Annotated in this window: 46 protein-coding genes and 1 tRNA gene (1 of these 47 running past the window's edge); 20 read left to right on the top strand and 27 right to left on the bottom strand. The window is 62.6% G+C overall.

Annotated features, from left to right (window positions below; all coding sequences use genetic code 11):
* Together BC360_RS28765 and BC360_RS28760 are read right to left on the bottom strand one after the other, a co-directional pair.
* Positions 1-1,978, bottom strand: the 5' portion of a protein-coding gene (locus BC360_RS28765) for a DUF2126 domain-containing protein (protein ID WP_065797762.1). The gene continues 1,349 nt to the left of window position 1, outside the view; only the first 1,978 of its 3,327 coding nucleotides appear in the window; its start codon is at positions 1,976-1,978; the stop codon falls past the left edge of the window.
* A gap of 136 nt (positions 1,979-2,114) precedes the next feature.
* Positions 2,115-3,149, bottom strand: a complete 1,035-nt coding sequence (locus BC360_RS28760) for an aldo/keto reductase (RefSeq protein ID WP_065797853.1) — start codon at positions 3,147-3,149, stop codon at positions 2,115-2,117.
* A 110-nt stretch (positions 3,150-3,259) separates the two neighbouring features.
* On the opposite strand from BC360_RS28760, the gene BC360_RS28755 reads away from it, so the two are divergent.
* Positions 3,260-4,168 carry a LysR family transcriptional regulator gene (locus BC360_RS28755; protein ID WP_065780991.1) on the top strand — a complete coding sequence of 303 codons (909 nt, stop codon included), beginning with the start codon at positions 3,260-3,262 and terminating at the stop codon, positions 4,166-4,168.
* Between the two features lie 27 nt (positions 4,169-4,195).
* Here the strand turns inward: BC360_RS28755 and BC360_RS28750 are convergent, their stop codons facing one another.
* The 4 genes from BC360_RS28750 to BC360_RS28735 form a co-directional block, all read right to left on the bottom strand.
* Positions 4,196-5,956 (bottom strand): diguanylate cyclase, encoded by a 1,761-nt coding sequence (locus BC360_RS28750; protein WP_065797761.1) that lies wholly within the window; start codon positions 5,954-5,956, stop codon positions 4,196-4,198.
* Positions 5,957-6,249: 293 nt separating this feature from the next.
* On the bottom strand, positions 6,250-7,020 hold the full coding sequence (locus BC360_RS28745) for a VOC family protein (protein ID WP_065797760.1): 771 nt from the start codon (positions 7,018-7,020) through the stop codon (positions 6,250-6,252).
* Positions 7,021-7,099: 79 nt separating this feature from the next.
* Positions 7,100-7,564, bottom strand: a complete 465-nt coding sequence (locus BC360_RS28740; RefSeq protein WP_065780988.1) for a DUF1579 domain-containing protein — start codon at positions 7,562-7,564, stop codon at positions 7,100-7,102.
* Positions 7,565-7,690: 126 nt separating this feature from the next.
* Complete coding sequence (locus tag BC360_RS28735; RefSeq protein ID WP_065797759.1) at positions 7,691-8,419, bottom strand: DUF899 domain-containing protein; 729 nt, start codon at positions 8,417-8,419, stop codon at positions 7,691-7,693.
* A gap of 61 nt (positions 8,420-8,480) precedes the next feature.
* On the opposite strand from BC360_RS28735, the gene BC360_RS28730 reads away from it, so the two are divergent.
* Positions 8,481-8,927, top strand: coding sequence for a MarR family winged helix-turn-helix transcriptional regulator (locus tag BC360_RS28730; RefSeq protein ID WP_065797758.1), 447 nt, complete (start codon positions 8,481-8,483; stop codon positions 8,925-8,927).
* A gap of 67 nt (positions 8,928-8,994) precedes the next feature.
* On the opposite strand, the gene BC360_RS28725 is transcribed toward BC360_RS28730, so the two are convergent.
* The gene (locus BC360_RS28725; protein WP_065781149.1) at positions 8,995-9,456 is read right to left on the bottom strand and encodes a MarR family winged helix-turn-helix transcriptional regulator; all 462 of its coding nucleotides are present in this window, start codon (positions 9,454-9,456) and stop codon (positions 8,995-8,997) included.
* 339 nt (positions 9,457-9,795) lie between these two features.
* Between BC360_RS28725 and BC360_RS28720 the strand changes: the two genes are divergently transcribed.
* Positions 9,796-10,200, top strand: coding sequence for a GFA family protein (locus BC360_RS28720; protein WP_065797757.1), 405 nt, complete (start codon positions 9,796-9,798; stop codon positions 10,198-10,200).
* A 262-nt stretch (positions 10,201-10,462) separates the two neighbouring features.
* Here the strand turns inward: BC360_RS28720 and ilvD are convergent, their stop codons facing one another.
* On the bottom strand, positions 10,463-12,301 hold the full coding sequence (gene ilvD / locus BC360_RS28715; protein ID WP_065797756.1) for a dihydroxy-acid dehydratase: 1,839 nt from the start codon (positions 12,299-12,301) through the stop codon (positions 10,463-10,465).
* Between the two features lie 303 nt (positions 12,302-12,604).
* Here ilvD and BC360_RS28710 point away from each other — a divergent pair, with 303 nt between their 5' ends.
* From BC360_RS28710 to BC360_RS28685, 6 genes are all read left to right on the top strand, one after another.
* A complete protein-coding gene (locus tag BC360_RS28710; RefSeq protein ID WP_065780983.1) occupies positions 12,605-13,111 on the top strand; it encodes a hypothetical protein in 507 nt (168 codons plus the stop codon).
* An 11-nt stretch (positions 13,112-13,122) separates the two neighbouring features.
* Positions 13,123-14,061 (top strand): 4-hydroxy-tetrahydrodipicolinate synthase, encoded by a 939-nt coding sequence (dapA, locus tag BC360_RS28705; RefSeq protein ID WP_065797755.1) that lies wholly within the window; start codon positions 13,123-13,125, stop codon positions 14,059-14,061.
* Between the two features lie 114 nt (positions 14,062-14,175).
* Positions 14,176-14,358, top strand: a complete 183-nt coding sequence (locus tag BC360_RS28700; protein WP_065780981.1) for a hypothetical protein — start codon at positions 14,176-14,178, stop codon at positions 14,356-14,358.
* A gap of 36 nt (positions 14,359-14,394) precedes the next feature.
* On the top strand, positions 14,395-14,670 hold the full coding sequence (locus tag BC360_RS28695; protein ID WP_065780980.1) for a hypothetical protein: 276 nt from the start codon (positions 14,395-14,397) through the stop codon (positions 14,668-14,670).
* 235 nt (positions 14,671-14,905) lie between these two features.
* Complete coding sequence (locus tag BC360_RS28690; protein WP_065797852.1) at positions 14,906-18,184, top strand: adenylate/guanylate cyclase domain-containing protein; 3,279 nt, start codon at positions 14,906-14,908, stop codon at positions 18,182-18,184.
* Between the two features lie 193 nt (positions 18,185-18,377).
* Positions 18,378-19,055: a peroxiredoxin-like family protein gene (locus tag BC360_RS28685; RefSeq protein ID WP_065780979.1), complete on the top strand. Its 678-nt coding sequence runs from the start codon at positions 18,378-18,380 to the stop codon at positions 19,053-19,055.
* A gap of 187 nt (positions 19,056-19,242) precedes the next feature.
* Here BC360_RS28685 and BC360_RS28680 read toward each other — a convergent pair whose 3' ends face one another.
* The 3 genes from BC360_RS28680 to cpdR1 form a co-directional block, all read right to left on the bottom strand.
* On the bottom strand, positions 19,243-19,935 hold the full coding sequence (locus tag BC360_RS28680) for an alpha/beta fold hydrolase (protein ID WP_065797754.1): 693 nt from the start codon (positions 19,933-19,935) through the stop codon (positions 19,243-19,245).
* A 376-nt stretch (positions 19,936-20,311) separates the two neighbouring features.
* A tRNA-Val gene (locus tag BC360_RS28675) sits at positions 20,312-20,386 on the bottom strand.
* A 272-nt stretch (positions 20,387-20,658) separates the two neighbouring features.
* Positions 20,659-21,021, bottom strand: coding sequence for a response regulator CpdR1 (gene cpdR1 / locus BC360_RS28670; RefSeq protein ID WP_025424823.1), 363 nt, complete (start codon positions 21,019-21,021; stop codon positions 20,659-20,661).
* A 195-nt stretch (positions 21,022-21,216) separates the two neighbouring features.
* Between cpdR1 and BC360_RS28665 the strand changes: the two genes are divergently transcribed.
* Both BC360_RS28665 and hisN read left to right on the top strand, forming a co-directional pair.
* Positions 21,217-22,098, top strand: coding sequence for an N-formylglutamate amidohydrolase (locus BC360_RS28665; protein ID WP_065797753.1), 882 nt, complete (start codon positions 21,217-21,219; stop codon positions 22,096-22,098).
* 404 nt (positions 22,099-22,502) lie between these two features.
* Positions 22,503-23,276 (top strand): histidinol-phosphatase, encoded by a 774-nt coding sequence (gene hisN, locus BC360_RS28660; RefSeq protein ID WP_065797752.1) that lies wholly within the window; start codon positions 22,503-22,505, stop codon positions 23,274-23,276.
* A 28-nt stretch (positions 23,277-23,304) separates the two neighbouring features.
* On the opposite strand, the gene BC360_RS28655 is transcribed toward hisN, so the two are convergent.
* Positions 23,305-24,270 carry an alpha/beta fold hydrolase gene (locus BC360_RS28655; RefSeq protein ID WP_065780975.1) on the bottom strand — a complete coding sequence of 322 codons (966 nt, stop codon included), beginning with the start codon at positions 24,268-24,270 and terminating at the stop codon, positions 23,305-23,307.
* Between the two features lie 394 nt (positions 24,271-24,664).
* Between BC360_RS28655 and BC360_RS28650 the strand changes: the two genes are divergently transcribed.
* A complete protein-coding gene (locus tag BC360_RS28650) occupies positions 24,665-25,126 on the top strand; it encodes an Hsp20 family protein (RefSeq protein WP_065780974.1) in 462 nt (153 codons plus the stop codon).
* Between the two features lie 56 nt (positions 25,127-25,182).
* Here the strand turns inward: BC360_RS28650 and BC360_RS28645 are convergent, their stop codons facing one another.
* Entirely contained in the window at positions 25,183-26,172 is a 990-nt protein-coding gene (locus tag BC360_RS28645; protein ID WP_065797751.1) for a bile acid:sodium symporter family protein, read from the bottom strand.
* Between the two features lie 95 nt (positions 26,173-26,267).
* Between BC360_RS28645 and BC360_RS28640 the strand changes: the two genes are divergently transcribed.
* Entirely contained in the window at positions 26,268-27,125 is an 858-nt protein-coding gene (locus BC360_RS28640) for a LysR substrate-binding domain-containing protein (RefSeq protein WP_065780972.1), read from the top strand.
* Between the two features lie 48 nt (positions 27,126-27,173).
* Here BC360_RS28640 and BC360_RS28635 read toward each other — a convergent pair whose 3' ends face one another.
* Positions 27,174-28,220 carry a threonine aldolase family protein gene (locus tag BC360_RS28635; RefSeq protein WP_065797750.1) on the bottom strand — a complete coding sequence of 349 codons (1,047 nt, stop codon included), beginning with the start codon at positions 28,218-28,220 and terminating at the stop codon, positions 27,174-27,176.
* Positions 28,221-28,776: 556 nt separating this feature from the next.
* On the opposite strand from BC360_RS28635, the gene gltB reads away from it, so the two are divergent.
* Together gltB and BC360_RS28625 are read left to right on the top strand one after the other, a co-directional pair.
* A complete protein-coding gene (gene gltB, locus BC360_RS28630; RefSeq protein WP_065797749.1) occupies positions 28,777-33,501 on the top strand; it encodes a glutamate synthase large subunit in 4,725 nt (1,574 codons plus the stop codon).
* Between the two features lie 104 nt (positions 33,502-33,605).
* The gene (locus BC360_RS28625; protein ID WP_065780969.1) at positions 33,606-35,063 is read left to right on the top strand and encodes a glutamate synthase subunit beta; all 1,458 of its coding nucleotides are present in this window, start codon (positions 33,606-33,608) and stop codon (positions 35,061-35,063) included.
* Between the two features lie 232 nt (positions 35,064-35,295).
* Here BC360_RS28625 and BC360_RS28620 read toward each other — a convergent pair whose 3' ends face one another.
* Positions 35,296-36,558, bottom strand: a complete 1,263-nt coding sequence (locus BC360_RS28620; RefSeq protein ID WP_065797748.1) for a DUF459 domain-containing protein — start codon at positions 36,556-36,558, stop codon at positions 35,296-35,298.
* Positions 36,559-36,620: 62 nt separating this feature from the next.
* Entirely contained in the window at positions 36,621-37,841 is a 1,221-nt protein-coding gene (locus BC360_RS28615) for a lytic murein transglycosylase (RefSeq protein ID WP_065797747.1), read from the bottom strand.
* Positions 37,842-37,922: 81 nt separating this feature from the next.
* Between BC360_RS28615 and BC360_RS31990 the strand changes: the two genes are divergently transcribed.
* Both BC360_RS31990 and galU read left to right on the top strand, forming a co-directional pair.
* On the top strand, positions 37,923-38,207 hold the full coding sequence (locus tag BC360_RS31990; protein ID WP_208858226.1) for a hypothetical protein: 285 nt from the start codon (positions 37,923-37,925) through the stop codon (positions 38,205-38,207).
* A gap of 50 nt (positions 38,208-38,257) precedes the next feature.
* Complete coding sequence (galU, locus tag BC360_RS28610) at positions 38,258-39,145, top strand: UTP--glucose-1-phosphate uridylyltransferase GalU (protein WP_065797746.1); 888 nt, start codon at positions 38,258-38,260, stop codon at positions 39,143-39,145.
* 117 nt (positions 39,146-39,262) lie between these two features.
* Here galU and BC360_RS28605 read toward each other — a convergent pair whose 3' ends face one another.
* The 8 genes from BC360_RS28605 to BC360_RS28570 form a co-directional block, all read right to left on the bottom strand.
* On the bottom strand, positions 39,263-40,699 hold the full coding sequence (locus BC360_RS28605) for an outer membrane beta-barrel protein (RefSeq protein WP_065780965.1): 1,437 nt from the start codon (positions 40,697-40,699) through the stop codon (positions 39,263-39,265).
* A gap of 88 nt (positions 40,700-40,787) precedes the next feature.
* A complete protein-coding gene (locus BC360_RS28600; RefSeq protein ID WP_065797745.1) occupies positions 40,788-41,264 on the bottom strand; it encodes an NfeD family protein in 477 nt (158 codons plus the stop codon).
* Positions 41,265-41,267: 3 nt separating this feature from the next.
* Entirely contained in the window at positions 41,268-42,266 is a 999-nt protein-coding gene (locus BC360_RS28595) for an SPFH domain-containing protein (RefSeq protein ID WP_139110256.1), read from the bottom strand.
* Between the two features lie 101 nt (positions 42,267-42,367).
* Positions 42,368-43,405, bottom strand: coding sequence for a ferrochelatase (gene hemH / locus BC360_RS28590; RefSeq protein ID WP_065797744.1), 1,038 nt, complete (start codon positions 43,403-43,405; stop codon positions 42,368-42,370).
* Between the two features lie 114 nt (positions 43,406-43,519).
* Positions 43,520-45,400 (bottom strand): bifunctional metallophosphatase/5'-nucleotidase, encoded by a 1,881-nt coding sequence (locus BC360_RS28585; RefSeq protein ID WP_065797743.1) that lies wholly within the window; start codon positions 45,398-45,400, stop codon positions 43,520-43,522.
* 333 nt (positions 45,401-45,733) lie between these two features.
* Entirely contained in the window at positions 45,734-46,102 is a 369-nt protein-coding gene (gene omp10, locus BC360_RS28580) for an outer membrane lipoprotein Omp10 (protein ID WP_065780961.1), read from the bottom strand.
* A gap of 169 nt (positions 46,103-46,271) precedes the next feature.
* Positions 46,272-47,723 carry a homospermidine synthase gene (locus tag BC360_RS28575; RefSeq protein ID WP_065780960.1) on the bottom strand — a complete coding sequence of 484 codons (1,452 nt, stop codon included), beginning with the start codon at positions 47,721-47,723 and terminating at the stop codon, positions 46,272-46,274.
* A gap of 143 nt (positions 47,724-47,866) precedes the next feature.
* Positions 47,867-48,745 (bottom strand): heme-dependent oxidative N-demethylase family protein, encoded by an 879-nt coding sequence (locus BC360_RS28570; protein WP_244512963.1) that lies wholly within the window; start codon positions 48,743-48,745, stop codon positions 47,867-47,869.
* A 161-nt stretch (positions 48,746-48,906) separates the two neighbouring features.
* Here BC360_RS28570 and BC360_RS28565 point away from each other — a divergent pair, with 161 nt between their 5' ends.
* Positions 48,907-49,857 carry a GGDEF domain-containing protein gene (locus tag BC360_RS28565; protein WP_083222777.1) on the top strand — a complete coding sequence of 317 codons (951 nt, stop codon included), beginning with the start codon at positions 48,907-48,909 and terminating at the stop codon, positions 49,855-49,857.
* Here the strand turns inward: BC360_RS28565 and BC360_RS28560 are convergent.
* From BC360_RS28560 to BC360_RS28550, 3 genes are all read right to left on the bottom strand, one after another.
* Positions 49,822-50,448 (bottom strand): aminotransferase class IV family protein, encoded by a 627-nt coding sequence (locus tag BC360_RS28560; RefSeq protein ID WP_065797742.1) that lies wholly within the window; start codon positions 50,446-50,448, stop codon positions 49,822-49,824. The two genes, BC360_RS28565 and BC360_RS28560, sit on opposite strands and share 36 nt — an antisense overlap.
* Positions 50,445-51,602 carry an aminodeoxychorismate synthase component I gene (locus BC360_RS28555; protein ID WP_065797741.1) on the bottom strand — a complete coding sequence of 386 codons (1,158 nt, stop codon included), beginning with the start codon at positions 51,600-51,602 and terminating at the stop codon, positions 50,445-50,447. The genes BC360_RS28560 and BC360_RS28555 overlap by 4 nt, the downstream gene beginning before the upstream one ends.
* Positions 51,603-51,876: 274 nt before the next feature.
* Complete coding sequence (locus BC360_RS28550; protein ID WP_065797740.1) at positions 51,877-53,736, bottom strand: M3 family oligoendopeptidase; 1,860 nt, start codon at positions 53,734-53,736, stop codon at positions 51,877-51,879.
* Positions 53,737-53,923: 187 nt separating this feature from the next.
* Here BC360_RS28550 and BC360_RS28545 point away from each other — a divergent pair, with 187 nt between their 5' ends.
* Both BC360_RS28545 and BC360_RS28540 read left to right on the top strand, forming a co-directional pair.
* Positions 53,924-55,465: a sigma-54-dependent transcriptional regulator gene (locus BC360_RS28545; protein WP_139110247.1), complete on the top strand. Its 1,542-nt coding sequence runs from the start codon at positions 53,924-53,926 to the stop codon at positions 55,463-55,465.
* 180 nt (positions 55,466-55,645) lie between these two features.
* Positions 55,646-57,499: a DUF882 domain-containing protein gene (locus BC360_RS28540; RefSeq protein ID WP_065780955.1), complete on the top strand. Its 1,854-nt coding sequence runs from the start codon at positions 55,646-55,648 to the stop codon at positions 57,497-57,499.
* Positions 57,500-57,671: the final 172 nt, after the last annotated feature.

The raw sequence follows: 57,671 nt of genomic DNA, 5'->3' as shown, positions 1-57,671 counted from the left end.
TGCGCTCGTCGTGGGGCGGCGCGTAGCCCTCGATGTGGACCGGCAGGCCGAGCGCTGCCGCGGCGCGCTCGGTTGACGCGATCAGGTCGAGATATTCCTCGATGCTTGTCGTCGGCGGCATGAAGACGCAGAGCCTGCCGTCGCGCGGCTCGACGCTGATGGCCGTGCGCACCAACCCGGCGATTTCGTCGCGTGGCTGCGGCTGTGGGGTTTCCGGCGCTTCCGATGCCTGGAAGCGCGAATGCTGCGGGCGAACGCTGGTTTCGGCGAAATCAGGCAGGTCGTTGCGCGGAACGGTCGGGTCGACGGGATGGATATAGGGATAGGCGGACGGAGCGACATAGGGCAGGGCGCCGAGCGGCAGGCGATAACCGACGGGGCTGTCGCCGGGAACGAGGAAGATGCGGCCGCGGCGGGTCTGCCATTTCTCGCTCATCCATCGCAGGCCGGTGGCACGCGCATTCCAGGCCTGTACCGGCAGCACGTAGCCGGTCGGTGCCGTCAAGCCGCGCTCGAACACCCGGGCCATGCGGCTGCGCTCCTCGGGGTCTTTCAGCTTGGAGTTGGCCGGATCGACATTGTCGGGAAGGTTTGCTTCCTTGAGCAACCAGTCGGCGGGGTCTTCGAAGGCCGGCACGACCATCTCGGCCGGTACGCTCAACTCGCTTGCCACCCCATGCAGCAGGCGTTCGGCGTCCTCTGCCGTCACGTCATGCCGCCCGTTCTCCTCGGCGATGAGATCCGCCTGACGCCAGATCGGCACGCCGTCCTTGCGCCAGTAGAGCGAGAAGGTCCAGCGCGGCAGGCTTTCGCCCGGATACCATTTGCCCTGGCCGTAGTGCAGGAATCCGCCGGGCGCGAAGCGTTCGCGCAGTCGGCGAATGAGGATATCCGCCTTCTCGCGTTTGGTCGGTCCGACGGCCTCGGTGTTCCACTCGTCGGCTCCGAAATCGTCGATCGATACGAAGGTCGGCTCGCCGCCCATCGTCAGGCGCACATCGTTTTCGGACAGCACCCGATCGACATGTTCGCCGAGCGCGTTCAGCGCCTGCCAGCTTTCGTCGGAAAACGGCTTGGTGATGCGCGGATGCTCGGCGACGCGCGAGACCTTCATGTCGAAGGCGAAGTCGGTGCGGGTCTCTGGATCGCCGAAGAAACCGCCGGAGATCGGGGCGGCGTTGCGGTAATGCGGCGTGGCGGCAAGCGGAATATGGCTTTCGCCGGTCAGGAGGCCGGAGGTCGGGTCAAGCCCGACCCAGCCGGCGCCGGGCAGGTAGACCTCGGCCCAGGCGTGCAGATCGGTAAAGTCGTGCTCGGTGCCGGATGGGCCGTCGAGCGCCTTGAGGTCAGGTGCAAGCTGGATGAGGTAGCCCGAGACGAAGCGGGCGGCATAACCCAGATTGCGTAGGATCTGGACGAGCAGCCAGCTCGAATCGCGGCACGATCCCCTGGCCGATGTCAGCGTTTCCTCAGGCGGCTGGACCCCGGGTTCCATGCGGATGACATAGCCGATTTCCTGCTGGAGCCTGGCATTGAGGCCGACGACCATGTCGATGGTTCGCTGTCGCGAGCGGTCCACCGCCGCCGTGAACGCAGACAGCGCCGGCCCCATCGGCTCCGGCGTCATGTAGATCTTCAGGTCGTCGATCAGGTCTTGCGGGTAGGCGAAGGGCCAGTGCTCGGACTCCTCCTCGATGAAAAAGTCGAAGGGATTGTAAACGGTCATGTCGGCGACGAGGTCGACTTCGATCTTCAGTTCGGTGACCGGTTCCGGGAACACGTAGCGTGCGAGGTAGTTGCCGTAGGGATCCTGCTGCAGATTGACGAAGTGGTTGGCCGGCGAAACTTTCAGCGAGTGGCTGATGACCTTGGTCTTGGAATGGGCCGCCGGTTTCAATCGGATGATCTGCGGTGAAAGCCTGATCGGGCGGTCATAGGTATAGTGGGTCAGGTGGTAGATGCTGGCCTTGATCGACATACCGGATTTTGTCCCCTTGATGGCAGGTCGTTATTACGCCGCCATTCCCGGGAAGTTTGTGCAATGCGAAGAGAGAAAGCAAGCGCGAAAGACAGCGCCGGATTTCTCCGGCGCGTCGATCGGCAGACGTAGGCGATCACACCGCCGGCGGGTTCAGGCGCGCGAAGCCCTCCTGGAGGTGATAGGGGAAGTAGGGGTAGGTGGCGGTCTTCTGGCTGGCCTTGTCGAGCCGTGCCGTCTGTTCGGCGGTCAGCGACCAGCCGACGGCACCCAGGTTCTGGCGCAGCTGCTCGTCGTTGCGGGCGCCGATGATGACGCTCGACACGGTCGGGCGCTGCAGCAGCCAGTTGATGGCGATCTGCGGGATGGTCCTGCCGGTCTCGGCTGCCAGTGCGTCGAGCACGTCGACGATGTCGTAGAGCTTCTCGTCATCGACCGGCGGGCCGAAGGAGGCGGTATCGTGCAGGCGGCTTCCTTCGGGCCAGGGCTGGCCGCGTCTGATCTTGCCGGTCAGACGCCCCCAGCCGAGCGGGCTCCAGACGAGCGCACCGACGCCCTGGTCGAGACCAAGCGGCATGAGCTCCCACTCGTAGTCGCGCCCGACCAGCGAATAGTAGACCTGATGGGCGACGTAGCGCGGGTAGCCGTGCTTTTCCGCGGCAGCAAGCGACTTCATCAGCTGCCATCCGGCGAAATTGGAAACGCCGACATAGCGCAGCTTGCCGGTGCGCACCAAGGTGTCGAGCGTCGACAGCACCTCTTCGACCGGCGTGCCGGCATCGAAGGCGTGCAACTGCATCAGGTCGAGGTAGTCGGTGCCGAGGCGGCGCAGGGCATCGTCGACCCCCTTGATCAACCGCGAGCGCGAGGAACCGGCATCGTTCGGACCATCGCCCATCGGCAGCGACATCTTGGTGGAGATCAGCACGTCGTTGCGCCGTCCCTTGATTGCCGCACCCAGCACCTCTTCGGAGGCGCCATCCGAATAGACGTCTGCCGTATCGAACAGATTGACACCGGCCTCAATGCAGATGTCGACGAGACGGCGCGCCTCGGCATCGTCGCTGTTGCCCCAGGCGCTGAAAAGCGGGCCTTTGCCGCCGAACGTGCCAGCGCCGAAACTCAGCACGGGAACCTTCAATCCTGACGATCCAAGCCGTCTGTATTCCATCATTCGAACTCCTCGTTGCGGTCATGCCCGTATTGGCAAGAGAAAGGTGGTGTCTCGTTGATTTGAGAAGTAGACCATCTGCCGGAACATCATTTGTGAGTTGAAGTCACATGTCGCGACACTCGATCAACCGCTCCGGCGAAATGGCCGTCTTCGTCAGGGCCGTCGAACTCGGCGGCTTCTCCGCGGCGGCGCGCGAATGCTGCATGACACCATCGGCAGTGAGCAAACTGGTGCAGCGGCTGGAAGAGAGGCTCGGCGTTCGGCTGATCAACCGGTCGACGCGGCAATTGCAGCTGACGCCGGAGGGTTGCGCCTTCCACGAGCGGGCGGCCCGCATTCTCGCCGATATCGATGACGCGGAGAGACAGGCGGCGGCCGGCGATATGCCGGCGGGCCGTGTTCGCCTCAATGCCAGCGCGTCCTTTGCCACCCATGTGCTGATGCCACTGCTGCCGGAATTTCTGAGCGCCTATCCGGGGCTTTCGGTCGACATCATCCAGACCGATGCCGTCGTCGACCTGATGGCGGAGCGCGTCGACATCGCGATCCGCGCCGGGCCGCTCAAAGCGTCGAGGCTGATTGCGCGCAAGCTTGGCAGTACGTCGATGACCATCGTCGGGGCGCCCTCCTATCTCGAGCGTTGCGGCAAGCCCGAGAGCCTTGACGAGCTGATGGCGCACAACCGCCTGAGCCTCAGCTATATCAGGGCCGTCGATGGTTGGCCGCTGTTGTCCAATGGCGAAGCAATATTGCTTCCGCCGAGCGAAAGGGTGCGGGTGAGCGACGGGGAGGGGTTGCGCCGTCTGGCGCTTGCAGGCGTCGGACTGGCACGGATGGCGACATTCACGGTTCGGGACGACATCGATGCCGGCCGGCTTGTGCCCATTGTCGAACATCTCAATCCGGGAGATCGCGAGACGTTTCACGCTGTGTTTCAGGGCCAGGGCGGTGCGCTGCCGTCGCGCGTCAGGGTGATGCTCGATTTTCTGGCAGCGCGGGCACGGCTGTCCGGCTGATGACGAGACGAGGCGCTCAGCTGTCAGTTAGCCGCAGACGCGATTCCGGCCTTCGGATTTCGCGCGATAAAGCTCGGTGTCGGCGCTTTCGATCAGGCCTTTCCAGCCCGGATTGGCATTGGCGCCGGCGACGCCGAAGCTTGCGGTGACGTTCAGTTCCCGGCCGTCGGCAACGGTGATCGGCGCACCCGCAAGGTTGGACCGGATGCGCTCCGCAAGGGCGCGGGCCGCATCGATATCGTCGCCCGGCGTGATGACGGCGAATTCCTCGCCGCCAAAACGCGCGACCAGATCGGACGAGCGCACGGAGTAGCGAAGGATACGGGCGGTTTCCTTCAGCACGATGTCGCCGACGAGATGGCCGTGGGTGTCGTTGATCTGCTTGAAGTGGTCGATATCCATGAGGATCAGGCAGGCGTTCTTGTCGCTACCTGCCGCATCCTCGGCGCCGCCGATCAGTTCCAGTGCACGACGATTGAGCAGCCCCGTCAGCTCGTCGGTTTCGGCCTGGCGTTCGAGGTGCTTCATCAGGAGCGTGCGTTCGTCGAGCCGCTGTCGCAGCACGTCGATCGCATCGAACAGCCGTCCCATTTCGCCTTCGCCGCCCTTGCCGCTCAATCGCGCGATCGGGCGGTCATTGGCAAGCTCGATGATGCTGTGGCGCGCAAGCAGCAGCGGTTCGAAGACCAGCGATCGCGCGCGACGCATGAGGATGAGGAGAACGATGAACAAGGCGAAGGTTGCCGTGGTGGCGATCGTCAGCTTTATCGAGGCCTGCGTCTTGCTGGTGGCGAGCCTCTCCACCGTGGCGTCCATGAAGTCGCGGCGAAGGATCTCGAGCGGCTTCATCTTCGGAACATAGCGGTCGGTGAATTGTTCGGCCGTCATCGGGTAGTGCCCGGTATGCCTGCCGACCGACACGACGCTGTCGACGATCGCAAAGCCTTCACCAAAGAACTCGTGCTCGATCGCGGCGATATCGGCGATGTTCTTCGGCTTCAACCCCGGCAGCGCGCCCGGCTTGCCGACGACGGACCAGATTTCCTGCAGGCGGCCGCGCGTTCGCTCGCTGTCGGCAATGTTCTTGGCCTGCAATGGTCTTCCGACTGCGACCGGAGCCATAAGCTGAGATGCAAGGCGGCCACCGTCCTCGCGCAGATTGGCGAGCATATGGGCGGCGATGGCGATGCCCGCCAGATCAGGATCGGTGTTCGTCAGGCGCTGGATGTTCCAGTCGAATGCGGGGCGCATCGCGTCGATCACCGCGAACATGTCTTCGATCGCCCTCTGGATTTCCGTCAGGCTGCGGCGTTCCGGCGGCATGGCGGCGATGCGATCGATCTCGGCACGGGCGGCGCTGAGGCGGCGTTGGACTTCGACGAGAATAGGAGAGAGTGCCGCCGCCGGCTCAGACCGGCTGTCATCGGTCGCGCCGGCCACGATTTCGGCAAGCGCTGCATCGCTGCGCGCCCGGAATTCGGCAAGGCGCGCCTGAACCGGAGAGCCCGGGGCGATGCCGATGCCCATCACGCCATTCGACGGCCCGCGCTCGGCTGAGAGATAGGTTGCCGTGTCGAGAACCTGGCAGAAGGCGATGACTTCCCTAAGGTTGCGCCGGGCAATGACGAAATCGGAATAGGAGGCGGCGATGATTTCGGTGGCAAGCACGCCCGTACAGGCCACCACGATGGCAACCAGCCACTGCAGTTTGCGGCGCAGCATCTTGGCGGAGCGAATGTCGCGACCACTCTCGCTGGCCTGTCGCTCATTGTGGGTGTACTTGGTCATTTGCGCGAAGTTGGTCCACCAATGCTACCGGTCATCGTGCCGGAGTCGCGACAATTTCTTGCCGCGGAGAAGGAATGCTTTTCCGCGATCAGTGATACAGGCCGCAGTACTATCGCATAAGGTGTTAAATATCCCTGAAATACCCTAAAATACCATGGGTAAAACCGCAACTGAGGGATGCGTGCGGCGCACGCCATGCGCAATTGCCAGGGGCATGCCGGACGGAGGGCGGTTCGGCCTGCCTGGAGCCTATCGATGGGTACCAGGCAGGTCCGTTTCGATTGCGATTGTATTCAGCCTCTCTGGCCGACAAGGGCGAAGAGGGCACCTTGCGGGTCGAGCGCCTGGATGATCCAGGCTCCACCCGGCACTTCCATGGGCTCAAGGACGATCTTGCCGCCGCCGGACTTGATGCGCTCGATGGCCGTGTCGAGCGCTGCGACGTTGATGTAGTAAAGCCAATAGGGTGACGGGATATCCTTCGGCTTGGTCATCATGCCGCCGGATTGGACCCCGTCGATGGCAAAGATCCGATAGGTGCCCATCTCCCCCATATCCATGTCGTTATCCTTGGTCCAGCCGAAGAGGTCGGCATAGAAGGGGAAGGCCGCGTCGAGGTCGCCGGACATCAGCTCATGCCAGCCGATCTGCCCCGGCGTCATCGGGTCGACAGCGGGGGGCGGCTCGCCGGTGCCGGTGAACAGGGCGAAAACCGCTCCATGCGGGTCGGTGGCGATGGCGAAGCGGCCGATGCCGGGGATATCGTCGGGCGCCCGGTGGATCTTGCCGCCCTTGGCCGCAACCTTCGCCGCAACCGCATCGACATCGTCGACGCCGACATAGCCGAGCCAGGCGGGTGGCGCGTTCATCTCCAGCGCGCCTTCGGGCATGGTCATCAGGCCGGCGACCTGGTGGTCGCCTGAGGTAAACAGGGTATAGCTGACGCCAGGCATGCCGGCGTCGCGGGCATTCCACCCGACGACGTCCTTGTAGAAGGTTTCTGCCGCCTTGGTGTCCGTCGTCATCAGTTCGTACCAGACGAATTTGCCGTGATGGCCTGCCATCTCATGTCCTCCGGTTGCAAAATTGGAAGCCGCGCCGACCGAGGTCGGCCGTGCGGGGTAAGATGCGTGAAATCCTATGTCAGAGGCGGGTGTACTCCGCCGTCATCATTTCCTTCCAGGTCCCGTCATCCGTCCTGACATGCGCCGTCAGCAGGCGTCGGGCTTGGCCGTCAAGGGTTATTGCGTCGCGATACCTGGCCTGTTTGCCTGGAACATCGAAGTCCGGCCCATCGCTGTAGAGTGACAGCGTCAGCCCGTCGGGCTCGAGTTCGCCGTCATAGATCCACAGGTGGGTCATCATCGATCCGACCCAGGTTCCAATGAAGCGTCGTGTTTCGGGGTTGTAGCCGAGCGTCATCAAGGTCTGGCCGAAGTTGCCGTCGGGCATCGTGCCCTGACCTTCGCAGACCGTCCAGAGACCTCGAAGGCTGCGAACATGTTCGGTCCATGGGGTGTCCGTTTCAGGTGCGCCTGATGTGCGCACCTGCCAATCGCCGAGCAATTGTTCGAGCCAGCGATGCGCTTCTTCCGGTTCTGCCTTCACCGAAGTCTCCTCTCCCAGCGATGCCTAAAATTCGATCAGAGATACGACCGGTTCAATCAGAGATACGAGCGGGAAGAAACGCGCCCGGAGCCAAAAGGTTCCGTTCCGGGCGCGGTGCCGGGAGGCTTAACCGGCTTTGCGTCGAGGCGCATCCTCGTATTCGTCGTGGCGGCGCACGAAACCCTGCGTGCCGTCCTCGTTTCGCCCCTTTGGTGCGCGGTCGAGAAGCATCAGCGTGCCGACCAGTTCCTCAAGCCCGCGGGCATAGGTGGAATAGGTGTGGTAGACGGTGCCGTCGTCGGCCTTCTGGAAGGCGCTGAGGCCCGGCAGTTCCTCGTGCGCATTGGCGCTTTCCGTCTCGGTGAAGTTGTAGACGACCTTGCCCTCAGCGAGTTCGGCCGGCGTGAAGGCGACGTGAAAGTCGCTGTTGAAGCCGTTTCCCTCGGCCGAGACCCAGGGGAAATGCCAGTCCATGCGTTTCTTGTAGGCTTCGAGCTTCGAAAGCGGGGCGTTTGATGCCGCGATCAACGTGACGTCGTGGTGATTGAGGTGCGGCAGCATGCCGCCGAAATGGTCGGCGAGGAACGAGCAGCCGGGGCAGCCGGCCTCCCAGGTTGGCCCGAACATGAAGTGGTAGACGACAAGCTGGCTGCGTCCGTCGAAGAGTTCGGCCAACGACCTCTGTCCGTTCGGCGTGTCGAAGACGTAGGGCTTTTCTATCTTCACCCAGGGCAAGGCGCGGCGCGCCGCGTTGACCTTGTCCCTGAGGTGGGTGTGCTCTTTTTCCAGCGCCAGAAGCGCCTTTCGCGCCTTCAGCCATTCCTGTGGCGATACGACCGCATGATCCTGTTTCATGCCCGTTCCTCCGTCAAACGTTGCACTTGACTAATTACGTTGATATCAACATTAATCGGTTATGTCAAAATCGCCCGTCATCCCGTTCGAGACCACATTGTTCGTAAAGGACACCTGCCTGTGCCTGCATGTCCAGCGCGCAGCCCGTGCGATCGCCCGCCAATTCGATGATGCCTTGCGGCCGCTCGATATCACCAACGGCCAGTTTTCCCTGCTGATGTCGCTCAATCGCCCGGTGCCACCGAACATGGGTGTCGTGGCCTCGCTGCTCGCCATGGATCGCACGACGCTGACGGCGGCGCTAAAGCCGCTGGAGCGGCGCGGGCTGGTCGAGATTTTTGCCGACGAAGGGGATCGACGGTCGCGTCGGCTGCGGTTGACGCCAGCGGGTGAGCGCCTGCTGGCGCGCGCCGTACCGATCTGGAAGGCGGCCCACGAGATGGTCGACGAGAGGCTCGGCCAAGGCGGGCCGGAGCGGTTGCGTGCTGATCTCCAGCTGTTTGCCTAGGACACGCTGCGCAAGCGAATTGATGTAACCTGGTTCCAAAGCTGCACACTTTTTGCACGCGATGCTTCTAGCCTGTGGTCGGGCGATCCCGCAGCAGGGCGATGGCTTCGACGATCAATGCCGTTGCCCGCTGCAGCCGCTCCTCGCCGAGCTCCGCGCCAAAGGCGTCGGCCCAGACGGTCTGCCTGGCCTTGATTTCATCCAGCACCTCTTCGCCGCGCGGCGTCGGTACCATCAGCTTGGCCCGCTGGTGTGCGGGATTGTCGCCATAGGTGATCAGTCCTTCTTGTTCGAGCAGGTCGGCGATGCGCTGCACACCCTGCCGAGCAAGACCGAGCGCGCGTGCGGCATCGGCGACCGACATCGGGGCGTGGCTCGCGGCCGCCAATACCTGCCAGCGTGCACTGGTCTGGCCTGAAGGTTTGGCGAGCACGTCGCCTGCTGCCGTCAACGGACCGGCCAGGCGAAGCACCGAAATGGCGAACTGGGCGAAGGCGTCGCCGGCGGGGGTGCGGACAGGGTCATCCATGTTGACAGCGACTACCATTGTGTCACGGTGAATAATGACAGCATGTTGTCATTATGGCGCGCTTGTCGCAAGCGTTTTGATCGCAGGAAGAGAAAATGGGAATGGCCAAGCGGACCTACAAGGGCAATTGCCAGCCAGTACCCCTTCGGAGATCAGGCATCTCGAGATCAGATGCATCTTGTGGACATAGCACTCACCCGCCTGCTTCCGCCTTCTGAAAACCGTAGCGCGCATAATTGACAATATGTTGTCATCATGCGATAAGTGAATTGACAATAAGTTGTCGTGTCGCCGCATTGAAATGTGCGCTGTTCGGGTCTCGAATTGGGAGTGAATGTGATGAAACGAACCTACCGGGGTAGCTGCCATTGCGGAAAGATCCGCTATGAGGCCGATATCGATCTCGACGCCGGTACGGGCAAATGCAATTGCTCGATCTGCTGGAAGAAGCGCTATTGGGGCGCGATCGTGAAGCCGGATGCGTTTCGGCTGCAGGCTGAGGAAGTCGATATCGCCGACTACCAGTTCGGCAGCATGAGCGGGCATCACCGCTTCTGCAAGACCTGTGGGATTGCCGCCTATGGTCACGGCTATATCGAGGAGATCGGCGGCGCCTACTATTCCGTCAATCTGGCCGCCCTCGACGATCTTGATCCGGCAGTGCTTGCCGAAGCGCCGGTGCAATATATGGACGGCCGCAACAACAACTGGTTCCACCCGCCGGCCGAAACGCGTCATCTCTAAGGTCGTCGTGCATCGGAGTGGCCGCAGGGCCGATCTTCAAACCTTTTGGAACTCAAGGTGGTAGGTGACCTCTTCGCCCGTGGTCGGATCGATACCCGGAGCGCTGTGGATCACCAGTTGCTTGCCGTCCAGAATATAGGGGCGGATCAGGTCCGAAGTGCCCCAGTTGGGATTCCAACTCGCATCGACATGATGAGGGCATAGAGCGCACAAAAAAGGCCCCCACGAGCGGGAGCCTTTTGTTTCTCAAATTGTCGAGCGTTCAGCGATCGCCGAGGTCGCGAACCGCGCCGCGGTCTGCGGAGGTGGCGAAGGCGGCGTAAGCCTTGAGTGCTGTCGTCACCTTGCGCTTGCGCACTTCGGTCGGCTTCCAGCCCTTGGTATCCTGCTCGGTGCGGCGGCGGCTAAGTTCTGCCTCGTCGACGCGCAGGCTGATCGTGCGGTTGGGGATGTCGATGTCGATCATGTCGCCTTCGCGCACCAGGCCGATCGTGCCGCCGTTCGCCGCTTCCGGCGAGACGTGGCCGATCGAGAGGCCCGACGTGCCGCCGGAAAACCGGCCGTCGGTGATCAGCGCGCAGGCCTTGCCGAGGCCCTTCGACTTCAGATAGCTCGTCGGATAGAGCATTTCCTGCATGCCCGGGCCGCCCTTCGGACCTTCATAGCGGATGACGACGACGTCGCCCGCCTTGATCTCGTTGGCGAGGATGGCCTTGACCGATGCGTCCTGGCTTTCGAACACCCGTGCCGGACCGGAGAACTTCAGGATGCTCTCATCGACGCCGGCGGTCTTCACGATGCAGCCGTCGAGCGCAATGTTGCCCTTGAGCACGGCGAGGCCGCCGTCCTTGGAGAAGGGGTGTTCGACCGAGCGGATGACGCCCTTTTCGCGGTCGGTGTCCAGTTCGTCCCAGCGGGCTTCCTGGCTGAAAGCGACCTGGGTCGGAATGCCGCCGGGGGCGGCGCGGAAGAAATTGCGCACGGTTTCGCTCGTCGTGCGGGTGATGTCCCAACGGTCGATGGCGTGGCCGAGAGTTTCGCTGTGCACGGTCGGGCAATCGCGGTTGATCAGGCCACCCTTTTCGAGTTCGCCGAGGATCGACATGATGCCGCCGGCGCGGTGCACGTCTTCCATGTGCACGTCGCTCTTGGCCGGCGCCACCTTCGACAGGCAGGGAACCCGGCGCGACAGCCGGTCGATGTCGGCCATGGTGAAATCGACCTCGCCCTCATGGGCGGCGGCGAGAATGTGCAGAACGGTGTTCGTCGAGCCACCCATGGCGATGTCGAGCGCCATGGCGTTTTCGAAGGCCTGCTTGGAGGCGACGTTGCGCGGCAGCACACTCTCGTCTTCCTGCTCGTAGTAGCGACGGGCAATATCGACGACCAGATGCCCGGCCTCGACGAAGAGGCGCTTGCGGTCGGCGTGGGTCGCGAGCGTCGAGCCGTTGCCGGGCAGCGACAGGCCCAGCGCTTCGGTCAGACAGTTCATCGAATTGGCGGTGAACATGCCGGAGCAGGAGCCGCAGGTCGGGCAGGCGGAGCGTTCGATGACCTTGACGTCCTCGTCCGACACATTGTCGTCGGCGGCAGCGACCATGGCATCAACCAGATCGAGCGCATGCGTCTTGCCGTGCAGTACGACCTTGCCGGCCTCCATCGGGCCACCGGAGACGAAGACCGCGGGGATGTTGAGGCGCAGTGCCGCCATCAGCATGCCGGGGGTGATCTTGTCGCAGTTGGAGATGCAGACCATGGCGTCGGCGCAGTGCGCATTGACCATATACTCGACCGAGTCGGCGATGATCTCGCGCGACGGCAGCGAATAGAGCATGCCGTCGTGACCCATGGCGATGCCGTCGTCGACGGCGATCGTGTTGAATTCCTTGGCAACGCCGCCGGCCGCCTCGATCTCGCGGGCGACGAGCTGGCCGAGGTCCTTGAGGTGCACGTGGCCCGGCACGAACTGCGTGAACGAGTTGACCACCGCGATAATAGGCTTGCCGAAGTCGCTGTCCTTCATGCCCGTCGCGCGCCAAAGGCCGCGGGCGCCGGCCATGTTGCGGCCGTGGGTGGTGGTGCGGGAGCGATAGGCAGGCATGGACGGTTTCCTTCAAGGACGAAATGTCATTGTGCTGGTATGGCGGTCACCGACCGCCAGTGCAGGGGCTACCTAGCGCAAAATTGCGTGCACGTCATCTTTTGCGTCAGAATATTTCGACGCCGCGCTGCCCGCATCTCGGCCGGATATTCGCCCCTCGCGGCACTGTAGCCGGGTGCCTTTGGCTTGGACACCCGGCATTTGATCTCCCTTATGAAAATCTTATGCCGCCGGATGCAAGTCGCAATCGAAACCGGACGCGAGGCGGGGTTAGCCTTCACTCATCGACAACGGGTGAGCACCATGACCCTTCACGATTTCAGCTTTCGCCATCGTCCCGAGGCACCGGATCGTCAACCCGGTATCGATCGCTTCGAGGGGGCGGACCGCGCCGAAAGCGGGCCGGATGCCTTGAAGCTCCTGCTCCTGCGCATCGCGGCGGTGCGTCGCCTGCGTGAACACCACGTCTGGGAGGCTGTGCGGCTGCTCCAAGACATGCCCGAGCTGGTCGCCGAAGACTGGCCGTCGCGCCGTTTCCGCGAACTCATGGCCGCCGACGCGCTCGTCGACGCCGTGATCCATCTGACGACCGCGACCGAAGCCAAGCTCTGCCTGCGAACCCTCAGCCATGAATGCGGCCTGTGGACCTGCACGCTTCGCTACGCACCGGCCGATGCCGGCCGCCTGACATTCAAGGCCCGCCACGCCGATCTGGCATCGGCGATCCTTTCGGCCTTCCTGCAATGCTGCCGCGCCTTTCGCTTTTCCATCGAAAGCGACAGCACTCGCCGCGGCCATTTCCCAACCTGAAGGACATTTTCATGAGCGACCATTCGCTTCGCCTCGAAGGGGCGATCACGGCGTTGGTCACGCCATTCAAGGACGGCAAGGTCGACACCATCGGCCTGATGTCGCTCGTCGAATGGCAGATCCGCCACGGCATTTCCGGTATCGTCGCCTGCGGAACCACCGGCGAAGCGGCGACGCTTTCCCGCGCGGAGCGATCGATGGTCATCGAACGGTGTGTCGAGGTCGCCGAAAGGAAGATCCCTGTTATCACGGGCACGGGCACGAACAGCACCGAAACGACGATCGGATTGACCGCTGAGGCCAAGGCGCTCGGCGCCGACGCTGCGCTCATCGTTGCGCCGTACTACAACAAGCCCTCCCAGGAAGGGATCTATCGCCACTATGAGGCGGTCGTCCGGGCGGTCGATTTGCCTGTCATCGTCTACAACGTGCCCTCGCGCACAGGCGTCGATATCGCGCCGCGCACGCTCGAGCGATTGGCGCAGCTACCCGGCATCGTCGGCATCAAGGATGCGACGGGCGACATCGGTCGCTTCCTCGCATCGCCGCCATCGGTCAAGGCGCGGCTCTGCCAACTCTCCGGCAGCGACCAGACGGCGCTGCCGTTCAATCTTTGCGGTGGGCACGGCACGATTTCGGTGGCGGCGAATGTGGTGCCGAGGCTGATGATTTCCCTGCATCACGCGATCGCAACCGGCAACAGCCAGGCAGCCGTCGCCATCCATCAGCGGCTCCAGCCCTTGTTCACCGCGCTTGAACGCGAAACCAATCCGGGCCCGATCAAATACGCCTTGCACCTGGCACGGGGCTTAAACCCCGAAGTCCGGCTGCCGCTGACGACGGTGTCGCCGGAGACGGCGGCCGAGATCCGCTCGGTGCTCGAACCGCTGATCGAGGTTCGTGGCGGTCAACATGTCAGCCCGCGCCTGCCCCTCGCGCTTGCGAGCTGAGGCCACGGCCTTCGACGGGGCGGTTCCATGTCATCGCAGATTGGGCGGCTCTTGCCGCTGTGCACGACCGGCACGGCACGAGCTTCGTATCAAACACAACAAAGGAGACAGACCATGTCACGCTTTCCCCATCTTGCCGCACAGGCGGAACAAAGACGCCGGTCGCAGGGGACCGACAGCTATCCCGCCGACAACGGTGCGGTTCGCGACGCCTTCCTCGGCATCGGCATCCGCCTCGGTATCGTGCTCGGGCTCGCCTACGGCATCCAGACCGTCATTCCCTGGGTCGCCGGCTGAGCCGCCGCACCATTCGTCAACAAGGAACATTCGATCATGGGCAGTATGCAGCAGGTACGTCGCGGTTTGCTGGCACGCGCGCGTTTCGTCGTCGGGCGCGATAGCCACGGATGGTGGGTTGTCTCCGACCGCAAGGGGTTGGTCGGAGGGCTCTTCACCAACGAGGCGGCGGCGATCCATTTCGCAATGGAAGCAAGCGATCGCCATCCCGAAGAGGTTTGCTGCGCGCCGGACGGCACCGCCATCGATCTTGGGATATTTGCGAGGCGGCCGACGCGGCGCAGACACGCTCAACGCCGCGCCCACTCCTGATCTCTAAGCCCCTGTTTCCGTCGGTCGAGAGATCGCGCAACCGACGGAAACAGAATGCAGCATACCTCCCAAGGGGGCATGGTGCGGCCTGTTCGGATCCTGTCAGCCGCTGATGTCTTAATGTTAGTGCTTGCTTGCAAAGCCGTGCGAGCGGGTCCATTCTTTTGCGTTGATTGTGTCCAAACGGCTCTGGATGGCATGCGGCACGCCGGGCCTCTTCGAAGGTTCGCCATTGATGAACTGTCATGAATGCGGTTGCGAGATCGAGGGGCGATTTTCGTTTTGCCCGAGATGCGGAGCCAAGCAGCGGAGCCAGTGTCCGCGCTGTGGCGCGGACTGTCTCCCCAGTTTCGCTTTCTGCCCGAATTGCGGCACGCCGATGGACAAGCCGGCGGCAGCAAAGGTTTTGGTGTCTGGGCAGGCTGCGGTGATGCCGGTGCCAAGGGCGGCACGGGATTCATCCGTACCGGCATCGAGCGACAACGAAGATGCCGACCGCCGCACCGCAACCATCCTTTTTGCCGATCTGTGCGGCTTCACAGGCCTTGGCGAACATATGGATCCGGAGATCCTGCAGACGTTTCAGAACGAGTTCTTTGCAGAGTTGACAGAAGCGGTCGAAGCCTATGGCGGCTTCGTCGACAAATTCATCGGCGATGCGCTGCTCGCCCTCTTCGGCGCCCCGGTGGCGCATGAGGACGATGCCGAGCGAGCCCTTCGGGCGGCAATCGATATGATCGCGCGCGCGAGCCTGATTGGTGAACGTTGGCAGGATCGCATCGGTGCGCCGCTGAACCTGCATATCGGGTTGAATACCGGTACCGTGGTTGCAGGCGGCCTGGGAGCCGGAGACAGCAAATCCTATTCGGTCACGGGCGACGCGGTGAACACCGCCCAGCGCCTGCAGTCAATGGCCGGGCCCGGTGAGATCCTCGTTGGACCGGTCACATATCGCGTGACCCGCCATGCCTTCGCTTATGAAGCGCTGGGTGCAACCGCATTGCGCGGCAAGGCCGGCATCGTCGAGGTGTACCGACTTATCGAGGTTCTTGATGCACCCGGGGCCGCACGCGGTCTGGAGGCCTTGGGCCTGACAGCGCCATTGGTCGGGCGCGATGGGGAAATGAAGCGTCTGCTCAATTGTCTGGAACTTGCCTGTGACGGGACCGCGCAATTGGTGCAGCTGTCCGGTGAAGCGGGGATGGGGAAATCGCGGCTCGTCAACGCGTTTCTGGCGCTGGTCGCCGTCGATCCGCGCTTCGGCCACGTCGTCGTTCGTCGCGCAAGCTCTTCGTCGCTGGGCGAGCCGTCCTACGGGGTTCTGGCGTCTGTCTTGCGCGGGGCCTACGGCATTTCGACCTTCGACACATTGGCGCGAACCACCGAGCTTCTCACTGCAGGGCTGGCGGAGATCGGCTTTACGCCAGAAAAGCTGGAACAGCTTGTGCCGCTTTTCCTTCGCATCCTGGGGATGGGGACGCACGACGAAATGTTGCGGCATGTGGAGCCGGAGCAGATGCGTCGCCAACTCTTTGCGGCGGTTAGAGCCATCTTCGAGCGGCGTCTGTCACGCGCGCCGCTGCTGCTGGTGATCGAGGACCTGCATTGGGCTGATGCCGCGTCGCTCGATGCCATTGCTTTTGCCCTCGACCGGATGGAGGGCGGTCCGTTGATGATGCTGACGACGCAGCGCCCCGACACGGCGGTCGAGCGGCTGAAGCCTGGTCGAACGAGCCTCACGGCGTTGCGACTCGCGCCGCTGACCGAGGCTGAGGGGCGCAGGCTGCTTTCAGCCTTCTTCGGTGCGGATGGCCTGCACCGGGGACTGGCCGGCCGTATACTGGCACGTGCGGGCGGAAATCCACTGTTCATCGAGGAAATCGTACGCGGCTTGATTGAAGTCGACGCCCTGAAGCACCACGGGACAGCCTGGCGGGTGGTCGAGCGCGAGGCCACCGTCGATATTCCCGTGACCATCGAAGCCATGTTGCTGGGCAGGATCGACCGGCTGCAGCCGCAATCGCGCAGACTGCTTCATTATGCGGCGGTCATCGGTCCGCGGTTTGACGTCGACTTGCTGCGGATCGTTGCGGGCGACGAAACCACGATCGATGCGGCGCTGGATCTTCTGTGCGATACCGAGATTATCGAGGAGACGCGGGACGGCCGCTTGCAGGGCGTGCAGACCTACCGCTTTACCCAGACCCTGCTGCAGGAGGTGGTCTACAACAACCTGCTTCTGCGTCGGCGCGCGGAGATTCATGCCGTTGTCGCCGAAAGTCTCGAGCGACGCTACGGCGCACAGACCACAAGGCTGGAGGAGATGGCGCTGCTTGGCCACCATTTCAGCCAGTCGGAGGAAAAGTCGAAAGGCGCACACTATCTGATGGCGGCTGGAGAACACGCGCAGGCGATCTATGCGAACGACGATGCCATCCGGTTCTACAAGCAGGCCATGGCCGCCTGGGCAGCGGTTGGCGAGGAAGGGGCCGAATGGCTTGCCGCCCGCGAGCGAGTCGCCGATCTGCTCAGTCCTTCGGGCCAGCGCGACGCGGCTGCAGGGCACTATGCTTGGCTCCTCGACGTCTATCGCACCACCGACGACCGGGTCTCCGCCGCTCGCATTCAGCGCAAGTTTGGACATCTCCTATGGGAAACGGCGCGGCGCGACGAGGCGTTGGCAGCGTTCGCGGCGGCTGCCCTTCTTTTGGAGAACGCGGACGCGCCGATCGAAAGCGCCCACCTCTCGCAGGAGCGCGGTCACCTGGCCTTTCGCATGGGCAACTATGTCGACGCCATGGCCTGGGCCGACGATGCGTTGAAGCGTGTCGGGACCTTGGCGCCCGAAGCGTTGGACGCTCGACGCGAGATGGATCGCGTAACGGCGGAAGCACTCAATACGAAAGGCGTGGCATTGGCGCGCCTTAACCGCGGCACCGAGGCAATTGCAACGATCGAGCGCAGTGTCGCGGTCGCCGAGGCGGCCGATCTGCTCAATGCAGCTTGCCGAGGCTACACTAACCTTGCCGTTCTCTACACGATCATCGAGCCGCGACGGGCAATCGAAGTCTGCAAATTCGGCTTCGACCTGGCGCAGCGTATACGGGATCTCGGCTTTCAGGCGCGCCTTCTTTCCAATTTGGCCGTGGCCTATTGCACCTTCACGGACCGCTGTGCGGCCGATGGCATTCCGGCGGCCGAACGGGCGATCGCCATCGACCGTGAACTCGATCAGCGCGATCACCTGCCGGTATCGCTGCTGGTACTGGGACAGATCGACCAGTGTCACGGTCGCCCCGATGTCGCGCGTCTCCTGTACGAGGAAGCACTCGAACTCGCTTTCGAAACGCGAGAGGCGCAGCTGCTGTTTCCGTGCTATGATGGTTTGGCGACGCTCTGTCTTGATGCGGGTGATCTCGATGGTGCGGAAAGGCACTTCGCCTCGGCTCGCGACATATGCACTCGGCACGGTCTTGATCCCGAAGCGTTGATGATACTGCCGTTCCTCGACTAGGGCGCCGCAGGGCAGGTCCGTCGAAGGTAAATACGAAGATCCAGATTGCATGATCGGCCGCCGACGGTTTCCGAAAGAGAGACCTGTGTCGCCAATCGGTTCTGCACCGGACGAGGTGGTTGCGTTCATGTCATTGCGCGAGACCTGCCCCCTGCATCTCCGTAACCCACGACCGGCATGAGGAGACAAAATCATGGTTGGACAACACAATGGACCACTACAGCCCGGTGACCGGGCGCCGAACGTGGTGCTCGATGCGATTACCCAGGACGGGCAGATTTCCATTGACGATTTTCGCGGCCGCAAGCCGGTGCTGGTCGGCCTGTTCCGCGGCCTGCATTGCCCCTTCTGCAGGCGCCAGATCGCCGCGATGGCGCAGCTCGACGGGGCCCTGCGCGAAAAGGGCATCGAGAGCCTGACGATCGTCAACACGCCGATCGAGCGGGCCCGGCTCTATTTCCGCTACCACCCGTTGCCGCATTTGCTGGCGGCTTCCGATCCGGAGCGGGTTTCGCATCGGGCGTTCGGCTTGCCCAACCTCGAATTCACCGAGGACGAGGACGTCTGGCCGTACAAGATGGCCCAGAAGACGATGATGGCGATGAAGGTGAACATGCCTGATCTATTGCCGGAACCGATGGACCCGATGGCAGCGACGGCTTATCTCGACAAGGCGGACGCCTACGAGATCACCGACGCCGACGAACGCATGATGGCGACCGGGACGGGGCAACTCGTCGGCGAATTCCTACTCGATCGTGACGGCGTCGTGCGCTGGAGTTTCACCGAGGTGCCGGATGGCGGCAAAAATCTCTTCGGCGTACCGCGCCGCGAAGAACTGATGTCCGTCGCTTCCGCCGTCGCACATTGAAGGCGTCTTCGGTCGTCGGGCAGCCTGTTCGACATGAACCCCGCCGGTCCAAGCGATCGACGGGGATTTCGTTGCCGCAGCGCGTTTAGAGCGTTTCCGGTTTAGACGGAGTCGCGGAAACGCTCCATCTCCTTGTTTCTACGCATTTCCTGACGGAAAACCGCTTCGCACTTTTCCTGGAAATGCTCTAGCCGAGCGAGGCGATCGCCTCCTCGATCAGCGCGACGATGTCTGTCGGGTGAGAGGCCAGCGACGCGTGGCTCGCGTCGAGCGTGATCGTCTTTTTCGCCTTGATGCGCTCGGCCATCCACTGTTCGGTTTCCGGCGGTATCATGTTGTCGCGGCTCGACACCTGATACCAGCTGGGTTTCACCTTCCATGCCGGCGGGCCGGACTTGTCTTCAAAGCAACGTCCGGCAATCGGCTTCTGCGTGACGGCCATGACAAGCGCTTCGGTCTCGCCGAGATCCTGGCCGAAGCTCTGGCGGAACGTCGCCTGGTCGAGCCAGAGGAAACCGTCCTTGTCGGGCCGGATGCTGCCGGCGCCGGAAGGGGCGTCGCGGCGGGCGAAGATGCTGCCGAGGCTGTCGCCTTCGTCGGGCGCGAAAGCGGCGATATAGACCAGACCGGCGACATTCGGTGCGTGGCCGGCGCCGGTGATCACGGCGCCGCCATAGGAATGGCCGACCAGCAAGGTCGGCCCGTCCTGCGCGGCCACAAGTTTCGTTGTCCGGTCGATGTCGTCGGCAAGCGACGTCAGCGGGTTCTGAACCGCTGCGATCCTGTAGCCCTTGGCGTGCAGCGGCGGTATGACGTGACGCCAATGCGAGGCGTCGCCCCAGGCGCCGTGTACCAGGACGATGTTCTTGATGGCTGGCATTGTCCGTTCCTTTCTTTCCCGCTCGGGCTCTCGAAGCCTGGGCACTTTACCGCCGACAGGGCGCTTGCCTCATGTCGGGCGGGCGCGCTGAGCTTGCGGGAGCAAGGTAGGGCGGCAAGGCAGGCCGATCCATGACGCGGCCCCATTATTTCGTGCAGCGGCTCCGGGTTGCGGTGCCATCGCTCGGCGTCTTGCGCAGCAATGCCGTCAAGGCGCCGGTTTCCGATCTGTGCTCGTCGGTCCTTGGCCGGGGTCAGATGCTGCATTCGGGAATGCATCAGCGATAGACAGCGCCGGCGGTTGATCGCCGAACCTGCGTTTCGTTCTTCGTCTGTTTGAAAGTTTCTGGCGATCGGGAGGTTCGCCTGAGTAAGGATGGTGGGCGTGACAGGGATTGAACCTGTGACCCCTACGATGTCAACGTAGTGCTCTCCCGCTGAGCTACACGCCCATCCGATGAGGCGCATAGACCATAGAACCCGCCGTCGCGTCAATAGGGTTTTCGAAGGTTTTTTGACAGAAATTTCGCTGGTCGTTTTCAGCCGCCGCACGCCGCCTGTTATAGCCCGCGGGAAGCCCCGGATTTCCGGGCTTTGCGCTTAAGTCACTGAAATGAAAAGACCGCCGAAGATCCCTGTGGATCGCGGCGGTCGATCTGAAATCCGCGCCGGTCCGGAGCAAGTGTCGCGGACGGCGGCGGCGGCTGTGGGAAAATGTCTGGCGTCAGGCGGCCAGCATCTTGTTGACCTCGTCGACGAGGTCGCGAAGGTGGAAGGGCTTCGACAGGACCTTGGCGTCCTTCGGGGCTTTCGAATCCGGGTTCAGCGCGACCGCGGCAAAGCCGGTGATGAACATCACCTTGAGATCCGGATCGAGTTCGGTCGCCCGGCGGGCAAGCTCGATGCCGTCCATCTCGGGCATGACGATGTCGGTCAGGAGAAGCGAGAACGGCTCTTCGCGAAGGCGGTCGTAGGCGCTGGCGCCGTTGTCATAGGACATGACCTTGTAGCCAGCCTTTTCGAGCGCCTTCACCAGGAAGCGGCGCATATCGTTGTCGTCTTCGGCAAGAAGGATTTTCACAGTCATGAACTCGGCCGTTGCTTCTCTTTATTCATTGCGTATGGATTGCGGCGTTCTATCCAAACCGCAACGGGGTAAATATCTCGTGAACGCGGCGCGTCAACTCCCCAGAAACCGGAGTGGGCGCACTATGGACACAGAGCCGACCAACTGGCAACATGATGACGACAGCAAGAACCGGACATGGTAAAAAGGGTTCCGATGGGGGAGATGACGGAGAGGGAGCTGTTTGAGGTTCTGGAACCTGCAAGTCAGCGGATTCCCTTCGTATTCAACTCGCCCCATAGCGGCCGCTCTTATCCACAGGCCTTTCTCGATCAGTCGCGCCTCGATGCGCTGGCGATCCGCCGTTCCGAAGATCACTACGTCGACGAGCTGTTCCAGAATGCGATGTTCCTTGGTGCGCCGATGCTGCTGGCGCACTTCCCGCGGGCCTTCCTCGACGTCAATCGCGAGCCTTACGAACTCGACCCGCGCATGTTCGACGGACCGGTGCCGCCGCACGCCAACATCAGTTCGATGCGGGTGGCCGGCGGCCTTGGAACCGTGCCGCGGCTTGTCGCCGAGAACATGGAAATCTATCGTGGCCGCTTTCCCGTCGAAGAGGCGCTGGCGCGGATCGAGACGATCTACAAGCCCTACCATGCCACCTTGCGCAAGCTGATTGCCCGCACGCATGTCCAGTTCGGCCTGTCAGTGTTGGTCGATTGCCATTCGATGCCCGGCAACGTGCAGCTGCCGGGCAGCCCCCAGCGGCCGGACTTCATCATCGGCGATCGTTACGGCACCAGCGCTGCGGCGGAACTGTCGAGGATGGCCGTCGATCTGCTGCAGGAGCTCGGCTACACCGTTGCCCGCAACAAGCCCTATGCCGGCGGCTTCATCACAGAACACTACGGCCGGCCGAGTCGCGGTCTGCACGCGCTGCAGATCGAGATCAATCGCGGGCTTTATGTCGATGAGACGACGCTGACCAGGAAGCCCGGTTTCGGCGCGCTGGTCGCCGATCTCACCAGCTTTATTGCTTCGCTGGCGCGTCATGTCGAGGATTATGGCGCCTATCTGCCGCTTGCCGCGGAGTAGACCTCAAAAAGAACCGCGCCGGTGGCGCGGTTAAGTCTAGGGAGGAAACACCCAAGGAGGGTATTTACAGTCACGAGTGACTGCAGAAAAACCCTAATATTGCACTGCACAATTGTCAAGTTGAACCAGTGAAAACTTTTGCAGTGCATCAAAGGAATTTCACTGCATCGACAGCGTTGAAACGATACAGTGCCGTGCGTCAAACATGACGCGCAAAGGACGTTGTAACGCTTTAAACGTGCTGCATAATTTTATCCCTAAATCGGATCCGATTTAAGGAATTATGCAGTAGGGACGCCACGCCTTATCCGATCGCTGACGGCCTGCCGCCTGGCCGTTTGCCTTTCTGCAAATTTCGTCTATGCAGATCGGACCTTCCTGTTTCCTTCCCTAAAGAGAGTGACATGCTACCGGACCGCTCCTTTTTCGATCGTCTCGCCGATGCCGCCAAGGCGGAAACCTTGCCGCGCTTCCGTATCGGCACGAGCGTCGTCAACAAGCTCGAGGGCGGTTTCGACCCGGTGACGGAAGCCGACCAGTCGGCGGAAGCTGCGATCCGGGCCCTGATCGAGGCGAATTTCCCCGGTCACGGCATCCTCGGCGAGGAGCATGGCAATGTCGGGCTCGATCGCGAATATGTCTGGGTGATCGATCCGATCGATGGCACGCGCGCCTTCATCTCCGGTCTGCCGGTCTGGGGCACGCTGATCGGTCTTTATCGCAATGGCGATGCGGTGATGGGCCTGATGGATCAGCCGTTTACCGGCGAACGCTTCCTTGCCGATGGCAAGCAGGCGCTCTATCGCGGCCCCGGCGGCGACAAGGTGCTTTCGACCCGCGCCTGCGACACGCTTTCCGACGCGGTGCTGTTCACGACCTCGCCGCATCTCTACACCGGCGACAACAAGATCCGCTTCGAGGCGCTGCAGGACAAGGTGCGCCTGTTCCGCTACGGCTGCGATTGCTACGCCTTTGCGCTGCTTGCGGCCGGTCACGTCGACCTGGTGATCGAGTGCGGGCTGAAGCCCTATGACGTCGGCGGCCTTATCCCGCTGATCGAGCAGGCCGGCGGCGTCATCACCAACTGGCAGGGCGGCCCGGCGGAAATGGGCGGCGAGGTCATCGCTGCCGGCAGCGCCGCGCTGCATGCGCAGGCGCTGGAAATTCTCAAAGGCTGATACCAACGCAGGTTGGTTACGAGTTCTGTCAGGCCGCTTCGCCTTCGTCCTTGTCGTCCTCCTCGGGAATGACGAAGGCAAGAATTGCCGCCATGGCCTGGGCGCGATAGCGATCGGCCTCGTGCAGCAGTTCGTGGCGCGCGCCATCGATCGGGATCATATGGGCAGCGCGGAAATTGCGGGCCAGCCACTCGACGGCGAGATGCGGCACCAGGCGGTCGGCTGTCGGTGCCAGGATGATCGTCGGCAGGGTGATGCGGGTGAGGTGCTCGCGTCGGGCGACACGTCGCATCGCGCGAAACGCTTCAGTCAGCCAGCGCGCCGACGGCGGGCCAAGCCGCAATTCCGGATAGGCTTCTGTCATGGCCAGGTTGCGTGCATAGCGCCGGCGATCGGCGGTCAGCACATTGTTTTCAAAGGGGCGATTGCCCTTGTCGGCGTGCAGCGGCAACCGCCCGAGGCCGAGCCAGCGCATCACTGTTGCCATGCTGGCGATGCTGCGTCCGCCGATCACCTGCCCGCCGAGGCCGACAAAGGGGGCGAGCACCACCAATCGATCGATGCGGCTCGAAAGCAGCGGGGCGAGCGACAACGCGACCAGCGCGCCCATGGAGTGAGCGACGATGGAAAAGGGCAGCCGGGTGTCCGGCAGCACAATCTGCTCGAGGAAGGTGGTCAGATCGCGCTCGTAGTCAGAGAAACGCTCGACATGGCCGCGCCGGGCATCGGGCAGGAGCCGCTCCGAGCCCGCCTGGCCGCGCCAATCGAAGGTGGCGACCCAGAGGCCGGCAGCGTTGAGTTCGGCAATGGTCTCGAAGTATTTCTCGATCGATTCGTTGCGGCCCTGCAGCACGACCACGGTGCCGCGCGCGACCGGTGTGCTGGTCTTGAAGATGGCATAGCGGATCTTGCGGCCACCGGCTCCATCGAAGAAGCCCGCCACGTGATTGTCCGGTATCGGATTATCAGGTGTGGAGCGGAGGATCGTGGTCATGACGGATGAAACCAGGGTGAAGGCGCGTTGATCGGTATCATCAGGGATAGGCGGCGGGCTTGGCGCCGTCAAAGAAAAAAGCCGGAAACGGTGGGTGAAATCCGGACGATCACCGTTTCCGGCCGCTGAAGGAGAAGGGACATGTCACTTCAGCCCCAGGAGAGTTCCTCCCAGTGTGGTTGTTCTAACGCCCACGATCTGAACCGCGGCCGAACCTGCCATTCATCCGCCATTCACCTGCCAAGAATCTTCGGGCGGCATGCCTTGAACTGACGAAATCGCATTCCCATGTTTTGCTCACGGACGCCGATGACGGGTCCGTTCACCGGTCGCGCCGCTGCCTGGATGGGGTGGCAGACCAGACATCGCAAACAGTTGCTCCCAGGAGGACACCATGCGTCACGTTGATTTTTCCCCGCTCTATCGCTCCACCGTTGGCTTCGATCGCCTCTTCACGATGCTCGACAGCCTCGGCCAGCCTGACCAGGCACAGACTTATCCGCCCTACAACATCGAGCGCACCGGCGAGAACGCCTACCGCATCACCATGGCGGTTGCCGGCTTCGACGAAACCGAACTGTCGATCGAAGCGCGCGAACATACGCTGACGATCAAGGGCGAAAAGAGCGAGGACAAGGGCGAGGAAAACCAGTTCCTGCATCGCGGCATTGCCAAGCGCGCCTTCGAGCGCCGCTTCCAGCTCGCCGACCATGTGGAGATCAAGTCCGCTTCGCTGAAGAACGGCCTGCTGCACATCGACCTCACCCGCGAGATCCCGGAAGCCGCCAAGCCGCGCCGGATCGACATCACGTCGGTCGCATCGCAGCCGAAGCAGATCGAGGCTCAGAACCTCTAATCCACACCCCCCCTATGTCTGAAGAGGCGGCGCCCGCAAGGGCACCGCCTTTTTTGTTATGTGCTGACGGGTTCGGCGACTGCGTCCGGCTCCTTGCGGGCGGCGTAACGCTGGGCGATCACCGCGCAGGCCATCAGCTGGATCTGGTGGAACAGCATGACCGGCAGCACGATCGCGCCGATGTTCTGGCCGGCGAAGATCGCGCTCGCCATCGGAATGCCGCTCGCAAGGCTCTTCTTCGAGCCGCAGAAGGTAATGGCGATCTCGTCGGCGCGGTTGAAACCGAGCAGGCGGCTGCCGAACATGGTGACGGCGAGCACGAGCGCCAGCATGACCACCTCGATTGCCGCCAGCACCCCGAGATCGGCGAGCGAAAACGTCTGCCATAGTCCCGATGTGACGGCCTGACTGAAGGCGAGATAGACGACCATGAGGATCGAGCCACGGTCGACGGGCGACAGCAAACCCTTGCGCGCCCGGATCCAGCCGCCGATCCAGGGCTGCAACAGCTGGCCGACGATGAACGGTGCCAGCAGTTGCAGCAGGATCTGTTCCAGCGCATCCAGCGACACGCCGCCATGGCCGCCGGCGGAAAACAGGAGGCCGACGAGAAGCGGCGTCAGGAACATGCCGAAGATGTTGGAGGCGGACGCGGAGCAGATCGCTGCCGGGACATTGCCGCCGGCAACCGACGTGAAGGCGATCGACGACTGCACCGTCGAGGGCAGCACGCAAAGGAACAGGATGCCGGTATAGAGCGCCGGCGGCAGGATCGATGACGGCATGAAGCCGACCGCAAGGCCGACAAGCGGGAACAGCAGAAAGGTCGATGCCAGGATCGCCAGATGCAGCCGCCAATGCAGGAAGCCGGCGACGACGACGTCGCGCGACAACCTCGCGCCATGCAGGAAGAAGACCATGCCCACGGCCACCTTCGTCGCGATGGCGAACCAGGCGGTCGCCTCGCCATGGATCGGCAGCAACGATGCCAAAAGCACGGTGAGGAGCAGAAGCAGGGTGAACGTGTCGGGAAGGTAGCGGCGCATGTCTGTGACTGACTCGATGGAAAGACGTCTTGCCGAGAAAGGTCATTATGAAGCAGGATGCAAGCAATAACAGTTATTGCGAAGTTGGATAATACATGCTGGACCTCGTGCAACTGCGCAGCTTCGTGGCGCTCGAACAGATGGGCAGCTTCACCCTCGCCGCCGAGAGGCTGGCGCTTGGCCAATCGACGGTCAGCCAGCATATTCAAAGGCTTGAGGCCTCGCTCGGGCGCAAGCTCGTTGCCCGCGACACGCACCGGGTGGCGTTGACCACGGATGGTCAGGCCCTGCTTGCCCATGCGCGTTCGATGCTGGCGATCGATGATGAGGTCAAGGCGCTGTTTGCCGAAAGCAACCTTCGTGGTCGGTTGAGGCTGGGCGTGTCGGAGGATTTCGTCACCAGCCGGCTGCCGGGCGTGCTCGAAGATTTCGTCCGGGCGCATCCTTCGGTGGAGCTCGAATTGACGGTCGCGCTCAGCGGCGTGCTCTACCAGATGCAGGATGGCGGCGAGATCGACCTGGTGCTGGCAAAGCGCCGGTTGGGCGATCCGCGTGGCGAGCTGGTCTATCGCGAGCCGCTGGTCTGGCTGGCGCGCGATCCCGAGCGCATAAAACGCGACAGAGTGCTGCCGCTGATTGCCTTTCCGCCGCCGAGCATCACGCGCAGCGTGGCGCTCGAGGTGCTCGACCGGCATCGGTTGCCGTGGCGGATCGTCTGCACCTGCGGCAGCCTCAGCGGGCTGACGGCCGCGGCCCAGGCGGGCATGGGTGTGCTCGTCCAGCCGCGCAGCATGGCGCCGCAGGGCCTGCGGGAAATACCCGCCGGCACCTTGCCGCCGCTGGAGGATGTCGAGTTCGTGCTGGTCCCAAGCAAGGGCGCCGATCAGAAGCTGATCGCGGCGCTCTCTACCGAGATCCTGTCGAAGGTGCGGACGCTGCAGGGCCAGGCTTGAGCTACAGCGCCGCGCTTCGAATCCGGTTTGGAGAGTTACGCAGTTGCCTCAGCAGGCAGCGACGAAGCGGTCGACGTCGTCCACCTTGGTGGCAAAGCTCGTCACCAGGCGATAGAGGCCTTCGTCGGCCGCCAGGCTTCCGGCGAGATCGTGCGGAACCGGCCAGTCGTAGAAGACCGCGCCCTGCTCCTGCAGCTTCTTCGCTACGTCCTTTTTCAGGATGACGAAAACTTCGTTGGCGTCGACCGGCCAGCCGAGTCGGCTGTTGCGCGACGCGGCGATGCCGTCGGCAAGGCGCCGTGCCATGGCGTTGGAATGCCGGGCGAGGTCGAGCCAGAGGTCGCCGGCGAGATAGGCGTCGAACTGGGCGGAGACGAAGCGCGATTTCGAGAACAGCTGCGCCGAGCGCTTGCGCAGGAAATGCATCTCATGCGCCTTGGACAGATCAAAGAGGACAAGGGCCTCGGCACACCAGCAGCCGTTTTTCGTGCCGCCGAAGGAAACGAGATCGACGCCACGCTTCCAGGTCATCTCGGCCGGTGTCACCTCGAGGCTGACCAGCGCATTGGCAAAGCGCGCGCCGTCCATGTGCAGCGGCAATTTGTGCCCCTTGGCGACCGCTGCGATCGCTTCGATTTCACCGAGTGAATAGACGGTGCCGCTTTCGGTCGCCTGTGTCAGCGTGACCGCCATCGGCTGGCCGCCATGGACATTGTCGAGCGGGTAGCGGCGAATTTCCGCTTCCAGACGGGATGCGTCCATCTTGCCGTGTTTGCCGTCGACGGGCTTCAGCCTCGAGCCGTGGGTAAAGAATTCAGGAGCGCCGCATTCGTCGGCGGTCACATGGGCTTCGCGGTGGCAGAACGTGACGCCGCCGGCGCGGTTGGTGCTGGCCAGCGCCAGCGAATTGGCGGCGGTTCCGGTGCCGACGAAGAAGACCGCGACATCACGCTCGAAAACCTCCGACAGTTTTTTCTCCACCTTGCGGTCGAGCTCACTGGTGCCGTAGGCGGATGCGTAACCATCGGCATGGGTTACGAGGCTCTGGGCGATGGTCGGATGGGCGCCGGCCCAGTTGTCAGAGGAAAAAATCATCACATGTCGTCCTGTTTCACGGTCGTATCGACGTCGTTCGGGCGACCATAACCCACTTCCTAGCCGGATCAATCGCGGTGTCCGCCATGAAAGCCAACAGGATACCAGTTTGAAACCAAAAGGAAGAAAACGTCGGTTTGCCGTAATTAAATTATAAAACCGGGAAATTTCCGGCAATGTTCGGCAAAATCTCTTCTAATATTTGCTCATATGCCCCTTGCGGAGGGGGGCGGTTTCTGGCATAGAGCGCATGAAATAGGACAGTCTTGCTGTCCTATTTCGGTCTAGGGACCGGAACAATCGCCGCAAGTGCCCAAAAAATCGGCAATCGGCGTGTGGCGCAGGGGGATCCGCCGGATTTCATCCGGTTGTTAACGCCTGCCATCAGGATGGTCACTAACATCAATGCCTGATGATGCCGTGCATTATTTGCGACCTGATCAGGATCATGAGACGATGAATGCCCCGGCTTTGCGGCACGCGGATGCGTGCGACGGAGAGCCATGCGCGGGCGCAGGTATGCCCGGACGTGCCGGGTTCAACAGGAGGGAAGACGATGACGGATCACACGCCATCACAGCAATCTGGGCTCAACCTCGCACACACTGTTGCGACGGCTGAAAAAACGCCCGCATTCCCGTCCGGCCTGCCGCGAAAACAGGGTCTCTATGATCCGCGCAACGAACACGATGCCTGCGGCGTCGGCTTCGTCGCGCATCTGAAGGGTGAGAAGTCGCACCAGATCGTGCGCGACGGCCTCTTCATGCTCGAAAACCTGACGCACCGCGGTGCCGTTGGTGCCGACCCGCTGATGGGTGATGGCGCCGGCATCCTCGTGCAGATCCCCGACCGCTTCTTCCGCGAGGAAATGGCCAAGCAGGGCGTCACCCTGCCGAAGGCCGGCGAGTATGGCGTCGGCTATCTCTTCATGCCGCGCGACGAGAAGCTGATCGCCCACTTCAAGGACGTGATCAATGAAGTCGTCGCCGAGGAGGGCCAGCACGTGCTCGGCTTCCGCGACGTGCCCGTCGACAACGCGTCGCTTTCCAAGGCCCCTGACATCGCTGCGACCGAGCCGCACCATGTCCAGGTGTTCATCGGTGCCGGCCGCGATGCCGCAACCAACGCCGAGTTCGAGCGCCGCCTGTTCACGCTGCGCAAGGTGATCTCCAACCGCATCTATGCGGAAGCCGAAGGCGGTGATCTCGGCTTCTACGTCGTGTCGCTGTCGACGCAGACTATCGTCTACAAGGGCATGTTCCTGGCCTACCAGGTCGGCGCCTACTACAAGGATCTGGAGGACGAGCGTTTCCAGTCGGCCGTCGCCCTGGTTCACCAGCGCTTCTCGACCAACACCTTCCCGTCCTGGAAGCTCGCGCACCCCTATCGCATGGTCGCCCACAACGGCGAGATCAACACGCTGCGCGGCAACGTCAACTGGATGGCGGCCCGCCAGGCCTCGGTGTCTTCGCCGCTGTTCGGCGACGACATCTCCAAGCTCTGGCCAATTTCTTATGAGGGCCAGTCGGATACCGCCTGTTTCGATAACGCGCTCGAATTCCTGGTGCAGGGTGGCTACTCGCTCTCGCATGCGGTGATGATGCTGATCCCCGAAGCCTGGGCCGGCAACCAGCTGATGTCGCCCGAGCGCAAGGCGTTCTACGAATATCATGCAGCCCTGATGGAGCCGTGGGACGGACCGGCAGCCGTTGCCTTCACCGATGGTCGCCAGATCGGCGCGACGCTCGACCGCAACGGCCTGCGCCCGGCCCGCTATATCGTCACCTCTGATGATCGCGTCATCCTCGCTTCGGAAGCCGGCGTGCTCCCGGTCGACGAGAGCAAGATCGTCAAGAAGTGGCGCCTGCAGCCGGGCAAGATGCTGCTCATCGACATGGAGCAGGGCCGCATCATCTCCGACGAGGAGGTGAAGTCTTCGCTTGCCGACAAGCATCCCTACCGCAAGTGGCTCGACGATACCCAGCTGATCCTCGAGGAGTTGAAGCCGGTGGAGCCGCGCGCGCTGCGTCGCGATGTTTCCCTCATCGACCGCCAGCAGGCCTTCGGCTACACGCTCGAAGACACCAAGATCCTGATGTCGCCGATGGCCACCACCGGCCAGGAAGCCATAGGTTCGATGGGCACCGACACGCCGATCTCGGCAATGTCGGACAAGCGCAAGCTGCTCTATACCTACTTCAAGCAGAACTTCGCGCAGGTCACCAACCCGCCGATCGACCCGATCCGCGAAGAGCTGGTGATGAGCCTCGTCTCGTTCATCGGTCCGCGCCCGAACCTGCTCGACCATGCCGGCATGGCGCACGCCAAGCGGCTTGAAGTGCGCCAGCCGATCCTGACCAACGGCGATCTGGAAAAGATCCGCTCGATCGGTCACACCGAGGACCGGTTCGACACCAAGACGCTCGACTTCACCTACGACATTTCGCGCGGTGCCGAAGGCATGCCAGAAATGCTCGACCGCCTCTGCGAGCGTGCGGAAGCGGCGGTCAAGGGTGGCTACAACATCATCGTGCTTTCCGACCGCCAGGTCGGTCCGGACCGCGTCGCTATCCCCGCGCTGCTGGCCACAGCCGCCGTGCACCATCACCTGATCCGCAAGGGTCTGCGCACCTCGGTCGGCATCGTGCTGGAATCCGGCGAACCGCGCGAAGTGCATCACTTCTGCCTGCTCGCCGGCTATGGCGCCGAAGCGATCAACCCGTATCTCGCCTTCGATACGCTCACCGACATGCACAAGCGCGGTGATTTCCCCAAGGAAGTCGACGGCAGCGAAGTGGTCTACCGCTACATCAAGGCTGTCGGTAAGGGCATCCTCAAGGTCATGTCCAAGATGGGCATCTCGACCTACCAGTCCTATTGCGGCGCGCAGATCTTCGACGCAGTCGGCCTGTCGTCGAAGCTCGTCGAGCAGTTCTTTTTCGGAACGGCAACGACGATCGAGGGCATCGGCCTCGAAGAGATCGCCGCCGAAACCGTCGCCCGCCACCAGGCGGCCTTCGGTGCCGATCCGGTGCTTGCCAACACGCTCGATATCGGCGGCGAATATGCCTACCGCATGCGCGGCGAAAGCCACGCCTGGACGCCGGATGCGATCGCCTCGCTGCAGCACGCCGTGCGCGGCAACGCCCAGGACCGCTACCGTGAGTTCGCCGAGATGGTGAACAACTCGGCGCTGCGGATGAACACCATCCGCGGCCTGTTTACGGTCAAGAGCGCGGAGGCTGCCGGCCGCAAGCCGATCTCCGTCGATGAGGTCGAGGCGGCCACCGACATCGTCAAGCGCTTCGCGACCGGTGCCATGTCCTTCGGCTCGATCAGCCGCGAGGCCCATACGACGCTGGCGATCGCCATGAACCGGATCGGCGGCAAGTCGAACACCGGCGAAGGCGGCGAGGAAAGCGACCGCTACCTGCCGCTGCCCGACGGCTCGACCAACCCGGAACGTTCGGCGATCAAGCAGATCGCCTCCGGCCGCTTCGGCGTGACCACCGAATATCTGGTCAATGCCGACATGCTGCAGATCAAGGTGGCCCAGGGTGCCAAGCCCGGCGAAGGCGGCCAGCTGCCCGGCCACAAGGTGGATGCGACCGTGGCCAAGACCCGGCATTCGACGCCGGGCGTCGGTCTGATTTCACCGCCGCCGCATCACGACATCTACTCGATCGAAGATCTGGCACAGCTGATCTACGACCTGAAGAACGTCAACCCGGAAGCCGATGTTTCGGTCAAGCTGGTCTCGGAAGTGGGGGTCGGCACGGTTGCTGCCGGTGTCGCCAAGGCGCGCGCCGACCACATCACCGTTGCCGGTTTCGACGGCGGCACCGGCGCATCGCCGCTGACCTCGCTGAAACATGCCGGCAGCCCTTGGGAAATCGGCCTTGCCGAGACCCAGCAGACGCTGGTGCTGAACGGACTGCGTTCGCGCGTCGCGCTTCAGGTCGACGGCGGCCTGAAGACCGGTCGCGACGTCATCATCGGTGCGCTGCTCGGCGCCGACGAGTTCGGTTTCGCCACTGCGCCGCTGATTGCCGCCGGCTGCATCATGATGCGCAAGTGCCACCTCAACACCTGTCCTGTCGGTGTCGCAACCCAGGATCCGGTGCTGCGCAAGCGCTTCAAGGGCACGGCCGAGCACGTCATCAACTACTTCTTCTTCGTTGCAGAAGAAGTGCGCGAGATCCTCGCCTCGCTCGGCGTTCGCAGGCTCGATGAAATTATCGGCGCTTCCGAACTCCTGGAGAAGGACGGCGCGCTCGCCCACTGGAAGGCCAACGGTCTCGACTTCTCGAAGATCTTCCACAAGGTCGAGGCTCCGAAGGAAGAAACCTACTGGACCAGCCGCCAGAAGCACCCGATCGACGACGTTCTCGACCGCACGCTGATCGAGAAGGCGAAGTCAGCTCTGGAAACCAAGGCGCCCGTTGCCTTCGAGGCCGAGATCAAGAACGTCGACCGGTCGGCCGGCGCCATGCTTTCGGGCGCACTTGCCAAGCGCTGGGGCCACAAGGGCCTGAAGGACGATACGATCCGCGTCACCCTCAAGGGCACGGCGGGCCAGTCATTCGCCGCATTCCTCGCGCGCGGCATCACCTTCGACCTGGTGGGCGACGGCAACGACTATGTCGGCAAGGGGCTTTCCGGTGGCCGCATCATCGTTCGGCCGCCTGAAAACGCCAGGATCGTGCCTGAAGACTCCATCATCGTCGGCAATACGGTGCTGTACGGCGCGATCTCGGGGGAATGCTACTTCAACGGCGTTGCCGGCGAACGCTTCGCCGTGCGCAACTCCGGCGCCATTGCCGTCGTCGAAGGCGTGGGTGACCACGGCTGCGAATACATGACCGGCGGTGTCGTCGTCGTTCTCGGCACAACGGGCCGCAATTTCGCCGCCGGCATGTCCGGCGGGGTCGCCTATGTGCTGGACGAAGAAGGCGATTTCGCCCGTCGCTGCAACATGGCGATGGTCGAGCTGCAGCCGGTGCCGGAAGAAGACGACATGCTCGAGAAGCTGCATCACCACGGCGGCGACATCATGCACAAGGGCATGGTCGACGTATCCGGCGATATGACACGTCACGACGAAGAGCGGCTGTACCAGCTGATTTCCAATCACCTGCACCACACGGGCTCGCCCCGGGCGAAGGCGATCCTCGATCATTGGGCAGACTACCGGCCGAAATTCCGCAAGGTCATGCCGGTCGAATATCGTCGTGCGCTCGAAGACATGGAACGCATGAAAATGGCAGAGGCGGCCGAATAGAGGCCCCGGTGAAAAGGGCTCCCGGTTCTAAGAAGGGTTCGGGGGCTCATCACGCGCGCTTGTCTCAAGCGCCTGTTCAGACGCGAAGCTATCAGGATGATACGATGGGTAAGGTAACTGGTTTTCTCGAGATCGACCGGCAAGTGGCAAAGTACCAGCCGGCGTCCGACCGCATCCGCCATTTCCGCGAATTCACCATTCCGATGTCGGAACCCGAAGTGCAGAAGCAGGCGGCGCGCTGCATGGACTGCGGCATCCCCTACTGCCACGGGCCGACCGGATGTCCGGTACACAACCAGATCCCCGACTGGAACGATCTGGTCTACAACGGCAACTGGGACGAGGCGATCCGCAACCTGCACTCGACCAACAACTTCCCGGAATTCACCGGCCGTGTCTGCCCCGCGCCCTGCGAGGAAGCGTGCACGCTGAACCTCGAGGATGCGCCGGTGGCGATCAAGACCATCGAGCAGGCGATCGCCGACAAGGCCTATGAAATGGGCTACATCGTGCCGCAGCCGGCCGTGACCAAGACCGGCAAGAAGGTCGCCGTCATCGGCTCCGGCCCGGCCGGCATGGCTGCTGCCCAGCAGATGGCGCGTGCCGGTCACGAGGTTCACGTCTACGAGCGCGAGAGCAAGCCCGGCGGCCTGCTGCGCTACGGCATCCCCGACTTCAAGATGGAGAAGAACTTCATCGACCGCCGTGTCGAGCAGATGAAGGGCGAGGGCGTCACGTTCCATTGCGGCATCAACATCGGCGTCGACCTGCCGGTCGAACACCTGATCGACGGTAGCGATGCAGTGCTCTATTGCGGCGGCTCCGAGACGCCGCGCAATGCCGGCATCCCCGGCGTCGAATTTGCCGGCGTGCATGACGCCATGCCCTATCTCGTGCAGCAGAACCGGCGGGTCGGCCGCGAGAACATCGACAGCACCGGCTGGCCGTCCGCGCCCATTCTGGCCGGCGGCAAGCATATCGTCGTCGTCGGCGGTGGCGACACCGCGTCCGACTGCGTCGGCACCGCCTTCCGCCAGGGTGCCGTCAAGGTGACCCAGCTCGACATCCGCCCACAGCCGCCGGAGAAGGAAGATAAGCTCGCCGTCTGGCCGTTCTGGGCGACCAAGATGCGCACCTCGTCCAGCCAGGCCGAAGGCGCGATCCGCGAATTCCAGGTCGCGACGCTGGAGTTCGTCGGCGACGAGGACGGGAACCTCATCGGCGTCAAGTGCTGCCAGGTGGATGATCGCCGCAAGCCGATCGCCGGCACGGAGTTCATCATCAAGGCCGATCTCGCCTTCATCGCCATCGGCTTCAGCGGCCCCTTCACCGATAGCGTGGTGAAGGATCTCGGCGACAAGCTGACGCTCAACACCGACCGTCGCGGCTCGACCAACGTCGTTGCCAACGACCGCGACTACAAGACTTCGGTCGACAAGTTCTGGACGGCAGGCGACGTGCGCCGAGGCCAGTCGCTCGTCGTGTGGGCGATCCGCGAAGGCCGCCAGGCCGCCCGCGCGATCGACGAGGCGCTGATGGGATCAACCATCCTGCCGCGCTGAAACCAGTCGCTCACAAACATGAAAGGGCTCCGCCAGATGATGGCGGAGCCCTTTCGTTTTCAAGGTCGGTCTCTTCGGCGAACGGGATCGCCGGGGCGTCGCTTGCAGCACTCAGTCGCCAGAAGGAGGGTTAGAGCATTTCCAGGAAAAGTGCGAAGCGGTTTTCCGTCAGGAAATGCGTAAAAACAAGGAGATGGAGCGTTTCCGCGACTCCGTCTAAACCGGAAACGCTCTAGTTCCGGATCACCGGATTGCTGATGACGGTTCCGGGCTTGGCAAGGCGGAAATCATCGACGCGGCCGACCGGGGCGGCCGCCACATCGCCCTTGTCGACCAGCCGGTCGCGCGGGCTCTTGCCGGTGCCTTTGTTGGGCGCAGCATCGCCGAGCAGTGCCGCAGCGCCATCGAGTTCCGGATCGGTCAGGCCGATCGGCTGCGTCTTGACGATGTCCTCGTTGGCCAGCGGCGCGGTGACGACCAGATCCTTCAGCCCATCGGCGCCCGGCACGTCATTGTCGGTTGCGGCGGCATCCCCGAGCAGGCGGCGAATGTCCTTTTCGACATAGAATGCGAGCTTGCGTTTGCCTGCTTTGGTCAGGTTGATCCCGTCGGCGCCGCGCAACCGGACCTGCTGGCCGTTGATGTCGGAGCCGGTCAGGACGAACTTGCCGGCTTCGTCGACGAAACCGTCCCAGATATCGACGAACTGGCCGCCGACCTTTTCAACTTCCTCGCGATAGAGGCCGTTGAACGTCACCATGTCGGCTGTCATCGCCGCGGATTGGAACGGCGGCATGCCGACCCACAGCACCGGCAGCTTTTCCTTGTGCGCGAGCTCTGCCAGCGCATGAACACGCTTGCGGTATTCCTCGGTCCAAGGATCGGTGCGGTACTTTTCCTTGATGCTGCCGATCTGCATCTGCTGGCGATCGTTGGCGCCGAGGCTGATGATGATGACGGAAGGCTTGATCTCGCCCACATAGCTCGGCAGCGTCACCGGCCAATTGAAATAGTCTTCGCGCACCAGGCCGGACGAACCGTTTGCGCGCGTTTCGATGGTAATGCCCGGCGTCATCTCGAATGCGGTCTTCAGGCCATCCCCAAGGCTACCGGCCATGAAGTCGCCGACGACCAGAACCTTCTTGGCGTCCGGCGCCTTTTCGACCGGCTGCGGCACCGGAGCCGCATCGGCAATGGCGGGCTTTGCCTTTTGCTGGCCCGGGGCCTTCTGCCGCTGTGGGGTTTGGGCCTGGCGCGCGCGCCTGGGCCGCGGCTGTTGCGGAAACTCGTATCGCTCGTCGATAACCGGCCGCCGCTCGCGCGCGAGGCCGCCGAACAGCATCTGGAAGAGGTTGCGCCGCGGCACCCGCTCCTGGGCCTCGGCATAGCTTGCGGCAAAACCGACGAACAGCATCGCGGCCGCAGCGATGATCATCGTCGCAATCCTCAAGGGCATTCCGCCACCTGCCATGTGGGCCTTGGTTTTCGCTTGCATGTCTGATCATCCATCGAACGGACGGCGGCGGCAAGGCCGCCGTCGCGTTTCGGGCGTGCGCGTCAGTTGCGCAGGGCGCGCAGTAGATGTTGCGTCGGCTGCCCATCCGGCGCCAAGCCGTTCTGCGACTGGAACGCCTGGATCGCAGCCTTCGAGCCGGATCCGAAGTTGCCGTCGACCTCGCCGCTGTAATAGCCGAGTTCCTTCAGGCGGTTCTGCAACTCGAACTTCTCGCTGATATCGAGCGAGCCATCGGGGCGCGGCCACCGCTGCTGCATGCCGGCGTACCCGGCGATCTGATCGGCAAGAAGACCGACGCCGAGCGCGTAGCTATCCGACGCGTTGTAGCGCTTGATGACGAAGAAGTTCTTAGTCATCAGGAAGCCGGGACCTTCGCCGCCGCTCGGCAGCTTCAGTTCGGCGCGCGAATTGCCATTGCGGAAGCCCTTGCCGTTCGGCCTGAGGAAACCGAGTGCTGCCCACTGGGCCAGCGTCTTCGTCTGCCCCGAATATTTCGCGGCATTGGCCGGCGGCGCGACCTCGTAGCCCCAGGTTTCGCCCGACTGCCAGCCGTTTTTCTTCAACAGGTTGGCGGCTGTCGCAAGCGCGTCGGGCACCGAGTTCCAGATGTCACGATGGCCGTTGCCGTCCGCGTCGATCGCGTAAAGCAGGTAGCTCGTCGGGATGAACTGCGTGTGTCCCATGGCGCCGGCCCAGGAGCCGGTCAGTTCGCGCGGGGTGATATCGCCGCCCTGCAGGATCTTGAGCGCGGCAATCAACTGCGTCTTGGCGTATTTCGCACGCTTCGGATCGGCATAGGCAAGGGTTGCCAGCGCCCGCGGCACGTAGTGCAGACGGTCGTCCTTTTCGAGAACGGCGCCGTAGTTCGATTCCATCGACCAGATCGCCAGCAGGATCGTCTTGTCGACGCCGAAGTGCTTTTCGAGCACATTGAGCGTGCGGGCGTGCTTGGCTGCCATATCCTGGCCGACGCGCTTGGTGTAGGGATTGACGCGGGAATCGATGTATTCCCAGATCTTGTGCTTGAACTCAGGCTGGTAATTGGCCTTTTCGATGACGGTCGCGTCCGGGGTCTTCACGCCGGCGAACGCCTTGCGATAGGTCGCCTGCGTGATGCCGCTCTTTGCAGCCGTGGCATAGAAGTTGTTGATCCAGCTCTGGAATCCCGCATCGGCGCGCGCAGGCGAGGTGCCAAGCGCGACGGCGGATAGGACGAAGGCGGCTGCGATATGACGGAAAAACGTCCTGCGGGTTCTGATCATCAGCTGTCGGTTCCGTTTCTCTGCGGAGCCTCAGCCGTCATGGCCGGGACATCTCCGCATGGTGGCAGTCTGGAGCCAGCCTTGCGGTTCGTCGACCGCCGGCGGTTCCCGTTCTCGGATCCGGCCGCAGTCGATGCAGCGCCGGACTTAGGACGAATCTACAGAAACGTGGTCAACAAACCCTTTACCATGAAAAGGCCATCGCGTCTTCCGTGGAAGAAAACGCTTCTTCCGGGGGAAGAAAATGCGAATCCGTCGATATCAGGATTTTTTTCGTCCCGGTTCAGCGTGCGTTCACATCGTTACGTAGAGATTGCCGCCGCACTGCAAAGCGCTGCACGATTCCTTAAATTGATTTTGATTTAAGGATTCCTACAGCAACACTCAGGATTGAAATCCGATTGAAGGAGGTACCGATGACCGACAAGCGTAAAGTCCGCAAAGCCGTGTTCCCGGTCGCTGGTCTGGGCACGCGTTTCCTGCCGGCCACCAAGGCCGTGCCGAAGGAAATGCTGACGGTGGTGGACAAGCCGGTCATTCAATACGTGGTCGACGAAGCGATGGAAGCCGGTATCGAGCACCTGATCTTCGTCACCGGCCGCAGCAAGGCGGTTATCGAGGATTATTTCGATATCCAGGTCGAGCTCGACCAGACCCTGCGCGAACGCAACAAGAAGATCGAGATCGAGCTTCTCGACAACATTCTGCCGAAGGCCGGCACGACAAGCTTCACCCGCCAGCAGGCGCCGCTCGGCCTTGGCCATGCCGTCTGGTGTGCCCGCGAACTGGTCGGTAACGAGCCGTTCGCGCTGTTGCTGCCCGACATGATCATGAAGGGTGAGAAGGGCTGCCTGAAGGGGATGGTCGAGCTCTATGAACAGAGCGGCGGCAACGTCATCGCAGTCGAGGAATGCGCACCGGATCAGGCCCACAAATACGGGATCGTCGGTGTCGGCGACAAGGTCGGCGACGGCTTCAAGATCACCAAGATGGTCGAGAAGCCCGCGCCTGGAACGGCGCCGTCGAACTTCTTCATCAACGGCCGCTACATCCTGCAGCCAGAAATCTTCCCGATCCTGGAGAAGCAGGAGCGCGGCGCCGGTAACGAGATCCAGCTGACCGACGGCATGCTGAAGCTATCCGAGAGCCAGCAGTTCGCTGCCTACCATTTCCGCGGCGAGACCTATGACTGCGGCGCCAAGGACGGTTTCATCCTCGCCAACGTCGCCTTCGCGCTCGAACGCGGCGACATCCGTCCGATCGTCGAGGGGCCGCTGAAGGCGCTGCTGAGCAGCTTGAAGTAATTCCGGTCCATCCAAAACGAGAAGGCCGCGTTCCCCCGGGAGGACGCGGCCTTTTCTTTTCGAGGTTTGCATTGAGTATCGTGTCCGCCCGGTGTTCGGGGGCGCGGGGCCGTTGCCTCAACGCCGCAGAACGAGGCCGACGCCGACGCGGGTGATGTCGGTCGGATCGCCGACGTCGGGCGTGGTGCGCTCGTAGCTGACGTCGCCGGTCAATGCGAGATAACGGTTCATATCCCAGGTGAGGCCCGCGCCGGTGCGCCAGGTCGTCTCGTCGGAGGAGCGGGAGTCCGACGGATATTTGCGGATGATCAGGGTGTTCGACAGCCGTGCGACCAGATCGGAGCGCATCTCGTGGGTGATGATGTTGGTCAAGGCATAGTCCATCGAACCGGAGACACCCGCCGTCGTCGACGGGTTGAGACCGGTCGACAGTCCGAAGAGCACATCCGTGCCGCGTTGCGGCGACCAGTTGAGGCGGCCGTCGACCGACAGGCCGCTGACGTCGCTGAGCCGGTCGTCCTCGAAACGATAGGTCTCGTAGCCGAGGGCGAGCTCGCCGTTGAGCTTTTCGCCGAGGTCGACCTCCAGGCCGCCGCGTGTCGCGTAGCTTTGGTAGGATCGTTCGAAGCCGAGCGTGTCCTGGCGAAGATCGTAAGTCGACCTGCCGACCGCGGCCTCGATGAACGGGATCAATGCCGGCGACATTTCATAGCCGACGCGTGCCGTCAGGGTCCCGCTGTTGCGGTTGCGGTCCTCGACCGAAAGCGTCGTACCGTTTTCCAGCTCGACGTCGCCATAGGTCCGACGGTCGAGATCGAGCCCGACCGAGCCGCGGATGAGACCGAAGTCGCGCTCGATGGCGGCGCCGAGCCGATAGGTGTTGACGCCCGATTGTGTCCTGGCATTCGAGATCGCGTTCGGATCGTCGGCGTCCTCGCGCTCGAAGCTGTAGCCTGCTCGCAGGCGCGCAACGGTTTCATCCCAGAGATCGAGGCGCAGTTCCGCGTCGATGTCGGCGCGCGGTTCTTCCTCGCCTTCGCCGGAAATATTGTTCTGCAACACGCCGGCACCCGTGACCGTCAGCTCATGGCGGGACCAGTCCGACGTCAAGGTGCCGCCGATGCCGGTCTCGAGATAGCCTCGGTTTTGCTTGGTATCGCCGTCGTTGCGCCATTCGTGGTTGATCGTTTCGCTGATTGTCGGCCGCAAGGTGAACGTGCCGATGCGAACGCCGGGTGCGCGGTCGTCTTCGGGATCTATTCGCGCCCGCAAGCCGTCGACCGTTTCCTCGCGGCGGTTGAGACGGATGAGGTCTTCGTCGGAAGCCGGAGACAGATCGTCGGCGCTGACGGTTCCCGTCACCTGCGGGTCGGCGATCGCCGGCGCTGCGGTGCCGGGGGCAACGACGCCAGGGGTCGTCGGCACGGCGGAGTTGGCGACGGTCTGGGCGCGCGCCGACAGTGGTACAGCCATCGCGGTGCCGGCCAGCAACAACGCCATCAGCGTCAAACGCCGCGCGTCTCTTCCGGTCGAGCGAGAGTTGTCTGGCACCATCTGCCGTTTGTCCGCGAGCCTGATTGCAATCCTTTCGCAATCGTAAAGCCGCGTGGTTAACCAATCGTTTCCAAACGGGAAAAACGCATTAACGATGGGGAGATGGCAAGGCGCTCTCGACCGTCAAATGGCGTCCGTGGCTGGCAACGATGCGCACACGTGTGCCGGCGGGCAGATCGGGGCCCTCGACGATCCAGATCGTGTCGTCCAGACGCACGCGGCCGTGGCCCTCGGCGATCGGCTTCTCAAGCACGGCCGTCCGGCCGACGAGGCTCTGGGCCCGTTGGTTGAGCAGCGGTTCGTCCGTCTCCCCGGACGATGAGGAGATGAAGCGCCGCCCGACGAGGACGGCGATGATGGAGAGCAATGCGAAGACGATGAGCTGAACCTGCCAGCCCCAGACGACGGCGTCCCACAGCAGCAGCGACAGAACACCGGTGATGAGCGCGGCAATGGCGATCCAGACGAGGAAGACGCCGGGTGCCACGACTTCGGCGGCCAATAGTGCAAGACCGAGAACCCACCAGCTCCAGGGGCCGAGTTCAAGGATGATGCGCTGGACCATCGCCTATTGTCCCTGCGGTTCGAACGGACCGGAGGCCGGGCCGGTGCGTGGCGTCGTCGATTGGCGCTGCCGGGGGGCGGGCGCCTGGTTGTCGCCGAACACTTCCTTGGCAATCGCGCCGATGCCGCCGAGCGAGCCGATCAGCGCGGACGCTTCCATCGGCATCAGGATGATCTTCTGGTTGTTGGCGGTGCCGATCGAGGCCAGCGCTTCGGTGTATTTCTGGGCGACGAAGTAGTTGATCGCCTGAACATCGCCGGCGGCGATCGCTGCCGACACCATCTGCGTTGCCTTGGCTTCGGCCTCGGCCAGGCGTTCGCGCGCCTCGGCGTCGCGGAAGGCGGCCTCGCGCTGGCCCTCGGCCTGCAGGATCGCCGACTGCTTGGCGCCTTCGGCGCGCAGGATCTGGGCGTTTCTCGACCCTTCCGCTTCCAGCACCTGGGCGCGCTTTTCACGCTCGGCCTTCATCTGCCGCGCCATGGCGTCGACGAGGTCCTTCGGCGGCGCGATGTCCTTGAGTTCGACGCGGGTGATCTTGATGCCCCAGGGGTTGGCGGCTTCATCGACGACGCGCAGCAGCTTGTCGTTGATCGTGTCGCGGTTCGACAGCAGCTCGTCGAGATCCATGGACCCCATGACCGAGCGGATGTTGGTCATCGTCAGATTGAGAATGGCGTTTTCGAGATTCGAGACCTGATAGGCGGCCTGCGCCGCGTTCAGCACCTGATAGAAGGCGACAGCGTCGGCCGACACGCTGGCGTTGTCCTTGGTGATGACTTCCTGGGTCGGAACGTCGAGGACCTGCTCCATCACGTTCATCTTGGCGCCGATGCGATCGATGAACGGAATGATGATGTTGAGACCCGGTTCCATCGTCTTGGTGTAGCGGCCGAAGCGCTCCACCGTATAGCGATAGCCCTGCGGCACAGTCTTGATTCCGGCAAAGAGGACCAGAACGACAAGAACCACAAATGCGATGACCGCAATATCCATGCCGCCCAAAGACAAGTCCCCCATGTTCACAACCCCAGTTTGAGGTGACACTCTAACCCAGACGTGGGGATTGGCCAGTCTATTTCAAGCGGTTGCCGCAGATTTCGGCTTCAAAGCCAGCCGCTTAGCTCCCGCCGCACGACATGATCGAGAACGGTCATGCCCTCGGCACTGTCGTTGAGGCAGGGGATGTGGGAAAACTTCTCGCCGCCATTGTGATGGAAGCTTTCGGCCGCCTGCTCGGCGATTTCTTCGAGCGTTTCCAGACAGTCGGAAACGAAGCCGGGGTTGATGACGGCGATGCGCTTGACACCGTCCCGCGCCAGCTTCTCTACCGTCTTGTCGGTATAAGGCTGCAGCCACTCTTCCGGTCCGAAGCGGGACTGGAAGGTCACCTGCAGTTTGTCCTTGGACCAGCCGAGCTTTTCGCGCAGCAGGCGGGCGGTCTTCTGGCACTGGCAATAATAGGGGTCGCCCTTTTCGAAGTAGCTCTTCGGGATGCCGTGGAAGGAGGTCAGCACCACTTCCGGCTCCCAGTCGAGCGTCGCCAGATGCCGCGTGATCGAGGTTGCCAGCGCGTCGATATAGACCGGATCGTCATGATAGGGCGGCACGGTGCGCAACGCCGGCTGCCAGCGCATCTTGAGCAGGGCTTCGAACGCCTTGTCGTTGACGGTGGCGGTGGTAGCTGCGGCGTATTGCGGATAGAGCGGGAACACCAGGATGCGCTCGCACCCGGCCTTCTGCAGCGCCTCCATGCGCGAGGCGATCGAAGGCTGGCCGTAGCGCATGCCCCAATCGACGACGATGTGCGGCTGATCGGCGAAGGCTTCCGCCATCAAGGTTGCCTGGTTGCGGGTGTAGGTGCGCAGGTAGCTCTCGTTCAGATCCTTGTTCCAGATCATCTCGTAGGCCTTGCCGACCTTGCCGGGGCGGGTGTTGAGCACGATGCCGTAGAGGATCGGATACCAGAACAGCCGCGACCATTCGATGACGCGGCGATCGCTCAGGAACTCCTTGAGATAGCGGCGCATCGAGGTGTAGTCGGTACCATCGGGCGTGCCGAGATTGACGAGCAGAACGCCGACCTTTCCGGATTTAACGGTCGGGTGATCGCTGGGGGTGATCGCAGCGGGCGCGTTGGTCATCTCGATCCTCATGGTCTCGTATCCGTCGGGACACGCATTTGCTTCACGTCCTTCTAAGAAGAAAAGCCGGCGCAGGGAAGCCCGCGCCGGCTTTCGAAGGGGAGGCAAATTGTCTTACTTTGCCGGAATCTCCAGTTCGGTGCCGACATGCAGGTGGCGCGGTGCCGGTTTGCCGTTGGCCTCGGAGATCTTTGCCCACAGCGCACCGTCGCCGTAGAACGACTTGGCGAGATCCCAAAGCGTGTCGCCCTTGGCGATCACATGCTTCTGCGGACCGGAAGCCGGCGTGGCGGCGGCAGCGCCGGTAGCCGGCTGCGTTGCTGTTGCGTCGGTCGCTGCGGCTGGCTTGGTTTCTGTTGCCAGTGTGTCGGTCGTCGCGCCGGCGGCTGCAGCAACTTCGGTGATGCGGCCATCGGTGTAAGGTTTGAACGGCTGATGTGCCGCAAGGTAGTCCGCCAGAACGGTTTCCAGACCCGGACCGTAGTCATAGGCATTTTCGCCCTTGGCCTTGAACACGTCGTAGCCGTCGCCGCCATTGCGCATGTAGTTGTTGGTGACCAGCGAGTAGGTCTTTGCCGGATCAAGCGGACCATAGGCCGCGCCTTCCTTCACCTCGACCGAGACGACGCGGCTGCCGACCGGCTTCGAACGGTCGAAGGAATATTTGAGCCCGGCAACCTGCGGGAAGCGGCCACCTGCCTCTTCGAGCTTGCTGAGGCCGTTTTCCAGCGCTTCACGGATGCCGTCACCCTTGATCTGGAAGGTCGCGACCGTGTTCTGGAACGGCAGCACGGTGATCGCTTCGCCCATCGAGACGTCGCCGGCGTCGATCGAGGCGCGCAGGCCGCCGCCATTGGTGATGGCGATCGTCACGCCCTGGCCCTTGACGCGGTCGAGCATGGCGTCGGCGACGAGGCTGCCCATTTCGCATTCCTTGGCGCGGCAATTGTCGCGCGAACCGTCGATCGGCGCTTCGGTCCTGCCGATGATCTTGGAGCGCAGTTCCTCGATCGGCTTGCCGAGTTCGGCCACGCGGGTGAGCACCGACTGGTCCGGCTTGATGGAGGAATCGACCAGGATCGGATCGCCCTTGGCAGCTTTCACCACGCCCTTGTCGTCGAAGGTGACGACGAGGTCGCCGAGATATTTGGTGTAGGAACCGGCCTGAACCACGGGAACCTTGTAGCCGCCGGGGTTGTCGACCATCGTCGGGTAGGGGCCTTCGGCCTTTTCGTCGGTATTCGACAGCAGGCTGTGCGAGTGGCCGCCGACGACGACGTCGACATCGGGGATCTTGGCGATCGCGGCAAGGTCACGGGGGTAGCCGACATGGGTGAGCGCAATGATCTTGTCGACGCCCTGCTTCTTCAGCTCTTCGACAGCGGCTGTCGTAGTGGCGACGTCGTCGCCGATCAGGATGTCGGGGCCGGGGGAGGAGAGCTCGGGCGTGTCGTTGGCGACGGCGCCGACGATGCCGACCTTCTGGCCGCCGACGTCGAGAACGATCGACGGCTTGATCCGGTCACCGATCTTCGACTTGTGGCTCGGCAGAACGTTGGCGGTCACCACCGGGAATTCGATCTTGTCGAGGAAGCCGGCAAGGCCGTCCTCGCTCTCGTCGAATTCATGGTTGCCGACGGTCATGGCGTCGAATTTCATCAGGTTGAGGAATTCGGCTTCGACCAGACCCTTATAGGTGGTGAAGAACAGGGAGCCCTGAAAATTGTCGCCGGCGTTCAACAACAGCACGTTCTTGCCCGACAGTTCCTGGCGCTTCTGGTCGATCAGAGGCTTCAGGCGCGCGACGCCGCCGAAGCACTCGTTCTTGCCTTCCTCTTCGGCCGAGCAGCTCGAATCGAACTTGTTGATCGATTCGATCCGGGAATGGAGATCGTTGATGTGCAGGATGTTCAGTTCATAATCGGCGAAGGCTGCGCCCGAGGAGAGGGCAAGGATGGACGCGGTCATCAGGCCGGTCCGCATGTGTCTGATCATGATGTTCTCCTGTTTTGCCTGTTGTCTGCCGACCGATTGCAGAGCCGTGTCACGGATCTGGTCCCCACGGCCGGGGCGGCTTTGCCGGGGCGGATGTTTTCATCACTTCGAGGCGACTTCAAGCGCTAAAACCATCCTCCGGTTGCCGCATCTGCAACTACAGCGCCGCGCGTCTTCTCAGACGCGCAAAGGTCGCTGTAGCACTTTGAATTGCTGCATGTTTTTATCCCTAAATCGACTGCGATTTAAGGAAACATGCAGCAGGGTTAAGCAGGGAAAAGGCAATAAAAAAGCCCCCTTGCGGGGGCTTTGATCTGTGTCCCAACGCGTGTCTCAGCCGCGTCGCGCCAGCGAGAACTGCGCGCCGGCATCGGTGGTGCAATTCAGCTGGTTGGTCGTGACCAGCGCGCAATTGACCTTGGACTGGGTGTTGCGCACCAGCGAGGTCATGTTGATCTCGACGAGCGTCGGGCTGAGCTTCACGTAGTTGCCGGAAGCCAACAACTGGTTGCTGTCGGTGGTGCGGGTCGAGAAGGTTCCGCCCGCAAAGGTCGACACGATGCCGTTCGGATCCGTCCATGAGCCTTCGACACCCGCTGCCTGGCGAGCGGGCGGTGCCCCTCCGATCTCCCGTGGCGACGACTGGCAGGAGGCCAGGGCCGCGGCGGTCGCGAGAAGGGTCAGAATTGCGAATGGCTTCATTGGCGATTTCCCTCGCTTTGTGCCGAGCGTCCGTTTCGTTTCGCCGAACCATGCCGCGATCAAGAGTTGAAAGCAAGAGCGGCCGGGTCGGCGCGCCGGGCTTTTCCCATATCGATAAAAAGCCCGGGGCAGAAATGCCCCGGGCCGGATGCTTCGTAATGTCAGCGGTTTAGCGAACGAGGATGTTCTTGAACTGCCAGGGATCCTTGGTGTCGATCTCTTCCGGGAACAGGCCCGGGCGGCCGTCAAGCGGAGTCCAGTCGGTGTAGTGGCCCTCGACCGGGCCGAGATAGGGCAACTGCACTTCGAGGCAGCGCTTGTAGTCCATCTCGTCGGCTTCGACGATGCCTGCCTTCGGATTTTCCAGCGCCCATACCATGCCGGCGAGCACGGCCGAGGTCACCTGCATGCCGGTCGCGTTCTGGTAAGGGGCGATGCGGCGAGTTTCTTCCAGCGACAGGCGCGAGCCGTACCAGTAGGCGTTCTTGTCGTGGCCATAGAGCAATACGCCGAGCTCGTCGATACCGTCGACCAGTTCCTTCTCGTCGAGGACGTGATGCATCGGCTGGGCGTTGCCGCCGCTGCCGAACATCTCATGCAGCGACAGAACGGCGTCGTTAGCCGGGTGGTAGGCGTAGTGGCAGGTCGGGCGATAGGTCGCTTCGCCGTCCTTGTCGCGAACAGTGAAGAAGTCCGAGATCGAGATCGACTCGTTGTGGGTGACGAGGAAGCCGTATTGCGGGCCCGGCGTCGGGCACCAGGTGCGCACGCGGGTGTTGGCGCCCGGCTGCTCCAGATAGATTGCCGCCTTGCAGCCCTTCTTGTGCTTCTTGGCGTTCTTCGGCATCCAGTTCTCGTGGGTGCCCCAGCCGAGCTCGGCCGGTTGCAGGCCTTCGGAGATGAAGCCTTCCACCGACCAGGTGTTCCAGAAGGTGTTGTAGGGTTTCGGGTTCTTGGTGCGCTGGGTATCGCGCTCGGCGATGTGGATGCCCTTGACGCCGACCTTCTTCATCAGCTTGGCCCAGCCGTCGCGATCGTCCTGATGCGGCTCGTCGTATTTCACGCCGAGGTCGTTGGCGAGGTTCAAGAGGCCCTGCTTGACGAACCAGGAGACCATGCCTGGGTTTGCGCCGCAGGTCGAAACGGCAGTGGTGCCGCCCGGGTTCTTGTCCTTTTCCTTGCGCATGGTCTCGCGCAGCGCATAGTTGGTGCGCGCGGCGTTGTCCATTTCGGCATCGAAGTAAAAGCCGAGCCACGGCTCGACGACCGTGTCGATGTAGAGAACGTCGAGCTTGCGGCACATCTTGATCAGGTCGAGCGAGCCGGTGTCAACCGACAGGTTGACGCAGAAACCCTGGCCTTCGCCCTCGGTCAGGAGCGGCTTCAGCAGTTCCTTGTAGTTGTCCTTCGTCACATGGGCGCGAACGTGGCGGACGCCATGGCGCTCGAAGAGCTCGTTGTCGGCAGCATCCTCACGCGGCTCGACCACGATCAACCGGTTCTTGTCGTATTTGAAGTGGCGCTCGATCAACGGCAAGGTGCCGCGGCCGATCGAACCGAAGCCGATCATGACGATCGGGCCGGTGATCTCGCCGTAAACCGGGTAGGTGGTGTCTGCCATTTTGGTCTTTCTCCTGAGGAAACTTTCCCTGTGACGGTGTTGAAAGTATCTGAAAATAAGGCTCGCGCCGTGCGATAGGCCCTAGAGCATAGTTTGCTGTCACAATAAAGGGCTGGCGGGTCAACGCTGATCTGCGATATTGCTTAACCGGCGATGGAAAGCAGGGCCGATATCAGGGCATCCCGCTTGCTGACGAGGCCCTTGTAGGCCGCCTGCGGCAGATCGAGTGAGCGCAACTGCTCGACGAAGGAAAGGGCCAGCGTGGCCGCATCCGCTCGCTGTCGCAGCAGCGCCAAGGGATCGGAATAGATCCGGATGGTGAAGACGATCGCGCCGGTCTCGGGCAATTTTCTGAGCGTCTGGCGCTCGATGCGGATGAAGGTGCGCTCTTCGGTCAGCTCGACGGCACCTGCCGAAAACCCTTCCGATTTCGACTTCGGCAGATGCAGGGAGCCGTCGACATTGACGGCCCAGTTGAAGCGTTCGACGAAACGGCCGGGCGGCAGGTTGTCGAACATGCGGCTGATGAGTTCGGCGTTGCGCGTGCCGTGCTCGAAGCCGGGAACCGGGGCGTGGATCTCCTCCATCGTGCGCCCGAACTTTTCGGCAAGCGACCAGGATGAAGGGAAGGCGATGTAGGCGGCGCCAAGGCGCCAGCCGCGGTCGCCGCGCTGCATGATCGCCAGGTCGTCCTGAACGAGCGAGCCCGCAACCACAAGCGCGTCGTCGCCGGACAGGGCCACCCGTCGCCCGCTGACCATCATCGCATCATCCTGCCGACAGTAGATGTCGGGATATCGAGCCGGCAGGTAGTCGGACAGGATTTGCAGCAGTTCATTCTGCGCCTGCTGCGTCCCGTCCTCGGCAACGAAAACGGCGCTGCGGGACCGTGCCAGCAACTGCGCCTTCTGGTCGAGATAGTGCTGCAGCTGATCATCCGGCTCGATCCAGCGATCGGGATCAAGCTGCGTCAGGCCGATGGTGAAGGGCTTGGAGGAGCCGTCGTAAGGTGTGTGCTTCATGCGGACTGGTCGGATCATTCGCGCGATTTAACCATATTCCCTATCGTTTCGCATGGCGCCAAGCTTGTCACAAGCTCTCCGTGCTATAGCTTTGATACAACTATCCGCCTCGCGCCATGATTGTTGTTTCCTTGCCAACCTGGAGGCGTTGCAGACTGAACGTGACCGGCGACCACATAAAGACCTTGATGGGCCTGCAGGCCCAAACGCCCGTGCTGATGGCGCTCTACGATCAGCACGACCGGCTGCAATTTGCCAATGAGGCTTTTCGCGCCGCCTATTTCATCGGCGCCGACGAGACGCCGACCTGGGCCGACATCATGCGGCGCAACCATGTCGCCGGTCGCGGAACCGTGCTCAAGACCAGCGACATCAATGCCTGGATAGCCTCAACGGTCAATCGACGCGGCAAGATCCCGTTTCGCGCGATGGAGACCGACCTGCATGACGGCCGCTGGCTATGGATGACGGAAACCGTCGATGCCAAGGGGTGGATGCTCTGCGTCGCCGTCGACATCACCACCATTCGTGTCGAAGAGCGCGAGCTGCGGCAGGATCGCGATTTCGCGCTGCGTGCCTCGCAGGTCGACGAACTCACCAATGTCCCCAATCGGCGCTACACAATGGGGCGGCTCGGCGAATTCATCGCCAACTGCGCGCAGAACCCGCATATGTGGGGGTGCGTCGCCATTATCGACATCGACTATTTCAAGGCCATCAACGATCGCTACGGTCACCATCAGGGCGACGAGGTGCTGCTCGACTTCGCCCGCCAGATGCAGGAGTTCGTGCGCCGCTCCGATTGCTTCGGCCGCATCGGCGGCGAAGAGTTCATGCTGATCCTGCCCGACACCACCATCAGCGAAGGCAACCTCATTCTCGACCGCCTGCTCGACAAGGTGCGCGGCGCCAGGCCGCTCGCAAGTATTCCGGAGTTCTACTACACCTGTTCGGTCGGGCTGGCCGAGTATCGGGAAGGCGACGGCGTCAAGGACATCTATGCCCGCGCCGACGAGGCGCTCTATCTCGCCAAACGCGACGGGCGCGACCGGGTCAAGCGGTACACCTTGCCGGGATCAGACCCCGAGCTTCGCCCGGATCAGGCCCCGTAGCGAATTTCCGACATAGAGCTGGCCTTTTGCCAGATCGCCGAGCGACAGGCGGGCGACACGCGCCCGCCGCTGGCAGATGAGTTCCGTCCGCAGCACCCCCGCCAGAAGCCCGCAGGCGATCGGCGGTGTCTTCAGCGTGCCACTGCCGTCGTCGAGGAAGATCGACGTGATGGTTCCCTCGCAAACGTCGCCCTTTTCGTTGAGCAGCAGGACCTCGTCGATCTCGGTCGCCGGGTATTCTGCCCGCGCCGCCTCGTAGACACCGCGCCGCGTGGTCTTGACCCGCAGGAGTTTGTCTTCGGAGGAGAGCCGCGTTTCTGCAAAACGCACGCGCCAGACAGTGTCTCCGGCAAGCGGTGTGAAGGGCGCCGTGGTGACGGCGATCGCGCCGTTGCGGTCAAGCGTCAGGCGGACGCGGAGGGGACCCGTTGCACCTTGAACGGTGGCATACAACTCGGCCTCGGCGCGGTCAGCGCCGGCAAACCCCAACCGCCTTGCGGATCGTTTCAGTCTGGCGAGATGCAATTTCAACCGAACGAAGCCCGCATCGGGCTCGTAGCGCAGGGTCTCGATCAGGGAAAAATCCGTCATCGCGCGATCTCGGCATCGCCGACGGCAAAGCGCGCCTTCAGCAGGCATTCGTCATATTCGGACTGGGCGCCGGAATCAAAGACGATGCCGCCGCCGACATTGAAGACGGCCTCTCCATCGGCAAACAGCGAGATGGTGCGGATCGCGACGCTGAAGCGCATGATGCCGTTGGGCGCGATGAAGCCGATCGCGCCGCAGTAGGCGTCGCGCGGGCCGTCTTCGAGCTCGTGCAGGATCTGCATCGCCCGCATCTTCGGCGCGCCGGTGATCGAGCCGCAGGGAAAGAGCGCGGTGAAAATATCAGTGATGCCGACGTCGGGCCGCAGCTTGGCCCTGACATGGCTGACCATCTGGTGCACGGTCGGATAGGTCTCGATGTCGAAGAGTTTCGGGACGTCGAGCGTCCCAACCTCGGTGATGCGGGAGATGTCGTTGCGCAGGAGGTCGACGATCATCCGGTTTTCGGCTTGCGTCTTCTCGTCGGCGCGCATGGCCTCGATGATGTCGGCATCCTCCTGCGCCGAGCCACCGCGCTTCGCCGTGCCCTTCATCGGATGCGTTTCGATCCACCTGTCCGCATCGACCCGGAAGAAAAGCTCAGGCGAGCGTGAGACGAGGATCGGGCCGTCGAGCGCCACGAGGGCGCCGTATTTGACCGGCTGACGCTCGATCAGCGACCAGAAGGCGGCTCGCGGATCGCCGGACCAGCGGGCGCGGATCGGCATGGTCAGGTTCGCCTGGTAACAATCGCCCTGGCGCAGGTGCTGATGCAGACGGTCGAACCGCTCGCGATAGGTAGAAAAATCCCAGGCGGCACGCGGCTCGGCAAGAAAAGGCTCGTTCTCCATCCGCCGTTGCGGCTCTGCCAGCCGATGCTCGTCGCTCGGCGCGTCGAAGATGCCAAAGGACATCAACGGCGTTTCGCGACCCTCCTCGGCAAAGGGCGCCAGCTTCTCCTCGAAGAGGTGACCGGCCTCATAGGCCATGAAGCCGGCAATCCATTTACCCGCCTGATGGGCGCGTTCAAGCTCGGCGAGGCCGCGGCGGAATTCGGCTTTGGTCCGCGCCGTGACGACGCGCTCCGGCTCGGCGAAAACCGTGGTCCGATTTTCGCTGTCGTCCCGGAAAAGCACATAAGGTGCGTTTTCGTTCATCAATGCCGCTTCGCTGCCAGCCCATTCATCCCTACAGCGCCGCGCGTCAAATTGACGCGCTAAGGACGCTGTAACACCCTAAACTTGCTGCATAATTTTCTCCTTAAATCGATTCCGATTTAAGGAATTATGCAGTAGAGCGTTTCCGTCTTAAACGGAGTCATGGAAACGCTCTATCTCTTTGTTATCTCTTTGTTTTTCGCATTTCCGGACGGAAAACCGCTTCGCACTTTTCCTGGAAAGGCTCTAGACCGCGGGCTCGGCCCGCGTCGGATCACGCCTTATCAAGCGCCTCGAGTTCGTCGATCAGCCCTTCGATCATCGACAGACCCTGTGCCCAGAACGACGGATCGGTGGCATCGAGGCCGAAGGGAGCAAGCAATTCCGAATGGTGCTTGGTGCCGCCGGCTTTCAGAAGCTCGAAATACTTCTCCTGGAATCCCTTCTCGGCGTTCTGGTAGACGGCATAGAGCGAGTTGACCAGGCAATCACCGAAGGCATAGGCATAAACGTAGAACGGCGAGTGGATGAAGTGCGGGATATAGGCCCAATAGGTCTCGTAGCCCTCGGAAATCCGGATCGCCGGCCCGAGACTTTCCGCCTGCACCGAAAGCCACAGATTGCCGATATCCTCGGCGGTCAGTTCGCCTTCCTTGCGGGCCGTGTGCAGCTTGCGTTCGAATTCGTAGAAGGCAATCTGGCGCACGACCGTATTGATCATGTCCTCGACCTTCTGCGCGAGCATGGCCTTGCGTTCGCGCTTGTCCTTCGTCTGGTTGAGAAGGGCGCGGAAGGTCAGCATTTCGCCGAACACCGATGCCGTCTCGGCAAGCGTCAGCGGCGTCGAGGCCATCAGCGCGCCCTGTTCGCCGGCGAGCACCTGATGCACGCCGTGGCCGAGTTCGTGGGCGAGCGTCATCACGTCGCGCGGCTTGCCCATATAGTTGACGAGCACATAGGGGTGCGCCGACGGAACGGTCGGGTGGGCGAAGGCGCCTGGGGCCTTGCCGGGGCGCACGGGCGCGTCGATCCAACGGTTGTCGAAGAAACGACGGGCGATCGCGGCCATCTCGGGATCGAAGGCATGATAGGCCGAAAGCACCGTGTCCTTCGCCTCGTTCCAGGAAATCAGCGCATTCGGCGTTTCCGGCAGTGGCGCGTTGCGATCCCAGAACTCCATCTGTTCCATGCCGAGCCACTTTGCCTTCATGGCGTAGTAGCGATGCGAGAGGCGCGGATAGGCTGACTTCACCGCTTGCGCGAGCGCATCGACGACCTCGCGCTCGACACGGTTGGCGAGGTGCCGGCTGTCGGCGATATCCTCGAAACCGCGCCAGCGGTCCGAGATTTCCTTGTCCTTGGCGAGCGTATTGGTGATCAGCGTGAAGGTGCGGATATTGGCCCTGAAGGTTTCGGCAAGCGCCATCGCCGCCTTCTTGCGCACCTCGGTCGAGGGATCCTGCAGCAGGTTCAGGGCGATTTCGAGCGGCATGGTCTCACCGTCGGCGGTGAAGGTCAGAGACGCCATGGTCTCGTCGAACAGGCGGTTGAAGGCGGCCGCTCCGGTCATCGACTTCTCGAGGAACAGCTGCTCGAGCTTGTCGTCGAGCTGATAGGGCTTGTCCTTGCGCAGGTCGAGAAGCCAGGGCTTGTAGTGCGCGGCCAGGCTGTCATTGGCGAGTGCTGCGTCGATCACGGCATCGTCGATGCGGTTGAGTTCGAGCGAGAAGAACAGGAGATGCGCGGACATGTCGGTCAGCTTCGACTGCACGTCGCCATAGAGCTTGCCGTTTTCCGGCTTGGAGGTGTCGGAGAAATAGGTGAGGCCGGCAAAGGACGCGATGCGCCCCATGATGTCTTCCAGCGCCTCGAATTCCTTCACGGCGGCGCCGATCCCGTCGTTGCCGGTCTTCGTGGCGGCGGCCGCAAGCTTGCCTTTCCACTTGGTTTCAAACGCGATCGAATCCGCCTCGGCCTTCTTCATATCGGAGCGGAAGGCGTCCGAGGTTGCTGAGGGATAGAGGTCCTCCAGCCGCCACGAGGGCAGATCGCCGAGCTCGGCCACAGCGCCTTGGGCGGGGCCGGTAGCGGCACGGACGACGGTTTTCTCAAGGGAGAGGGTGCGGAAGGTCATCGTCGGATTTCTCTTGTTCGTGACGGGAAGAGGCAAGCGATACGGGTCCCATTGCTATCGCCGGCAATGGATAAAATGCAAGCATTTCTCAAAACATGATGTTCAGCCCTTTATGGCACAGATGCCTGACGTGATTTGGCACATGACGTTGGCCAAAAGTACCGCGTGTCCAAAGCAGGAGGCTTCCGTGACATCACACATTCTTGTCATCGATGACGATCCGGTGCAGCGCCGGTTGCTGACGAACATGATCGAGCGTCTCGGTCATGTCGCGCATCTCGCCGACAACGGCCGCAGCGGCCTGGAGCTGCTCGAGCGCAAGGGCGGCATCATCAACGTCATCCTTCTCGACCTGCTGATGCCCGAAATGAACGGCCACGGCTTTCTCGAGGCGCTGGCGGAACGGGGCGTCGATACGCCTGTCATCGTGCAGACCGGGCAGGGCGGTATCGAGACCGTCGTCCATGCGATGCAGGCTGGCGCCTTCGACTTCCTGGTCAAGCCGGTTTCTCCGGAGCGGCTGTCCGTGGCGCTCGGCAACGCGCTGAAGATGGCCAGCCGCGACGGCAAGGTCAAAACCTCGCGTCGTCCGCGCGGCGGTGCCGTCGGCTTCGATGACGTCGTGTCGGCGAGCCCGGCGATGATCCGGGTGATCGATCTCGCGCGTCGGGCTGCGCAGTCCAATATCCCGATCGTGCTCGAAGGCGAATCCGGCGTCGGCAAGGAAATGGTGGCGCGGGCGATCCAGTCGGCCAGCGACCGCTCGGGCAAGCCGTTCATCACCGTCAACTGTGGCGCCATCCCGCACAATCTGGTCGAGAGCATTCTCTTCGGTCACGAGAAGGGCGCCTTCACCGGTGCGACCGAAAAGCACACCGGCAAGTTCGTCGACGCCGATGGCGGCACTCTATTCCTTGACGAGATCGGCGACCTGCCGCTCGAAGTGCAGGTGAAGCTGCTGCGTGCGGTGCAGCAGGGCGAGATCGAGACGATCGGCGCACGCCATCCGCACCGGGTCAACGTGCGGCTGATCTCGGCCACCAACAAGGACCTTATCAACGAGGTGCGCGAGGGCCGGTTCCGCGAGGATCTCTACTATCGCCTCAACGTCTTCCCGATCACCATTCCGGCGCTGCGTCGGCGCAAGGAGGACATCCCTGTCCTCGTGCGCTCGTTCGTCGACCGGTTCGCGTCCGAGCAGAGGCTCAGCACGCCGCTCACCGTTTCGAGCGGTGCGATGGCGCTGCTCACCGCCTACGACTGGCCGGGCAACATCCGCCAGCTGGAAAACGCGATCTTCCGCGCGGTCGTTCTGGCCGAAGGCAACGAGTTGACGGTCAAGGACTTCCCGCAGATCGCCACGCAGATCCCGGGTTACGTCGTCTCCGACCGCTCGGGCTTTTCCTGGGGCGATGCCGGCCCCGAGCGCCCCGCTGCTGCCGATCCGGCAACGAGCGTTTATCCCGATTTTGCCAGCACGGCGAAATCGATGGAGGCCGATGCCGCGCATGACGGCCGCATGGAGAATGCAATTGCCAGCGTCGACGAGGGTGGAGACGTGCGCAAACTTGCCGAAGTGGAGGAGGAACTGATTCGTTTTGCGCTGAAATTCTATCGCGGCCAGATGAGCCAGGTGGCGCGCAAGCTCGGCATCGGCCGATCGACGCTTTACCGCAAACTCAAGGATTATGGCATCGATCCCGACAATCCCCTGCGCGAGGCGGCGTAAAATCGACGCATTCACAACTCATTAGCCGTGCAATTCGGTCACCGCCGTTTAGACCTTGTTAGTGAAGTATTCACTATATTATAAGGGGCGGTGACGACTGTGGCATATTTGCCATTCTGTCACCTTATTTGACAGTCATCTGAGACAGCGAAGCACGGTTGTCCGTCGGACGGGGATTGAATGCCAAATTTGTTCGGTTTTAAGAAGCCTCTCGGCTCCTTAGCTAGCAGACTCTGCTCGGCGATGACCCGTAAGGTGCCGCAGGTTCTGACTTCCATCGCGCTTGCGGTGTCACTGGTCACGCCCGGCATGGCACCTCCCGTCGAGGCCGCCGGCCAGACGCGCACGCTCAAGCTCTATTTCATCCACACGCAGGAGAAGGCGCAGATCACCTTCAAGCGCAACGGTCGCTATGACCCGAAGGGCTTGCAGCAGATCAACCGTTTCCTGCGCGACTGGCGTCGCAACGAACCGACCAAGATGGATCCGCGCCTGCTCGACCTCGTGTGGGAAGTCTATACCAAGAGCGGCTCGCGCGATTACATCCACGTTGTTTCGGCCTACCGTTCGCCGTCCACCAACGGCATGCTGCGTTCGCGCTCCAAGGGTGTCGCCAAGAAGAGCCAGCACATGCTCGGCAAGGCGATGGACTTCTACATTCCCGACGTGAAGCTGAAGACGGTGCGCGAAATCGGCATGAAATTCCAGGTCGGTGGCGTCGGCTACTACCCGACTTCAGGCTCTCCGTTCGTTCACATGGATGTCGGCGGCGTTCGCGCCTGGCCGCGCATGACCCGCAACGAACTGGCCCGCCTCTTCCCCGACGGCAAGACCATGCACGTTCCCTCCGACGGCAAGCCGCTGCCAGGCTATAACCAGGCCGTTGCCGACTACAAGCGTCGCGTCGGCGCCTCGGCGATCGAAGTTGCCGGTGGTGGCGCCAAGGGCGCAGGCGATGCCGAGGGCGGCAAGCGCCGCGGCAACCTGTTCGCCATGCTCTTTGGCGGTGGCGGCGACGAGGATGAAGAACCCTCGGCAATCGCTGCCGGCCCGAGCGATGAAGAAGCCGCTCCGGCCAAGGTTCAGACGGCGTCGGCTCCTGCCGCCCAGGAAGCGCTTCCGGGGGTTGCCGGTTCGGTTGCCGGCGAGACGACCACGGCCGATCAGAACATCAATGCGCCGGTTCCGGCCGTTCGCCCGGCCTTCAAGGATGCGCCTGAGAATGGCGGCGTAGCAGTGGCACTGGTCGCGCCGCAGAAGAACGCTGCCCAGGAAGCACTTGCTGCTGCCCTGCCGCAGACGCCGGAAATGCCGAGCGAATTTGCCGATCTCGCGCCGGTCAAGGTGCCGGTCCCGCAGATGCTTGATCGTGGTGGCATGAACGCCGCTGCCGGTGAGACGCTCGTGGCATCGGTCGATCCTCTGGCAACCGACATGCAGGCGCTCGGCTTCGTGCCGGTGCCGGCCATGCGCCCGGCCGGCGATGCGGCTCTTGCCGCTGTCGCTGACGCCAAGGTTGCCGTGCCTGCCTTTGCAGAACGTCCGGTTCTGGCTTCGGCCGAGCCGCCGCGTGATACGACGGCCGAGGCATCGACGCGCGTCGCACTTGCCGCGCCGACACAGGCCCAGCGCGAGCCCGTGGCCCAGCCGGTCGAAATGGCCGCCTATGCGCCGCAGACCTCGACGAATGGCCGCGCCGATGTTTTTGACAGCGCCTTCGACACTCAGGCCGAAGCCCCGGCAAAGGGTGGCCGTCCGAAGAAGCACGATGCCGACGCAGCGACCCGTTCGTCGGTTCGTACAGAGCCGAAGCTGACGCAGAAGATCATCTCCGAATGGGCCCTTTCGGCCGGCCGCGTCGCGACGCTTTCGAAACCGGTGAAGGCACCGCGCTTCGTCAGCAAGACGCTGCGCACCGCCCCGACGACTGTTTATGCCGCAGGCTTCAGCAGTGGTGCAGGGACCGTCGACACAGCCCGCTTCAGCGGCAACGCGGTCAATTTCATGGAAGTGAAGAAGTTCAGCACCAACTGAGCTTCGCGCAAATGAGACCCAACAAAAAAGCCCGCCGGTGATACCGGCGGGCTTTCAGACCGCTGACAAACCCCTGGCACCGTCCAGGGGTTTATGATTCATTGGGACATGTTGAAGAAACCCGTTCCCGAACAGACGGCGCTCGAGATGGTGACGCTCGACAGTCTGGTGC

It is taken from the genome of Ensifer sp. LC163 (genome assembly GCF_001695855.1).
In the GTDB taxonomy this organism is placed as follows: Bacteria; Pseudomonadota; Alphaproteobacteria; order Rhizobiales; family Rhizobiaceae; genus Ensifer.
Note: the sequence above shows the minus strand (reverse complement) of the source record. Positions and strands in the feature narration are given on the sequence as shown.

Excerpts from the sequence above, each read along its gene's own strand:
- BC360_RS28760 (WP_065797853.1), bottom strand. The coding sequence starts at position 3,149 with ATGGAATACAGACGGCTTGGATCGTCAGGATTGAAGGTTCCCGTGCTG.
- BC360_RS28755 (WP_065780991.1), top strand. The coding sequence starts at position 3,260 with ATGTCGCGACACTCGATCAACCGCTCCGGCGAAATGGCCGTCTTCGTC.
- BC360_RS28750 (WP_065797761.1), bottom strand. The coding sequence starts at position 5,956 with ATGACCAAGTACACCCACAATGAGCGACAGGCCAGCGAGAGTGGTCGC.
- BC360_RS28745 (WP_065797760.1), bottom strand. The coding sequence starts at position 7,020 with ATGGCAGGCCATCACGGCAAATTCGTCTGGTACGAACTGATGACGACG.
- BC360_RS28735 (WP_065797759.1), bottom strand. The coding sequence starts at position 8,419 with ATGAAACAGGATCATGCGGTCGTATCGCCACAGGAATGGCTGAAGGCG.
- BC360_RS28730 (WP_065797758.1), top strand. The coding sequence starts at position 8,481 with ATGTCAAAATCGCCCGTCATCCCGTTCGAGACCACATTGTTCGTAAAG.
- BC360_RS28725 (WP_065781149.1), bottom strand. The coding sequence starts at position 9,456 with ATGGATGACCCTGTCCGCACCCCCGCCGGCGACGCCTTCGCCCAGTTC.
- BC360_RS28720 (WP_065797757.1), top strand. The coding sequence starts at position 9,796 with ATGAAACGAACCTACCGGGGTAGCTGCCATTGCGGAAAGATCCGCTAT.
- ilvD (WP_065797756.1), bottom strand. The coding sequence starts at position 12,301 with ATGCCTGCCTATCGCTCCCGCACCACCACCCACGGCCGCAACATGGCC.
- BC360_RS28710 (WP_065780983.1), top strand. The coding sequence starts at position 12,605 with ATGACCCTTCACGATTTCAGCTTTCGCCATCGTCCCGAGGCACCGGAT.
- dapA (WP_065797755.1), top strand. The coding sequence starts at position 13,123 with ATGAGCGACCATTCGCTTCGCCTCGAAGGGGCGATCACGGCGTTGGTC.
- BC360_RS28700 (WP_065780981.1), top strand. The coding sequence starts at position 14,176 with ATGTCACGCTTTCCCCATCTTGCCGCACAGGCGGAACAAAGACGCCGG.
- BC360_RS28695 (WP_065780980.1), top strand. The coding sequence starts at position 14,395 with ATGGGCAGTATGCAGCAGGTACGTCGCGGTTTGCTGGCACGCGCGCGT.
- BC360_RS28690 (WP_065797852.1), top strand. The coding sequence starts at position 14,906 with ATGAACTGTCATGAATGCGGTTGCGAGATCGAGGGGCGATTTTCGTTT.
- BC360_RS28685 (WP_065780979.1), top strand. The coding sequence starts at position 18,378 with ATGGTTGGACAACACAATGGACCACTACAGCCCGGTGACCGGGCGCCG.
- BC360_RS28680 (WP_065797754.1), bottom strand. The coding sequence starts at position 19,935 with ATGCCAGCCATCAAGAACATCGTCCTGGTACACGGCGCCTGGGGCGAC.
- cpdR1 (WP_025424823.1), bottom strand. The coding sequence starts at position 21,021 with ATGACTGTGAAAATCCTTCTTGCCGAAGACGACAACGATATGCGCCGC.
- BC360_RS28665 (WP_065797753.1), top strand. The coding sequence starts at position 21,217 with ATGGGGGAGATGACGGAGAGGGAGCTGTTTGAGGTTCTGGAACCTGCA.
- hisN (WP_065797752.1), top strand. The coding sequence starts at position 22,503 with ATGCTACCGGACCGCTCCTTTTTCGATCGTCTCGCCGATGCCGCCAAG.
- BC360_RS28655 (WP_065780975.1), bottom strand. The coding sequence starts at position 24,270 with ATGACCACGATCCTCCGCTCCACACCTGATAATCCGATACCGGACAAT.
- BC360_RS28650 (WP_065780974.1), top strand. The coding sequence starts at position 24,665 with ATGCGTCACGTTGATTTTTCCCCGCTCTATCGCTCCACCGTTGGCTTC.
- BC360_RS28645 (WP_065797751.1), bottom strand. The coding sequence starts at position 26,172 with ATGCGCCGCTACCTTCCCGACACGTTCACCCTGCTTCTGCTCCTCACC.
- BC360_RS28640 (WP_065780972.1), top strand. The coding sequence starts at position 26,268 with ATGCTGGACCTCGTGCAACTGCGCAGCTTCGTGGCGCTCGAACAGATG.
- BC360_RS28635 (WP_065797750.1), bottom strand. The coding sequence starts at position 28,220 with ATGATTTTTTCCTCTGACAACTGGGCCGGCGCCCATCCGACCATCGCC.
- gltB (WP_065797749.1), top strand. The coding sequence starts at position 28,777 with ATGACGGATCACACGCCATCACAGCAATCTGGGCTCAACCTCGCACAC.
- BC360_RS28625 (WP_065780969.1), top strand. The coding sequence starts at position 33,606 with ATGGGTAAGGTAACTGGTTTTCTCGAGATCGACCGGCAAGTGGCAAAG.
- BC360_RS28620 (WP_065797748.1), bottom strand. The coding sequence starts at position 36,558 with ATGCAAGCGAAAACCAAGGCCCACATGGCAGGTGGCGGAATGCCCTTG.
- BC360_RS28615 (WP_065797747.1), bottom strand. The coding sequence starts at position 37,841 with ATGATCAGAACCCGCAGGACGTTTTTCCGTCATATCGCAGCCGCCTTC.
- galU (WP_065797746.1), top strand. The coding sequence starts at position 38,258 with ATGACCGACAAGCGTAAAGTCCGCAAAGCCGTGTTCCCGGTCGCTGGT.
- BC360_RS28605 (WP_065780965.1), bottom strand. The coding sequence starts at position 40,699 with ATGGTGCCAGACAACTCTCGCTCGACCGGAAGAGACGCGCGGCGTTTG.
- BC360_RS28600 (WP_065797745.1), bottom strand. The coding sequence starts at position 41,264 with ATGGTCCAGCGCATCATCCTTGAACTCGGCCCCTGGAGCTGGTGGGTT.
- hemH (WP_065797744.1), bottom strand. The coding sequence starts at position 43,405 with ATGACCAACGCGCCCGCTGCGATCACCCCCAGCGATCACCCGACCGTT.
- BC360_RS28585 (WP_065797743.1), bottom strand. The coding sequence starts at position 45,400 with ATGATCAGACACATGCGGACCGGCCTGATGACCGCGTCCATCCTTGCC.
- omp10 (WP_065780961.1), bottom strand. The coding sequence starts at position 46,102 with ATGAAGCCATTCGCAATTCTGACCCTTCTCGCGACCGCCGCGGCCCTG.
- BC360_RS28575 (WP_065780960.1), bottom strand. The coding sequence starts at position 47,723 with ATGGCAGACACCACCTACCCGGTTTACGGCGAGATCACCGGCCCGATC.
- BC360_RS28570 (WP_244512963.1), bottom strand. The coding sequence starts at position 48,745 with ATGAAGCACACACCTTACGACGGCTCCTCCAAGCCCTTCACCATCGGC.
- BC360_RS28560 (WP_065797742.1), bottom strand. The coding sequence starts at position 50,448 with ATGACGGATTTTTCCCTGATCGAGACCCTGCGCTACGAGCCCGATGCG.
- BC360_RS28555 (WP_065797741.1), bottom strand. The coding sequence starts at position 51,602 with ATGAACGAAAACGCACCTTATGTGCTTTTCCGGGACGACAGCGAAAAT.
- BC360_RS28550 (WP_065797740.1), bottom strand. The coding sequence starts at position 53,736 with ATGACCTTCCGCACCCTCTCCCTTGAGAAAACCGTCGTCCGTGCCGCT.
- BC360_RS28540 (WP_065780955.1), top strand. The coding sequence starts at position 55,646 with ATGCCAAATTTGTTCGGTTTTAAGAAGCCTCTCGGCTCCTTAGCTAGC.